The organism is Staphylococcus devriesei (assembly GCF_002902625.1).
Classification (GTDB): Bacteria; Bacillota; Bacilli; order Staphylococcales; family Staphylococcaceae; genus Staphylococcus; species Staphylococcus devriesei.
Map to the genome: position 1 here is coordinate 1 of NZ_PPRG01000009.1, position 56,917 is coordinate 56,917.

Consider the following 56,917-nt stretch of genomic DNA (forward strand, 5'->3'; position numbering starts at 1 on the left):
TAATAGCTCTTATTATTCACAATTCAATTAAATACTACTATTTTGAGAAAATTAAAATACTTAGGAGAAATTCAAATATGAATAGTACACTTTTTTTGCATAAACATATTACCACTATCCCAGCACGTAATATTACCGATATTATTTTATTCTTTTCATTAACGAATGAACTAACAATCTCAATAAACGGTGAAACTAAAGATGTGCATAATCACATTGCAATTATAAATCAAGGCGACTTTTATCATATTAAATCCGCAAAAAATTTAGTTGAATTGAAAATCCCTGTTATCTATTTTTATCTAGAAGATAGTGATTTCTTTAATTGCTTCTTCGATCGTCATCTTTTACAGTCAAATCGTTTTATTAAATCTATTATTTTGCAAAGTATAACCAACTTTTCAAATAATGAAATTCAAGATGAGGAAACCGTTTCAAAGATTATTCAAACATTATATAAGGAAGCTGTAGTTAGAAACCTTGCTCCCTACATTCCAAATATATCAGTTAATCATCAATTATTATCAAAAGCTCTATTATTTATAAATGAACATATTACTGCGAATATCTCTCTCCAAGATGTAGCACAAAACGCCCTGATTTCTAAATCCTATTGTTCTAACTTATTTAGCCGCTTTTTAAATGTAAACTTTAAGGATTACTACACCAGTTTAAAAGTCATTCATTCTCTCAAATTATTAATAACGACTAATGAAACTATCACTACCATTTCCGAACTATCAGGATTTAGTAGTCACACTAATTTTACTAATCAATTTAAAAACTATCTCGATTTAAGTCCTAAACAGTTTCGTTCTAAATTAAATCAATATGAATCTTTACCTAAGATTACAATCAAACATTCTATTGATGAGAAATTTTTAGATTTAATTTCTCAATTTGAATTTACTAATCACGTAATGACTGAAACGACGACAATTGATATTGATGAATTCAAACCGAACGATAGAACTAAATCTTCGAAAGCATTTATTAATTTTCAGAGCATCACCGAATTGTTTCAATTTGTATTCAACGACTATTACGATATCGATTTATCTTATTTACCAAGAACGGCCATTCTAATTAATGATGTAAGCGATATTGTTAAAGAACGCGTTAATATTAATTTATTACATCGTTGTTTTGAAAAGCTTTTCGAAAAGAATATTAGCTTAGCTATAACGATTAAAAATTCTGTGGAATTCAAAACAATATATCAACTGATTATCTCATTTCTACAAAGTAATCAAGACTATAAATGGAATAAAAAAAGAGTTAAATTTATGCTTGTATTTAACACTGAAACAATGAGTATCCAAGACATCCACCTCGCCCATCTCAAGTTAAAAAATAAAAATAAAGAAATAAAATACGGTTTGATTGTAGATGGTCTACTACACCAATACAACTCATTACAAGAAACGTATAACATTATGAATCGCATGAATTTCGATTATTATTTCGTAGACATTGAAAATATTAATACTAAAAATATACTTATTGATAAACAACGTGGTTTCACCCATGCTTCTACACATTTTGAGAACTATTTACGGTTTATTAAAGATTCCAATATTCCTTCAACACAATTTGTCTATAGTAATTTATCATTACGTTGTTTCAAATATACAAATAACGGAGCTAATCCGCTTCAATTATCGGATATTGTGTGTCATTTGACCGAATTGATGAAATACGGTGGCGGCGTTTGTTATCGGCTCATCGAAACCGATCCGATGTATCTGTCATTATTTAATAGTCACGGTAGTCTATTGCCTATCATGCATTTATATCAATTTGTTGCAGCATTTGTAGATGAGCCTATCCAGATTTCTAACTACTTTGTCATGAGTCGTAAAGACGGGAATTACCATTTCCTACTTTTCAATAAGATTAATGACCGTTATTTATCTGATAATAAGCAATTTTATCACTTTGAAAATAACTTAAATGAGAATTTACTATTTATTATTAGTACGCTTAATAATGAACATGGCTCTATTCATAATTTAATACCACAAGCTAATTTGCCTGTGTACATTGAGAAAAGTATTATTAAACAACTAGATAAGTCTAATCAACCTAAAACTGAGTTATTTTTTCAAGAAAACGATAAAGCGCCGTTCCAAGTAACTTTAAAAAATGATGAAGTGAAATATATCTGTATTAAGCCAATTTAATTGTCTCTCAATATAGATAAGTTTAGACATCTCCTTATATGGCTATACTATGAATAAGGAGATGATAAGTTTGGATAAACAACAAGCTACACAAGCCATTGAAAAAGTATTAAATACTTCTAAAGTTGGTGTATTATCAACTGCTTATAACAATAAACCCAATAGTAGATATATGGTGTTTTACAATGACGGTTTAGATTTATACACTAAGACAAGTACGAAGACCGCTAAAGTCGATGAAATTGAAAGTAACCCAAATGCTTATATTTTATTAGGTTATAACGAAACTACAAATAATAGTTTTGTGGAAATCGAAGCTTCAATGGAAATTGTTAAAGACCAAAAAGTTATTGACTGGTTATGGGAAACACAGGATAAAACGTTCTTTAATTCTAAAGAAGATCCTGATTTATGTGTCTTAAAAGTTAATCCTAAAACTATCACATTAATGAACGACGATGATATTGATACACCAGTTACGATTGAAGTTTAAGTAAGAAGATCTATAGTCATTAATATAGGAGTAGAGTAATTCAATAATGAATTACTCTACTCTTTTTTATTGATTTCTCCCGGGAGTGTCATCAATAATACTACGTGATCAATAGGTTATCGCATACTAGCGTAGCTAATTATATAAAATTGTAATAACAATGACACAATTTAATGCATTATATTTAAGTACTTTATTGCAATTTAATATTATTTTCTGTATAAAAGAAGTAGTATAGTCAAAGGAGTCTTAATATGAAAAATAAAAAAGGTTTAGGTTTAGGCATTGCCTTAATTGCGGTTATGGTAATCGTAGGTATCGTATTAATTATTATGATGCTTAATGGTAATCAAAAAGAAACTTATTACGGTTATATGAAAGATAGTCATACAATCGATAAAATGGTAAATGAACAAACTGAAAAAGTAGAAAAAAATGTTGATTTACCTTCTGATACAGACGTTAAAGTTAAAAAAGGTGATTTCGTATTTCTTGTAAAAGAAAAAGGCTCAGAGAAATTCTCAAGAGTATCTAAAGTAGACCACGATGATGTGCCTCATGGTTTAATGATGAAAATTCATGAAATGCATAATATGAAAGGCATGTAATACTATATAAGGGACTCATTAGAGAGAGTAGAGCTTTCTAATGGGTCCCTTTTCTAATTAATAAAAAAACCGAGCCTTTAATAAGCTCGGTACAAAAAATGTCAGATTTCTTTTTAAATTGTTTCTAAATATTTTTTACCTTTATCTTTATCATAAACTCTTTCCCATTTAGAAATAACAATCGCTGATAACGCGTTTCCAATAACATTTACGCACGTACGTACCATGTCTAGTAAACGGTCAACACCGATAATTAACGCAAGGCCTTGTGCCGGTAAGCCCATTGCACCTAACGTTGTAAGTAATACTACGATAGATACACCTGGTACACCAGCCATACCTTTAGATGCGACCATAAGTGTTACCATTAAGACGATTTGTTCTGATATTGATAAATGTATGCCATACATTTGAGCTACAAATAATGCAGCGATAGATTGGTATAATGCTGAGCCATCTAGGTTAAACGAATACCCAATCGGAATAACGAAAGATGTTACGTCTTTCGGAGCACCAAATCGCTCCATTTTATTCATCAAAATAGGTAATACTGCTTCAGAACTTGAAGTTGAGAATGCAAGTAATAATTCATCTTTTAAAATTTTAATAATTGAGAAGATGCTAATCCCACAAATTCTAGCTACGATACCTAAAACTACAATAATAAAGAATACCATTGCAAAGACTACAACTAATACTAATTTTGCTAATGGAATTAATGCTGATGCGCCAAACGTCATTACAGTTGTACAAATAAACGCAAATACACCAATTGGCGCTAATTTTAAAATTTTGTTAATCATCCAAAATACTGCTTCTAAGGTTCCATTTAAAAATCCTTTAACAGGTTCGGCTTTCTCTCCAATAGCAGCTAAACCTAAACCAAAGAATACTGCAAAGAAGATAATTGGTAATAATTCACCTTTAGTTAAAGCTTCAAATATATTTGTTGGTACTATATTTACTATGGTATCTATAAAATGATTTCCATATGTAGATTGTTCTGCTGCTGAAGCAGATGATTGATATTTAGAAATATCGCCTTTAGGTAATTTAGTTGGATCTAATCCAGAACCAGGTTTAAATAAATTACCAAAAATAAGTCCTAAGCCGATAGCAATTGTTGTTATAATTTCGAAGTAAAGTATTGCTTTCCATCCATAGCTACCAATCTTTTTTGAATCCCCTAAATTAGAAATTGATAAAGCTAGTGCACAGAATACAATTGGAATGATGATCATTTTGATTAAATTTAAGAAAATATCACCGAAAGGTTTAATATAATTTGCTACATTGTCTTGTCCGAATAATAATAAACCTACAACTACACCTAGCACCAATGCGATTAATACTTGCATTGGCAAGCTAATTTTTCTCTTGAACAGAGTCATGTTGGAACCCCCTTCATCTGACATCGCTTAATTATATCAGATAAATTAAAATTGGGGTATAAAATTTTCAAACCTAACAATTATTAAATTATTTGATTTAACTAAAATTATTAATTTAAAAATAAAAAAGCTGTACAAAAAGTTGGCTAACTAATTCTTTGTACAGCTTATTCCTATAAATTAGGGTTTAAAATTACGATCAAAGTCGTTATGTTTCGCATCTTTAATGTTTTTCTTAGTTTCAGAATCAAATCCTTCTGAGAAGATGCCCTTTCTAGTTCCGATAGGTTGAATCACATATGTCATACTTGGCTCGTCTTTAAACACAACTTCTTTATAATAAACACCTTTTTTAGCACTATATAATGTTTCTTCAGATTTCACTTTATCTTTCAAATGTTTCTGTTCTAAATAAGTATCTACTGTTTTTATATTTCTATGACCTTGATATGTCTTCATTGCAAAGAAGAATGCGATAGCCACAATTAACGAAATCACTAAAATAATAGTTACTCTAATAATTTTTTGCTTTTTACTCATTTAAAAGCTCCTTTGTTTATAGCTGGTTCAAAACGTCTTTAATTTATTATCTAAATAATTATGAATGATATAGCTGTTTTTTTAAAGACCCAAATAATCTTTGTAACAAAATATACTAAAATTCCATCTTAACTTTCAATTTAAATCAACACTTCAAGATCTTATGTAGACGTACTTTCTAACTTCTGTCAAAAGTATCAAAAAGTCCATAAAATACTATGATAACGCTATTGACATTGGTTTTAGTTCATACTATCTTTAAATAAGTTAAGGGGGGATAAATATGTATGTAAAGGACAGCTATTTAAGTAAGCAATTATGTTTTTTATTCTATGTTACTTCTAAAGAAGTAATCAAGAAATATACTTACTATTTAAAACAACACGATTTAACATATACAAGCTTTATGGTTATCATGGCCATCGAAGATGATGAAAAGATAAATATTAAATCACTTGGTCGCCGCGTCTTTTTAGATTCAGGAACACTTACACCTCTCTTAAAAAAATTAGAGAAAAAAGGCTATGTACAACGTATGCGTGAAAAAGAAGATGAAAGAAATTTACAAATTTCATTAACTGAAAATGGCGTTAATATTAAACCTACGTTGGAAGCTATCTCTGACCAAGTATTCGATGACTTTGATATTTCTCATGGGGAAGCAAAAGATCTCCTCCATAGCTTAAGACATGTTATTTCAAATAACTTTGATTATACAGCTGACTAATCATCCAAACATGGCAAAAGCAATCTATTCAACATTTGATATTTGTTTGTAAAAGACTTTATACATAATTAAACTTTTGTCATGTTCCTTTCTCGTTTTAGCCTTTCTTCTTATACCCCATCATGTAACTCTCAGTTATTTATTCCATAAACGCTTTTACTTTACGTCATGCCTCACTCTTTATATAATTAAGTTGAAAATTTTCACTAAACAACTATGAAATTAACTCTTATTATAAAGGAGCGCGTATATAATGAATAATAGAGATTTCTTCGAACAATCATTTTTAAAAAATAACCCAAAAGACGTTTTCCGTGATTTAGGTGAACAAGTATTTAATCAATTTTCATCTAAAAGTTTTCCAACTAACATTTACAATCAATCAAGCCAATATGTTTTAGAAGCTGAATTGCCTGGCGTTAATAAATCAGAAATTGAATTAAAATTCGACCATTCTACACTAACAATTAAGGTCCAAAAACAAGTTTCTGAGCAAACTGGTAAAGTACAATTAAGCGAACGTGCGAGTGGTGAACTTGTAAGACGTTTTGAATTTGAGGATATTAATAAATCACAAATTAAAGCAAGCTATAACGATGGCATTTTAATAGTTACTTTACCTAAAGAAGTTAGCGCACAAGACGATGCAACAACAATTACCGTAGAGTAAACACATAGAAGAAGGGAGCGGAACAGAAATCTAGGGAGTGGGACAGAAATCTAATGTAATTTCAAAGATTTTGTCGTCCCACCCCGGCAAGGTTGACTAGAAATGAAGAAAGTGAGCACTCGAACGCATCTTCATTTCAGACAACTACTGCCATAACTAAAGGCTGAACCACTTTTTTATATTAATGGCTCAGCCTCTTTTTATACATATTAAGTTGTGTATTCCTTTTTATATAAGTGCCACATAGTAATAAAAGCAAGCACCCCAAATAGCGCTAATAAAATAAATGCAAGGTGACTCGTTCCTGTTAGTCCAGTAACGTAAGTTATGACTAATGGTGGGAAGAAACCACCTAATCCACCCATCATTGAAACAATACCGTTAGCGGCACCTGATTCTTTAGCAAAATATGATGGTACTAACTTAAATACTAATCCATTACCAATTCCAGCACATATGCTGACAGTTAAACAACCAATAGTAAATAATGCAATATGACTAGAGAGTCCAAGTATCACTGCACCAATAATCATTACAATAAAATCAATCATTAAAACTTTCACAGCGTTAAACTTATCACCTAAAATACCACCAATCGGTCTTAGGAACGTTGCTAATGCTATAAATATACCTGATCTTATTCCGGCGTCTACTTTATCAATACCGAAATTATTAACTAAATAATTAGGTAAAAATAAGCCGAATGCTACAAATGAACCAAATGTAATAAAGTACCATAAACTTAAATAGTAAACTTTATAATTGGAAGATAATTTTTTAATTTGAGACAATAAAGGAACTTTAATTTTAGTTTCATTACCATCTCCAAGTAAGAACATTAATATCGCAAAAATAGCAATTATAATTAAATAACTTCTTACAGTTGTTTGCCATCCTATAATTCCTGCTATAGGAGGAGCTAGGAAAGAAGATACAGCTGTACCAATATTCCCCATACCATAAATACCATTCGCAAGTCCTACTTTATCTTTTGAAAAATATTTAGGAATTGAGGTTACACCTACTGAAAAGATGGCGCCACCTACACCTAAAAAGAATCCTGATAGCATTAACATACCAGGTGATTGGGCTTGTCCTAAAAAGAATATTGGAAATAATAATACTATAAAACTACAGAAAAACACCCATTTCGCACCAATGATATTAGTTAAATAACCAAATGGTACGCGGAGAACAGAGCCTAAAATTACTGGTATTGCTAAGATAATAGATAATTGTCCTGGTGAAATCTCAATATCTTGTGATATGTACGGCATTAATGGGGAAATAATGCTCCATGCCATAAATCCTACGACAAGACTTAGTGTTTGAAGTGTTAATTGAAATCCACCCTTAGTTTTATTCATTTTCTCACCTTCATCATTTTTTCTTTATCAGCAATCTTTATATTTAAAAGAGGTCAAGGTTTAATTCCATTAGATTGCTGATTACATATAAATATTAATTAATTTGTGAAAAAATGAACATAAGGATATTCCCTCATAATTATCAGTAATCCCCCTAATTTTGGATTACCTTTATAACACAATATAAAAATAAACCAGAGTCTCGCTATAGACCCTGGTTTATACCTATATTTATTTAACTTTAATAAGTAACTATTACTAAAAATCTAATAATTTTTTCTTGAGTGTGTATTCTACCAATTCTGGTTTAGATTTCAAACCTAATTTAGTCATGATGTGTGTTTTATGTGCTTCTACAGTTTTAACTGAAACAAATAGCTTTTCAGCGATTTCTTTATTACCGTATCCTTTAGCAATTAAAGGTAAAATTTCTAGTTCTCTTTTTGAAAGTATCTTAAATGGGTCGTTAGTAGCTTTTTCGTCTACATTAGAATGATTGACAAACTCATTTACTAGTGACGTAGTAAGTTTCATATCTACGTATGTTTCACCTTTGAATACAGTTCGCACTGCTAGAATTAATTGTTCATCTGGAGAATTTTTTAAGATATAACCTTTAGCACCATTTCTTAAAACATGAAATAGATACTCTTCGTCATCATACATTGTTAAGATTAAAATTTTAGTTTCTGGAAAACTTTCAGAAATTTTACTAGTAGCAATCAATCCTGATTCACCAGGTGGCATACTTAAATCCATAATCAGTACGTCCGGCTTATATTCCATTACTTTCTGATAGGCTTCCACCCCATCTGCTGCAGTTGCGACGACTTCCATGTCTTCTTGAAAATTCAAGATCATTGAGAAGCCTGTTCTAACCACTGCATGGTCGTCTGCGATTACAATTTTCAATTCAATTCCCCTAACATGCCTAAAGTGGTATTTCTAAGGTAATAATCGTGCCTTTACCTATATGAGTTTCTATATTTACCGTTCCCTTAACCAGTTCAGCCCTTTCATTCATGCCATATAATCCTAACCCCGTACCTTGTGGAGTTGAATTAGGATCAAACCCTACTCCTCTATCAATAATTTCAGCCATTAAAGTTTCGTCGGTCTGCTGAATTGAGACATCTACTTCACTAACACCTGCATATTTCAATGCATTAAACACCGCTTCTTGAACAATTCGATAAACGACTGTTTCAATTTCACTATCATAACGTACATTATTAATATTTGAATTATAAATAACTTCTAGTCCATAATTCTCTTCAAATTGTTTAAAATAAGATTTAAAAGCCGCTTCTAATCCTAAATCATCTAATGATGATGGTCTCAGTTCTACCGATAAATTGCGTATATCATCAATTAATTTTGACATTAATCCTTCGATATGTTCAGACTTATCTACGAGTTTAGTCATATCTTGTTGATACTTTAATAATCTTAATTCTACATCAATATTTAACATTTCTTGCACAACACTATCATGTAACTCTCTTGAAATTCGTTTACGTTCATTTTCTTGAGCTGAAATAGTTTTTCGTAACATTTGGTGCTGGTACATCTTTTCTTGACGTTCAATTTGTGGCGAAATATCTTGCAACGTGAAAGCATAAATATTTTTAGTATGATCAATACATTGATAACTTGCGGTAAAAGGCTGTACTTTATTATCAACTGTTTTCATAAATACCTGAAAGTTTTTATCATTAGCTCTCGATGTATCTAAATAACAATTAATACAACTTTGCAATGCGAATTCATTGGAATATCCTTCACATCGATTACATATTGCGTTCGTCATTGCGCTGTAATTATTGTCCTCTGAAATAATTTCTTGAGCTTCTTTATTCATAGCTATTACTTTGCCGTCATTATTTACAAATACAATTTTTTCATTTGTTGTTTCATAATACTTCTTAAGCAAGTCTTCTATCATTTCATTTTGTATATCCAACACATATGTCACCTACATTTCTTCAGTAAATGCCCATAACTTACCATAGATATTTAAGCTACTGTCTTTTGGTAATGGCTTGCCGTTTCTTTGGCCTAACAGCAATACTCCATAAATTTGTTGTTGGAAGCATAACGGTATAGCAACAACTGCTGTTAGCTTTTCGCTACTTAGGATTGGGTAATTAAATCTTTCTTCAGGTGATAAGCTCTGAGAGACGTCCGCAATAATCATTCTCTTAGCTGTCTTCATCACCATGCCAGCTAATCCTCTGCCTTTTCTTAAAATAATCAATTTATACCGATCATTTAAATTTCCTGAAACATATCGCCACTTTATCGGTGCCGAGGTAGAATGTTGTTCATACAAAGCTATCCCAGCGAAATCATACCCCTCTGATTCTCTTAAAGCGTCTAATTCTTCTTGAAATTCATGTGTTTCAAATAATGGTTCAGATGCCACTATCGTATCTCCTTTCATATCATGAACGTGTTTTATGTTTTCTGTAAACAATATATCTTCTATTCGCATATGATAAAGGGACGCTCCACACATGTACTAAACGTGTAAATGGCCAACATGCTAATATAGTAAAACCTAATAAAATATGAATCTTAAATGATAATGGTACATCTGCCATTAAATTAGCATTAGGTGAAAATGTGAAGAGATGTCTAAACCATATAGAAATTGTTTGTCGATAATCGAAATCAGTTACCATAGCGTTAGTTATTAATGTTGAGTAACATCCCATAAATATAATGATAATTAACAAAGCATTAACAAATATATCAGATGCTGAGCTTAACTTTCTTACATTCTTTATAGTAAGACGTCTTGCTGTTAACATTAACATACCAATAAATGTCATTATACCAAATATACTCCCTATATACACTGCACCGAAATGGTACATCCCTTCACTTACACCTATACCATCTATCCATTTCGCTGGAATTGCTAACCCCACTACATGTCCAAAAAATACAGGGATAATTCCTAAATGAAATAATAAACTTCCCCATTTAAGCTGTTTCTTTTCTAAAAACTCACTAGACTTTGCAGTCCATGAAAATTGATCATATTTATAGCGCGCAATATGGCCTACTATAAAAATTGCGACACATAGATATGGAAAGATAATCCATAAAAATTGATTAAGCATGATGAGTCACCTCTTTAGGCACGTCTATACATTCTTTCAACGTTTCTCTTAATGCTCGAATCACATAAGCATATGGGTTATTATCTTGAGCTAGATGATTGGCCATTTCATAAGTACCATCTTCTATAATCATAATAACTAGTTCAATATTACCTTCAGCACGTGGATCATTTTGCCATTTAGCGACGTGTAAGAACTGTAACATTAATGGTAGGAAGTCTGACAACTCGTTATCCACCATTTTTAATCCAAACATTTCATATAACACCTTTAATTTGGCTAACATTTGACCTCTCTCTTTTTGAGTATCAAATTTATTATAGGTCATATATAATGGAAACTTTTTATTAAAATCAAAGGTATCTGTATAAATCGCTTTAATTTCAGATAACGTGAATTGGTACATGATATCACGATATTGTACTAAATCTTGATAACCAGGATGTGACGCATCAATAGCTTCATTAAATGTTTTAGGATGGAAGGTTAACTTTTCAGGAAAATTAAGTTGCTGTGCAATATAGCCTAGACTTTCTTGATAATAATAAAATTTATCTAAATTAATCACGGAAGATACCTCCATAAAAATTATCATTATAAATTTCTTGTCCTGTTTTTCCTGAACCGACTGCTACGCCACAACCTTCACAATTATCTCCAAAGTATTCTCCGCCATATCCTTGACTTCCTTGTGCATGGTACGTATCTAAATAACTTTCTTTATGTGATGTTGGCACGACGAAACGATCTTCATATTTTGCTAAGCCTAATAGACGATACATCTCTTTTGTTTGAATTTCTGAAAGTCCTAATCTTTCCAATCTAGACGTATCAAATTCCTTACCTGTAACCTCAGCTCTCATATAACTTCTCATCATTGCCATACGTTGTAATGCCTCTTTAACCGGTTCAACTTTTCCAGCTGTGAATAGATTGGCTAAATATTCGATTGGTAAACGCATTTCTTCGATTGCCGGGAAAATCATATCAGGATTTTGGCCAGCATTTTTACCTTCAAAGTAACTCATAATTGGGCTAAGTGGTGGGCAATACCATACCATTGGCATCGTTCTAAATTCTGGATGCAATGGAAATGCTAACTTGTATTCTATTGCCAATTTATAAACTGGTGAATTTTGAGCTGCTTCAATCCACTCATAGCTAATGCCATCTTTTTCAGCTTGCTCAATGACTTCTTCATCAAATGGATTTAAGAATATATCTAGTTGTTTTTCATACAAGTCTTGTTCATTTTCTGCCGATGCTGCTTCGTGCACTCTATCAGCATCATAGAGTAATACACCTAGATATCTCATGCGACCTGTACATGTTTCTGAACATACTGTAGGTAAGCCTGCTTCAATTCGAGGGAAACAGAATGTACATTTCTCTGCTTTATTTGTTTTCCAGTTAAAGTAAACTTTTTTATATGGGCAACCTGTCATACAATAACGCCAACCACGGCAAGCATCTTGGTCTTCCCAACGCTTTGGATAACCGATACCCGGTTTAGTTTCTACGTTATTAAACCACATATATTCGGCTCCAGGTCTATTAGTCCATGTGTTTTTACATGTAACACTACACGTATGGCACCCTATACATTTATCTAAATTTAACACCATTGCAATCTGCGCTTTAATCTTCAAGCCAATTTACCTCCTTCATCTTTCTAACGGCAACGTATACGTCTCTTTGGTTACCGATAGGACCATAGTAATTGAAGTGATAGCTAATTTGAGCATATCCTCCTACTAGTTGCGTTGGTTTTAAGTGAATTCTTGTTGGTGCATTATGAGAACCACCGCGTGTATCAGTAAGTTCTGAACCAGGTGTTTCAATGTGTTTATCTTGAGCATGATACATAAACATCGTACCTCTAGGCATACGGTGTGAGGTCACTGCTCTCGCTGTTACTACACCATTTCGGTTATATACTTCAAGCCAATCATTATCGTTAATATCGTGTTCAGCAGCATCTTCATTTGAAATCCAAACTGCTGGACCACCTCTGAATAATGTCAACATACGCTCATTATCTTGATATGTTGAGTGAATATTCCATTTTCCATGAGGTGTTAAATAACGAAGCACTAGTGCATCTTGTCCACCTTTAACTTGTTTATCTCTAGTACCAAATACCATTGGCGGTAACGTCGGTTTGTATACTGGCAAACTTTCTCCAAATTGTTGAAATACTTCATGGTCAATTTAATAGCTCTGTCTACCTGTTAATGTTCTAAATGGAACTAAGCGTTCAATATTTGTAGTAAAAGGAGAATATCTACGGTCATTTTTATTAGAACCTGGGAATACAGCTGTTGGAATGACTTCACGTGGTTGAGAAGTGATATTTAAGAATGAAATCTTTTCAGATGCGCGTTCTTTAGAAATATCTTTTAACTCCATACCAGTTTGATTTTCTAAGTCTTCATAGGACTTTTGAGACAACTTACCGTTCGTTGCAGACGAAATATTTAAAATGGCATCTGCCACTTTGCGAGCAGTGTCAATTCGCGGTCTATCATTTCTCACAGAGTCCTCATTGTCATCATTCCATGTACCAACCATACTTTTTAATTCATTATATTCATCTTTAACAGCGTAACTTACTCCATGCGCGCCTACCTTACCGTTTTCAAGTTTTGGACCTAATGTAACGTATTTATCATAAATTTTTGTATAGTCACGTTCTACGATTGAGAAGTTAGGCATCGTTTTGCCTGGGATACCTTCTACTTCACCTTTAGACCAATCTTTCACTATGCCATATTCAGAACCAAGTTCTTGTTTAGAGTCATGACCTAATGGTGTAGTGACAACATCTTTAAAGGTACCTGGCAGATAATCTTTTGCCATTTCTGAAACAGCTTTACTTAGTGTTTTATAGATATCCCAATCAGAACGTGATTCCCATAATGGATCAATAGCTGGGTTAAATGGATGAATAAATGGATGCATATCGGTTGATGAGATGTCATGTTTTTCATACCATGTTGCAGCCGGTAAGACGATATCAGAATACAACGGTGTTGCTGTCATTCTAAAGTCAAGTGATACTAATAAGTCTAGTTTACCTGTTGTATCTTCTCTCCATTTTATTTCTTCTGGTTTATCCTCTTCATTTGGTTCTGCCATAAGTCCAGAACGAGCACCTAGTAAGTGTTTCATAAAATATTCTTGACCTTTTGCAGAACTTGAAATTAGATTTGATCTCCAAACGAATAATGTTTTAGGGTGATTCTTTCTTAAGTCAGGGTCTTCTATAGCAAATTGTGTTTCTTTATTCTTCACTGAATTAATTGCATTTTTTAAAATTGTTTCATTAGAGTCATCGCCCGCTTCTTTAGCTTCTTCTCCAAACAGTAAACTATTTTTATTGAACTGAGGATATGATGGTAACCATCCTAAGCGTGCTGCAGTCACATTATAATCAGCAGGGTGTTGATGTTTAAGATTTGTGGCGAGCGGTGATTTTAATTTATCCACATTTGATTCTTCATATTTCCATTGGTCTGTTGCAAAATAGAACCAACTTGTTCCGTTTTGTAAGCGTGGTGGTCCTTGCCAATCTTTAGCAAAAGCAATTGTATTCCATCCTTCGATAGGTCTACATTTTTCTTGACCCACATAGTGAGCCCAACCTCCACCATTCACACCTTGACAACCACATAACAACACTAAGTTTAAAATTGCTCGATAAATTGTATCTGAGTTAAACCAGTGATTAATACCGGCACCCATAATAATCATTGAACGTCCTTCAGTATCAATGGCATTTTGCGCGAATTCTCTTGCTACTTGAGTAACTAACTTACTTTTAATACCAGTAATTTCTTCTTGCCAAGCAGGTGTATATTTAGATTGAGCATCATCATAAGATGCTGCTTCTAATTCGTGGTTGAAACGTTTGATACCATATTGACTTGCCATTAAGTCATAAACAGTAGCGATATAAACTTCCTCACCATTTGCTAAAGTTATTTTTCTAGTAGGAATAACTCTTTCAAATATGCCATCACCTTTACTATCAAAATAAGGGAATTGAATTGTTTGTAATTCATAGTCATCCTCTGTCATTGATAAAGTAGGATTAATTTTAGTGCCATCCTCTGTTTCAAGTTTTAAATTCCATTTCTTATTTTCTTCCCAACGTTGTCCCATTGTTCCATTAGGCACTACTAATTGTTGGCTTATAGTATCTTGAATGACCGGTTTCCATTCGCCGTTCTTACTCTCTTGACCCAAATCGCTTGCGCGTAAAAATCTTCCTGCCTTATAGCCGTTGTCATCTTTATCTAACATAATGACAAAAGGCATATCTGAATATTGTTTGGCATAATTGATAAACATTTCACTTGGATTATCTTCATAAAATTCTTGTAAGATAACGTGCGTCATCGCTTGTGCCACAGCAGCATCTGTACCAGGGTTAGGTGCTAACCAGTTGTCAGCAAATTTAACATTTTCAGCGTAATCAGGTGCAACTGAAATAACTTTTGTACCTTTATATCTAACTTCCGTCATAAAATGCGCATCTGGAGTACGTGTTAAAGGTACGTTTGATCCCCACATAATAATATATGATGAGTTGTACCAATCACTTGATTCAGGTACATCCGTTTGTTCCCCCCAGATTTGTGGTGAAGCTGGAGGTAAATCGGCATACCAATCATAGAAGCTAAGCATTTCCCCGCCAAGTAAATTAATAAATCTCGCACCTGCAGCATAGCTAATCATTGACATAGCTGGTATTGGAGTGAATCCTGCAATTCTGTCAGGACCATCTTTTTTGATTGTATAAAGTATTTGAGCAGCAATAATATCAGTGACATCTTTCCAATTTGTACGGACTAATCCACCTTTACCTCGAGCTTCTTTGTAAGATCTCGCTTTATCTTCATCCTCAATAATTGAAGCCCATGCTGCGATACGGTTACCATTATTTTCTTCAAGTGCTTCACTCCATAAATCCAATAACTTACTACGGATGTAAGGATATTTCACACGTAGCGGACTATATTCATACCATGAGAATGAAGCGCCACGCGGACAACCACGAGGTTCAAATTCTGGCATATCTGGTCCACAGCTTGGATAATCGATTTGTTGATTTTCCCATGTGATAACACCGTTTTTAACAAACACTTTCCATGAGCAAGAACCAGTACAATTTACCCCATGTGTAGTTCTTACTACTTTGTCGTGGCTCCATCGTTCACGATACATTTTCTCCCATTCTCTGCTTTTACTTTCTAATACGGACCAGTTTCCATTAAATTTTTCTGTTGGTTTAAAAAAGTTTAATCCAAATTTTCCCATTTATATGAATCCTCCTACCTCTATAGGTATTAGTTGACTATGTTAAATGCCGATTACATGTTTATTTATCTAAATTGTACATTTTTTCACAATCAAAACATATTAGGGATTTACCTATTTAACTATGGGGATTCCCTGAATATCGAAGATTCGGTATGAAGAAATTAAAAACTAAAAAAGGCAGCCCAGAACATGTAATAAAATGTTTCTGGACTGCTTTCTATTTCTTAAACTTCTATATATTTAATATTATTAGACTCAATAATACGTTGATATAATTGTTCTTGAGAGCTATGGTATTGAGCTCCATAGTCTACTAAACATCTCTGTCCTCTGTCCGAGCGAATCTCAGCCTCGGCTAACACGTCTTCTTTTAAGCCTTTAATGATATACAAAGTATCATCAAATAAGTATCCAGATTCTGTCAAATGCTCGACATCGATATAATCTATAATTGCACCGAGTATACAAATTCCTGGTTCGCCGTCTAATTGAAGTTGTTGTAATTGGTGCTCAATGGTACTTAATCTTCCTGTCACTATTTTTTGGTTATAACAAGTCGCATTAAAAACTATCACAATTGAATAATCTTCATCACTAAATTGAGAGATTTGTTGAATAATATTTCCAAGACGTTTGACCCCCATATAAATTGCTAGGGTGCCTCCATTCAACAAATTACGAATATCTGTATCGTGATTACTAGAATTTTTAAAATGTCCTGTGGAAAATGTGACACTTGGAGCTACTGCTCGCATAGTTAATCCTAAATTCATAGCTGCAACGGCAGCGCTCGCTGAAGTTACTCCAGGTACAATTTCATATGAAATATCGTACTGTTTCAAAGTATTTATTTCCTCAGCGACCCGTCCGAATATTGCAGGATCTCCACCTTTTAATCTCACTACGGTTTGATACTTCTGTGCTGCTTCAACAATTTTGAGATTAATATCTTCTTGTTGAATGTGCTTTACATAAGGTTTCTTTCCCACATCAATAACTTAAGTTGTAGAAGGGACATATTGTAATATTAATGGATTAACTAAGCGATCATATAGAATAACATCTGCTTTTCTAATTAAGCGTTCAGCTTTTTTGGTTAATAGGTTAGGATTACCAGGGCCCGCTCCTATTAAATAAACCTTATTGCCCTCGTCTATAGACATATATAAACCGCTCCGTCTATAACTTCAACTTCGTACTTCTGAACACATCCTGTATCTGGCTCTTGCACTTCACCTGTTCTTAAGTCTATTTTTTGGTCGTGTAGGGGGCAATACACATATTCTCCACTAACAGTTCCTTCAGATAATGGTCCTTGTTTATGAGGACAAACGTTATTGATAGCGTGTATTTCTCCTGACTCAGTTAGAAATATACCTATTTGTTTCCCATCGACAATCACTTTTTTACCAATTAATGGTGTTAACTCCTCTAATGTAGTAACTTTAATTTTCTCCATTGCTTGCATCATTTACACCTTCTCAACTTCAAAGATTTTTTGTTCTTCTTTATTTTCAACAATTGCTTTCCAAGGTTCGCTGTCAATTGCTTTTTTAGCATCCATGATTCGTTCGAACAATTCTTCTTGTCTATCAGCATTGGGTAAGACTTCTTTAACATTTTCAAAGCCTAATCGATTTAGCCAAGGTGCAGTTCTTTCAGCATAAATTCCAGTTTCTCTATAATACTGCATTAAAGCACCACATAATTTGATAACTTCATCTTCTGTTTCAACAGTTGTTAATAGTTGACCAATTGTTACGTCTGTTCCACCGTTTCCACCAATATAAATTTGATAACCATTTTCTACTGAAATAACACCGAAGTCTTTAACTCCAGATTCTACACAACTACGTGGACAACCTGAGACACCCATTTTAAATTTATGAGGGGTATCGATATATTCAAATGTTTTTTCTAATCTTATACCTAATCGAGTCGTATATTGCGTACCAAAACGACAGAATTCTTTACCGACACAACTTTTTACGGAACGTGTTTTTTTACCATATGCTGAAGCTGAACGCATTCCTAAATCCGCCCAAACTTTTGGTAGTTCTTCTTTTGTCAAACCATATAGTCCTACACGTTGTGAACCAGTGACTTTAACCAATGGCACATTATATTTCTTCGCTACTTCACCTAATCTAATTAATTGATCAGCATCTGTAACGCCACCGCGCATTTGCGGAATTACTGAGAATGTACCATCATTTTGAATATTTGCATGATAACGTTCGTTAGCAAAGCGAGATTCTTTTTCATCTTGATGGTCGTGTGGATAGACCATATTGAGATAATAATTAATTGCTGGGCGACATTTTGGACATCCATTTTTATCTTTAAAATCTAATACGTGACGTACTTCTTTAGATGTTTTAAGTCCTTTAGCTCTAATTTGAGTGACAATTTGATCTCGAGTTAAATCAGTACATGCACAAATACCAGAAGGTTTAGCTGCAACGAAGTCATCACCTAAAGTACATTGTAGTAATTCACCAATTTGGCCTTTACATTTACCACATGAATTACCAGCTTTTGTTGCTTTTGTCACTTCATCTACAGAAGTTAAGCCTTTACTCGTAATCGCATTTACGATAGTTCCTTTATCGATACCATTACAACCACAAATTGTTTCATCATTAGGCATATCTGCAACAGAAGTAGTCGCTTCTTCGCCACCTTTATACAATAATGAAACTAATGTGTAATCTTCTAATGACTCATGTTTCTTCATCATATTATAAAATCTTGAGCCATCATCCGTATCACCATATAAGACTGCGCCTACGACTTGACCATTACTTAAATATACTTTTTTGTAAATATTATCTACGCTATTAAATATTTCTATACCATGTACATCTTCACTTTCAACGATTTGTCCGGCGCTATATAAATCGCAACCTGATACTTTCAATGAAGTAAACGTTGTAGAACCTTTATAGCCATTTGTATCTTTACCTGTTAAATAATCTGCGAGCACTTTACCTTGTTCGTATAAAGGTGCTACTAAACCATATACTTTGCCGTTATGTTCTGAACATTCACCAACAGCGTATATACTAGAGTCAGAAGTTTGAAGATAATCATTGACCACAATACCTCTATTTACTTCTAAACCTGCATCTTTTGCTACATTTACAAATGGTCGAATACCAACTGCCATTACAACCAAGTCAGTTTCAATAACACGCCCATCTGATAATCTAATTGCTTCAACGTCATCATTACCGATAATTTCTTTTGAATTAGCCTGAAGTTCAATGTGCATACCTTGACGTTCTAAATCTGCTTTAAGCATGCCACCTGCTTTACGATCAAGTTGCATTTCCATTAACCATTCCGCCAAATGTAACACTGTTACGTCCATGCCTTGAGCCATTAAACCACGTGCACATTCAAGTCCAAGTAATCCCCCGCCGATAACTACTGCACGTTTTTTAGTTTTAGCAATTTCAATCATTCGTTCTGTATCTTCAATTGTTCGCCAACCTATAACGCTTGGTAAATCAGAGCCTGGGATTAGTAAGACAAATGCGCTAGACCCTGTCGCAAAAATACAAATATCATACCCTACCTCAATGCCGTTTGATGTAGTAACAATTTTATTTGCTCTGTCTACTGATTCAACAGGATCATTAACTATCAATTGAATGTTATTTTCTTCATACCAGTCATACGAGTTCATGATTGTATCTTCGACAGTCATTTTCTTTTGTAAAATATTAGACAGCATAATTCTATTATAGTTAGGATAAGGTTCTTTACCGATGACCGTAATATCAAATTGATTATCAGAACGCTCTAATATTTCTTCAATTGTTCTAATACCAGCCATACCATTTCCTATCATTACTAATTTCTGTTTAGCCATAAAATATTCCCCTCTTATTACTTGAGATTTTAATCTTCTTCTATATGCAAAATTATTAATTATTAGACTTTTTAAGTTTTCTTTGTCGTTACAATCATTCTATAACAGTTTTACTAATTTTTGTGAATTAATTCACATAAAAATGTAAAATCAGGGATTTCCCTAATACTTAATTTTAAGGTTCTAGACGATGTTTTAACTGACCAATTTTCAAAACAAAATCCGATCTATTAATCACAACTAAAAAACAATCCAAGGCATATAATTTATGCTTCGGATTGTTCATATTTGAAGTCTATATCATAATAAAATAAATATTCATTATTACAATTAAGGAAACTAAATCAACATTGAATGTTTCTCTATTTTATACCGTTAATTGGGCTAAGCGCTCGCTAATAATAAGTTTGAGGATATTGTCAAAATTAATAGAAGGTGTGATATGTAACGTGCTTTCTATCTCCATTTCTGAAATGAGACGTTTGACTTTATTAACTAGACGTCCATCGTATAGAAACAATGGGACAATGATAAGCTCCTCATATTGTCGCGAAAGTTGATCTAAATCATTTCTAAATGTGATATCTCCATATAATGTACGACTATAAATAGGAGCCTCTTGAGTTAATTTCCCACTAAATTCCTTTAACTCTTCATGTGCTTGCGTGTAGGAAAAGCTACCGTGTGCGATTAAAACAATCGCATAATTTTTAGTCTTGTCGATTTGTACATCATTAATACGCTTTTCAACTAAATCTACCATATAGTCATGTGTGCCAAGTGGATCACTGATTTCATAACTTATTTCTGGATGAGTATGTTTGATATTTTCTAAAATTTCTGGGATGTCGACAATATAATGCATAGCTGAAAAAATAAGCAGAGGTACGACTTTAAAACGTGTTTCCCCCTGTCTAATAAGACGCTCTACAGTCTTCTCGATACTTTTTTCTTCACTCTCAATAAACGCTAATTCATAATCATATGTTTCGTCACTTAAAAGATGCTCTAAAAATTCCCCGAGCGCTTTATTTTGTTCGCCTTTTCTCATGCCATGAGCTACTAGAATATTAGCTACCATTTCTCTCATCCCTTTCATTTTCGGAAAATAACACTCTATGTCTGGTTAAACTCTTAATGTTGATTAAAATCATATGTTTTAATTCTTAGTAAGTCAACCTTGATGTGATAGACTGTCTCATTTTTCAACTTTAATTTACGATTATTTAATGCTTAAACTATCGCGTTGTCCATTCAAATAAGCGTAGACGAGACCTACAAAGATGCCTCCACCAATATAGTTACCAATTAAAGCGAAGATGATGTTTTTCGTAACTCCTAATCATGAGACAGCCTCTAAATTATAAAACACCATACCAGCGTATAAGCCCGCATTAAAGACGACGTGTTCATAACCCATAAAGACAAAGACGATGACACCCGCTGCAATAAAGAACGTTCTTGATAGGCCATCTTTAAATAACATAGACACATATATGCCAATATTAATAAAGAAATTACAGAATATCCCTTTAACTAATATATTGAGCCATGTAGATTCTACAGTCTTCATATGTACCGTTTTACTTAAACTAGCGACCATTTCTGGCGTCATAATATGTGTACCTTTCATCAAGAGAAATAATATAAAACCGCCTATAATATTCCCCACAAAACAAAATAGAAAGATGTATAACATTTTCTTGATAGAAAGTGCTTTATAGTACCAACCGACTGTTAAATACATGAAATTGCTTGTTAATAATTCAGAATTTGTTAAGACGATTAAGACTAACGCTAAACTAAAAGCTATAGCACCTAATAAGTTAACTAATCCTTCATTGATCCCAGCAAATTGTGTTTTTATTGCTAACATAAACACAGTTACAATAGCCAATAAAAATCCTGACATCATGGCTTTTAAAGCATAGCGTCCTGGTGTTTTAAATGCCATAACTTCTTTAGTTTGAACTTGACTTACCGCCGCTTCAACGATATCGCGTGTCGCATGAGTATCGTTAATTGTTTTTTTATTTTCTAACATATGTAACTCCCCCAATCTCAATATAATACTTTTCATTATATAGTTTTAATTTACTCGTTCATAGGAGTAGTGTTAAATTTTATAAATAAAAAGGACCGATACAGATATTTAGGGAGCGAAAATCAACCGTATCATTATTTCAGTTAAAAATGCCAAAAATAAAAGCTGAACCATTATTATATTAATAGCTCAGCCTCTAATCTCTATTCAATTTCTAGTGCTTACCCTCTTTTGAATTTAGATAAGTAGTGTAAGCCACTAGCGAATATGCCATAACCCAATGCTGTTCTTAAGACGTATTTAACAACGCTATTATTTAAGCATTTAGAGTTAAATATTAATGTAGGTATTAATGTACTAACGGAAAATAATGCTAGTACTTTCAAGTATCTTTGGTTCACATTATCAACCCCTTTTCTCCTACATTATAACTTAATTTTTATTTTATAAATTTGACATACTTATGACTTTTTATTTTTTAATAGGGCATCAAGTTGGTCAAGCGTAGCGTTCATACCGGCTTCCACGCCCATATTCAGTGCACCTTCAGCCGCTTCTTTAGTTGGAAAAATAGATGTTGATGTAATTGTCGTTCTATTACCGTCTTGCGCCTCAAAATCTAAATATACTTGCATACCCGGTAAGCGTGTATCTTTCTCTCCTTGAGGTGTCGCAAAGAAGTCAAGATATTCAATATGATAAGGCTGATTAATAGTTTTATATTCAGTTAATGTATAACTAGTATGTTCAGAAGTTTCAATTGCAAAGAAAGCTTCTCCACCTTCTACTACATTAAATTTGAATACTTTTGTTTTAGCACTTTGCGGGTGAAACCATTGTTCGAACAATTCTTTAGTAGTATAAGCTTTAAACACTTCATTAATCGACGCCTCAAAAGTTCTAGTAAAAATGATTTTATTATCTTTCACTTCTATTGTCATCGTATGTCTCCCTTATTTTCATAGCTTTATACCTCATAATATAACATTCTTTCTACACTATAGTAACAAAGGAGTTGGATAAAAAACTAATTTCTAGGAGATTGAAGTATTGATTATTTGTGCTTTGGAGAAACGATAAATGGTGTCCCTACTTTTGTCTAAAAAATGAAAAAGAGCCAGTACAAGGCATTATTACCTCATACTGACTCACAACGTACTTAAGAATTGATATTATTCTTCGATAGGGAATTCTAAATCGAATTCAACATCTAAATCTTTACCTAATAAGAAACCACCTGTTTCAAGTTGTTGGTTGAATGTGATTTCATATTTTTCACGATTAATACTACCAGTAATTACAAAACCAGCAGTGTTTTTACCGTTTAAAGGATTTAAACTAATACCTTTATAATCTAAATCGAATGTTTCTTCTTGTGTTTGGTCTTTGATAGTTAAATTACCAGTTACTGAATTCTCGTTTACTTTTGTAATTTCAAATTTAATTTTAGGATAGTTTTCAACATCTAAGAAGTCTGCACTTTTAAGATGATTATCACGATCTTTCACTTTAGTATCGATTGAATTAGCTTGAATTACAAACATACCTTGTAATGAACTTAAATCATTAAAATCACCTGTGATATCAGCGTCGAATTCATTAAAACGACCCTTAACGTTTGATACTACTAAATGTTGAATAGAAAAGTTTACTCCTGAATGTACTGGATCTAAATTAAAATTAGCCATGCTTACATACCTCCAATAATTTAAATTATGAAACTACAACTAAGAATCAGTTTTATAGTTTATATATTTATTATACTTAGTATAGTAAATCAACTATAGGTAGATTACAAGTAAGAAGGTTTGAAGCTAATTTATTCCTTAATTTAGTGCGCCATCATTTCTTCTTTAATTTCATCTTTATCTAATGATGAAGGATAATATGTTGGCCAATTATCCATTTCTTTAAGCAATTTATCATTGTCATCTCCCATAAAGATGTGGAAGTGTTCTGCTTTTTTAGGTGCAATATTATGATCGCTAAATTGAACATAAGTTGGTAGGTTTTTATCTTTTCCATCAGTATTAGCTAACTTAAAGATGTATCTTACACCACGATTACCTTTTTCATATTTTAAAATCTTTTTACCAACGTATTCGTATTCACCAGTTTCTTTATTCCCTTTTCTTTCAAAAGTAATGTTATTTCCTTTGATGTTTATATTAGTTACATCTGTTTTATAACCTTTTTCATAGTAAGCTTTATATTCTTTAGCTGACATTGAATCATCGTCTTCTGCTTTATGTTTCATAACTTCGTCTAAGTCACCATTTTTTAAATATGGATAAACTGATTGCCATTGACCTTCATAATCTGATAATTGGCGATCTTTTACTTGACTGTCTTTAAAGTAGCCGTCTGAAATAGCTTTATCATGTTTTTTGGCTGCTTTAGTATCTTCTATTTTAGTATTAGTATTTAATGCTTTATCTAACGCTTTAATATTTTCTTTCATTAATGACTGATAGCTTATACTGTCATCTTTAACTTGGTCTTTATTTAATGATTCCATATTATAGAATTTCAATGGCTCTGCATCAGTTTCTTTTCTAATTGTTTCAGTCACTTTATTAGCTACATTATCTTCATATAATATGTATTTAACGTTGTTATCATTAATTTCTTTAACTAGTCGTGTTAATTCTTTTTGAGATGGGTCTTCCGCGTTCATATTTTGAATACCTTTTTGAACAAAACCATAACGATCAGCTAAATAACCTAATGATTCATGAGAAATAAATACTGCATTACCTTGCTTATCTTTAGTGATATCTTTCATTTTAGAATCAATGTCATTTAAATCTTTCACTAATTTTTTATAGTTTTTTTCGTATTCAGCTTTGTTATCTGGATCTTTTTTAACTAATTGATCTTTAATTTCTTTTGCGAACACTTCATCTCTCTTAGGATCTAACCAAACGTGAGGGTCATAGCCACCGTGGTGGTGATGATGTTCATGTTCTTCGCCGTGTTCATGTTCTTCGCCGTGTTCATGCTCTTCGCCGTGTTCATGTTCTTCACCGTGTTCGTGTTGATCAGTTAAGAATTTTGATTTATCTAAACCATCTTGAAGAGATAATTTTTTCTTATCATCTTTCATAGTTGATGCTACTTTTTTCGCAACTGGATCTAAATCGTCCCCTGTATATACAAATAAATCTGATTTATTTGCTTTTAAAATGTCTTTTTGTGTTGGCTCATAGTCATGTAAATCTGTACCTGCTGGATAAATTGATGATACGTTGACATGTTTACCACCAATTTGCTCAGTAAATGACTTTAATGGATAAACAGTAGTTGTAACACTTATCTTGCCATCTTGTTTTCCGTCGCCCTGCTTATTATCATCTTGTTTTCCACAAGCCACAAGGCTAAGCACTAAGACAGCAACTAAAGCTACTATACCTATAACTTTTTTCATAATGCCCCCTCCTAAATAGTAATGATTACGATTAAAAATTATATCCTTAATTTCATAAAATTACAAGACTATATTTGTGAATCAACTTAGAAGAGTGCAATTTAAATTATTAAACAACACCAAATTTTAGTTTTCCAACTAAAATACTCCCTCTATAGTTCCACCTTTATCGATGAAGACTACGAGGGAGTATATATAAACTTATAAATGCTTCTTCCAACCTTTAACGGTATATGGATCTTCAACCTTTTTACCATTAATAAAAACAGTAGGTACAGATTTAATATGATTCTCTTTAGTTAGCTTTTTCTGTTGTTCTGCTTTTTTCCATGAGTCACTATCTTTTGTTTTATACTCTTTTTTTATTTTAGCTTTTTGTTGTGCTGGAATATCTAATTTATCAATTTCTTTATCAAGGAAGGTTTCAGTTAACCATTTTTTATCTTCATCTTGTTGTTGTGTAAAAATATGATGTTGAAAAGTTAAATATGCTTTTGGCGCAATTTTTTGTACAGCATTGCCTGCTCTAGACCCTACTATTGAATCCTTAGCTAAAAAACCTGCATTGATAAATTCGTATTCTACTTTGTTTGTATCAATGTAGTCTTCTTTTATCGTAGGCATGACTTTATCTTCAACTTTTTTACAATAAGGACACTTAAAATCGCCATACTCAACGATTAAAATCTTATCATTTTTAGTCTTTGTTGGCCTTTTCTCTTCTTTATTCTTTGAACAAGCGCCAATAATTATTAGAAGAATCGCCAATACGCTTATCATTAAAACTATTGTTCTCATAGGTGCTCCTTTAGAAATTTATATATTAACTCATATTTTCTTCTTTATAATCAGCATCGTGTGTACCAATATATTTCTTAGTATCAAAGTTTTCTAGATAATGTGCTTTTTTCCCATTAAATTGATACATATAGTAATGAACTTCTTCATTGTTACTTAATGGCTTATATGCAAGTACTACATATTTTCCATCTTCGTAGACATAGATGTTCGCTTCTTTTTTATCAAAATGCTTCACAACATCGCCCTTTTCTTTTTCAGCCATTTGTTCTTGCTTTTGATCTTGTAATTTAACTGCTTTATCTATCTTATCTGTATATTTATCATTTCCGCAGCCAGCCACTAATATCATACAGACGATTAGCGCTAAAATTAATCTTTTCATACATTCACTCCTAATGCTCAATTCGGTATATTACTTTAATTATACTTCTATTGTAAGTACTATCATACAATGCTTTTACAATATGCGCCAGGTCATCAAATATCAAATTTTCAATAGTTAAGTAGTACATTCTTTCACAATCAATTTTCACCTACTACTAAAGTATTACTCAATATACTAACTAAATATGTGTAATAACATAGCTAGTTTGATAAAATAGATAAGAATTCTTATAAATGATAGAGGAGTAGATTACCATGAAATTCGAGACTTTAACCCCGGAGGAATTTGAGAAATTTACAACTGAAAATTTCTCCCATTATACACAGTCCCGTATACATTATGAAAATAGAAATAAAATGAGAAATGATGTACACGTAGTCGGTGTTAAAGATGACAACGGGAACGTGATTGCCGGAACTTTAATGACTGAAGCGCGCTCATTGAAGTTCTTTAAATATTTTTATACTCATCGTGGACCAGTGATGGATTACAGTGATATTGAATTAGTTCACTTTTTCTTTAAGTCCTTAACAGCTTACTTAAAAAAACATAACTGCTTATATATCCTAGTAGATCCATATATATTGGAGAATTTACGTAATGCAGATGGAGAAATTCTGGAAAGTTACGATAACCGAGCAGTTATAAAAACGCTAGAAGATTTAGGTTATAAACATCAAGGCTGGTCAGTTGGTTATAGTACGATGAGTCAAATCCGTTGGTTGTCTGTACTTGATCTTAAAGATAAAACAGAAGACCAATTAATGAAAGAAATGGATTATCAAACACGACGTAATATTAAAAAAACATATGAAATGGGCGTAAAGGTAAGAACATTGCCTATCGAGGAAACAGATACTTTCTTCGAATTATTCCAAATGGCCGAAGAAAAACATGGCTTTAAATTTAGAGATAAACCATATTTTTATGATATGCAAAAAACATATGAAGACCATGCTATGTTAAAACTGGCCTATATCGATTTAAAAGAATATTTATCAACGCTTCAACAAAAGCAAGACGATTTAGCACAACAATTAGCTGAAGTCGAGGAAGCGTTAAAAGAAAGCCCTAATTCTAAGAAAAATAAAAATAAACGCACTCAGGTTCAACAACAATTTGATAGTAATGAACGTAAAGTTAACCAAACAAAAGAAAAGATTGCTGCAGAAGGCGAAATCTTAAACTTAGCGGCCGCACTTTATCTTTACAATGATCATGAAGTTTATTATCTATCCAGTGGTTCTAACCCTAAATATAATGAATACATGGGCGCATATCGACTACAATGGGATATGATTAAATTTGCTAAAGAACATAACATTGACCGTTACAACTTTTATGGTATTACAGGCGACTTTAGTGAAGATGCTGAAGATTATGGTGTACAACAGTTTAAAAAAGGCTTTAACGCTAACGTCTACGAATATATTGGTGACTTTATCAAACCTATTAAACCATTCGCTTATCAAGTTAAACAATTACTAGAACGTAGATAACTGATAATCTAACCTACTTAATTCTTATAAAATAAATAAACCTCCGATTGAAATTTAAATTGTTTCAATCGGAGGTTTAACTATTCTTTGTTTATATTATTCATTGATAACATTAAGGAAACGACGTAATTCCTCAGTTTTTGGATGATTAAACACCTCTTCTGGTGAACCTTGTTCGCCGATTAATCCTTCATGAATAAAGACCACTTTATTAGACACTTGTTGTGCGAAACGCATTTCATGCGTAACAATTACCATTGTCATACCTTCATCGGCTAATTCTTTAATAACTTTTAATACATCTTTAACCAATTCAGGATCTAATGCAGAGGTCGGTTCATCGAACAACATTACTTTAGGATTCATTGCTAATGCTCTAGCGATAGCTACACGTTGTTGCTGTCCACCAGACAAGGCATGAGGACGTTGATCTTTTACACTTGTTAGTCCAACTTTTTCTAATAAGCTTAATGCTCTTTCTCTTGCTTCAGCTTTGTTTATCTTCTTAACTGTGATTAAGCCTTCCATCACATTTTCCAAAGCAGATTTATGCGGGAAAAGGTTATAGCTTTGGAAGACCATACCTGATTGTTTACGCACATTAATTTGAGACTTTTTGTTGTCAGCCGTATAACTTTCACCATTAACAGTCACATTACCTTTAGTAGGTATTTCGAGGGCATTAATCATACGTAGCAATGTTGTTTTACCGGAGCCAGATCGGCCTACAAGCGTCACGACTTCTCCTTTTTCAACATTTAAATCAATACCTTTAATGACTTCTTTATCATTGAATGATTTATGGATACCACTTAATTCAATCATGAGTTATACCCTCTTTCAATATATGATTCATAGAAGCTTTGTAAGACTGAAATGATGAAACATATTACCCAATACATAACCGCTACAAGGATGTAAATTGTAAAATATTCATATGTTGTAGAAGCCACTTCTTGAGCTTTACGGAACATTTCTGCCACTAAGATAAACCCTAATAAAGATGTATCTTTGATTAAACTTAAGAATGTATTACCTAAAGCAGGAATTGAAACTCTAATTGCTTGAGGTAAAATAATTCTTTGGATAGTTTGACGATAGTTCATTCCAATTGAATAAGCCGCTTCAGTTTGGCCTTTAGGGATTGAAATAATACCACCACGGATAATCTCTGAAGCGTAGGCACCGACATTTAGAGATAAACCAATAATTGCTGAAAGCACTGATGATAGTGTCCATTGTTCGTCGGCGTTACCAGTCATCAATCGACCTAACTCCGGAATACCATAAAAGATAATAAACAATTGCACAATCATTGGTGTCCCACGAATAATTGAGACATAAACACGTGCGATGCCTTTTAATATTTTACTTGTAGAAATGCGCATTAACGCTGTAAATAAAGCAATAATTAATCCTAAGATAAATGTAACGATAGTAATTGGAATTGAGTATTTAACTAATCCTTCCAACATTGGCCCGAATGCTTGGCTTGCCGCGTCAAGTGCATGTTGTTGTTCACTATTTAGGCTCAGAAACATTTTCACCAAACCATTTCTTACCGATTTTAGCTAATTCGCCATTTTCTTTAAGTTTTTTAATACCATCATTGAAATCAGAAACTACTTTTTTATCTACATCTTTATTGAATGTAAATGCTGATTTATTTTGTTCTGCATTACCTTCAATTGATTTAATTTTAGCGTTAGGCTTTTGTTTTTTATAATCTAAATAAGATAAGCTATCGTTGAATGTTCCATCAACACGGTTAGATAATAATAAGTCCATAGATTGGTTGAAACCATCTACTTTAGTAACATCTGCACCTTTATCTTTCGCTAATTTACCATAGTTAGATGTGAATGTTTGCGCCAATTTTTTGCCTTTTACATCGTCAAATGATTTAATATCTTTTTCATTTTCACGTACTACTAACACTGCACTTGAATAAGTGTAAGGGTCAGAGAATTTATATTTTCTTTCTCTATCTTTATTAATACCTACTTGGTTAGCAATAACATCGAAACGTTTAGCATCTAAACCTGCGAACATTGAATCCCATGAAGTTTCATTAAATTTAAGTTTATAGCCTTTTTCTTTAGCTACTGCTTTAATTACATCAATATCATAACCTGTTAATTCGTCTTGTTTATTATGATAAGTGAATGGTGCGTATGTACCTTCAGTACCCACCTTCAATGTTTTGTTATCGCTACTGCTTGATTTAGAATCACTGTTTTTATCAGATGAGCCCCCGTTGCCACAAGCCGCTAATACAAAGATAAGTGCTAAAGCAACAAATAAAAGTCTTTTCATCTACCTTTACCTCCATATTCCTATTAAATTAGTCAGAATAAATTAATTCTAATCTCATAGGTAGGAATAGTCAATATTATTTTAAATCTTTCTAAGCGTTCATGTTCAGAGCGTTTGGATATTACATAAATAAACGTCCACATTATGCGTTTCATTCCTTGTAATGAACTACATAAGTGAACGTTTCTAATCATCTACTGCGAATCTTTGAGAGATTCAGCGTTAATTTTCTTTTTACTTTTTATGAAAAATGTCAGCAATAAACTGATTACTGTAATGACTACAGCAAACAAGAAGCCTGAATGATAACCATGTAACATAGCATCAGTTTGAATTTGACCAGCCATTTCTTTCTTGTTCATTCCTTGATAATCACTCATCGTAGGAGCAAAGTTTTTACTTGCAACACTTAAGATTGTTATTAACCCGGCCGTGCCAATTGAGCCAGCAATTTGTTCAACTGTATTAGTCATTGATGAACCATGTGCATTTAATTCTGGAGTTAATTGATTCATTGTGTGTGTCATAATAGGCATTAATCCGAGCGCTATACCAATCATACGAATTGCGTAGACGGTTGCTAGCATAACTATAGATGTATGCTCGTCCATAACCACAAAATAGGTTGTCGTGATAATAACGATAATCATACCAATAATTGCAAGCACTTTAGCGCCAAATTTTTCATATAACCAACCTGAGATAAGTGACATAATTGCCATTACGATAGCGCCTGGTAGTAGAATTAATCCTGAATCTACAGCCTTACGTCCTAATAAGTTTTGAACAAACATTGGTAGAACTGTTTCAGAACCAATCATAGAAATCATTGTAGCACCCATAATTGCAATTCCTACGGCAAATTCTCTATTTTTAAAGACTTTAAAACTTAATAGTGGTGTTTCAAGACGTTCTTGTCTCCAAATAAATAAGGATACTAAGACAATACCTCCTATGATTGTCGTTAATACGATTGGATCATTCCAACCATCATTGGAGATTGAGCTAACGCCATATAGTAATCCACCGAAACCTAAAACAGATAAAGTGATGGATATTATATCGATAGGCGCCTTAACTTTAGTACCTACGTTTTTAATAATTTTAAGTGCGACTAGAAACGTAATAGCTGAAATAGGCGCTACCACATGGAATAAAGATCTCCAGTTTAAATATTCAACCAGATATCCAGATAAAGTTGGCCCTATCGCTGGCGCCAATCCAATAACCAAACCAAATACTCCCATATATTTACCACGCTCATGTGGCTCAAATATATCGAGAATTGTGGTCATCATTAATGGCATCATAATACCGGAGCCCATCGCTTGGATAATACGAGCTATTAATAATATCGTAAAGTTTGGGCTAAATCCTCCTAATATCGTTCCTATGAAAAATATAATAATCCCTGTTAGGAATACCTGTCTTGTCGTGTAACGTTGGATAATAAAAGCTGATAATGGAATTACAACCCCATTAGTTAATAAGAAGGCCGTCGTCAACCATTGAACTTGTGAATAGGCGATATTGAAATCTTTCATAATACTTGGCAAGGCAGTAGTTAGCAAAGTTTCATTTAGTAAGCCAAAGAACCCTCCAAGTAACATCGTAAATATCATGGTTAACTTTCTTCTATAGGACATAATTGACCTCCAATCTGATTTATATCGAAATATATTTGACCATTATACAGATTTCAACTTATATTGCATTAAAAATGTTTATATACTTAAATCGTAATAATTCCTATTTACATTTTTACTATTTACCCTTATACTTTTTAAAAAGGAGGAATCAAATATGAAACAAGATGTACAAACAGCACGTCGCAATTTGAATAGTCCTAATATTAAAACACGTAAGCGCGCGCTAAAAATTATCAAACAACATAAACGTAATCGTAAATCAGCATAATATACCCTTTTCTTCCATAAATAACTCCTATTACAAATAAGAGCGGGAGAACACAAACTATTGTACATACAAAAGTTGTGTTCCCTCGCTCTATCCATTTAAACGTCTCTCATTTTAATTAATACATCTCATTACTATTTATAAATAATAATGATCAGTTACATTTAAGTGCTCATCTAGTTCATAAATGAGTGGTGCACCTGTTTTAATTTCATAACCGACAATATCTTCATCTGAAACATTATCTAAATACTTAATTAATGCACGAATTGAATTACCGTGAGCGGCCACTAACACAGTTTCTCCATCTAATAAGTGTTGTGAAATCTTATCTGTCCAAATAGGAACCACACGTTCTAAAGTCGTTTTTAGACTTTCTGAATATGGCATCATACGGTGATCCAAGTGGCGATAACGTCGATCTTTCAAGTAAGATTCACGTTGTTCTTCAGTTTGCGCTGGAGGTTTTACATCATAAGAACGACGCCATTGATGTACTTGTTCTTCCCCAAACTCTTTACGTGCTTCATCTTTATTAAGACCTTGTAATTTACCATAGTGTCGTTCATTTAGACGCCAACTTTTATGCACTGGAATCCATTCTTGGTCTGATTCCGCTAAAAGATATTGTGTTGTTTCTAATGCTCTTGTTAATAATGAAGTAAAAGCAACATCAATTTCAATTCCACTTTCTTTTAACTTACGACCAGACGTAATAGCTTCATTTCTACCTTGTTCAGATAATTGGACATCTTCCCAACCAGTAAATAAATTTTTAGCGTTCCATTCGCTTTGCCCATGACGACATAAAATTAGCTTTGGCATATAAGACACCTTCCTGTACGTTAGTTTAGGGTGTGTTACTTAATTTTTGAACACATCACCACTAAACTCATCTTTTTAATATCGTTGTGCTAAGAAACTGAATACTTTTTCTATTTATTAATTTTATTATAAAACTATTTCAGTTATTTTCATAATAAAGGCGTTTATTCTTTTTCTTGGAATATATGTCTTACATTTGTCATGTTTGTTATGTGTGCTTTATTTCTGAAATCTATTTTTGATTTGGTGGTAACCTATGACATCTTTTGCGATGTTATAGTGAGTTTACCGTAATTGATCTCAAAGTTTATTGGGGTACAAGGTTGGGACACCGTTTATCGATTTTCCAGAGTATAAATTAATAATATCCCATCCTCATCAAACCAATTACTAAAGGAGAACTTTATTTATGAAGAAATCAATATTTGCTTTAATGACAATGGTATCTTTAGGTGCCGCAGGTTTAGAATCAGGTCAAGCTCATGCGAGTGAAGCCACACCTAATCAATATAATCAACAATCAAGTGTGACAACGACTAATACAAATAATACTTCAAATGATAGTACATCTTCTGTCTACCAACGCTTTATCGCGGCTGGCGGGACTCAAGAACTTTGGGAAAAGGTAGTCTTACCTGAATCTAGTGGTAATCCAAATGCTTCAAATGGTCAATATCATGGTTTAGGCCAAACGAATCAATCATGGGGTTATGGTTCCGTAGAAACCCAAACTAAAGGTATGATTCAATACGCTAAAGAACGTTATGGCTCAATCGAAGCAGCCATTAGTTTTAGAGAAGCTAATGGTTGGTGGTAAACGAATTGATAGAGTGACTAAAAATAAATAAAATACAGTTTCAGTCAATACTACACAAAAGAGGCTAGAACATGTCGAATCGAAAATGTTCTAGCCTCTTCTATGTATACATACAAAATTTTTCAACTTCATTCTATTTAGTATCTGAATTAACTAATGTGTCCGGTTCTGGATGTACATAGACTGAGGAAATACCTTTACTATGTAAATGTTCTTCTACTTTATCGCAAATTTCATGAGCTTGTTGTAATGATAAATGAGCATCCACTACTATTGTGACGTCTAAAAATATACTGCTTCCATGATAACGGCCTTTAAGATTATTAACACCTTTCACTTCTTCTACCTCTAACACTTCATCACGGTATTCTTCTAAATCTTTTTCATTAAATCCATCACTAAGTGTGAAGATAGATGTTCTAAAAATACCAAACCCCGTGTAGATAATCAGTAGCCCTAATACAGTAGCTAAAATAACATCGACAATGGGTAAACCAAATTGAGTAAATACTAAACCAATTGCGGTACCAATACTTACTAAGCCATCTGACAAATTATCTTTAGCAGCAGAATCTAATGAACTACTTTTTGTTCTTTTAGCTAAACGATGATTGATGGCATAAACCCCAATCATCACTATCCCACTAATCAAACTCACTACAATTGTAATAACGCTTGGAGTATGGTGTCCATTTGTTAGAATGTGGGGAGCATTTTTAATAACAACTTGTAGACCCACAAACATAATAATAAACGACACTAATAACGTTGAAATATTCTCAGATTTCAAGTGACCATAAGGATGGTTCTTATCTGCTGGTTTAATTGAAATTTTAAGGCCAACGATTACTGCAAGGGAGACAATAATATCTGTCATATTATTCAATGCATCTGCTCTAACCGCTGCTGAATCATAAATAAAACCAGTAATATATTTAGAAACAGAAAGAATAATATATACTACTAAACTTAAGTAAGCCCCTCTTTGAGCCAATTTAAGATTTTCACTCTGAGTCATTCAGTTAACCACCTTAAACGCTTTAATATCAATAGTATGAACCGTAGAAAATCTAATGACAACGTTTTTTAAATTCTATATTTTTTATATAAATAAGCTAATTAATTTTTTAGCAAAACCTAACTTTCTGAAAGTTTGTAATAAGAAAGAGTGGTGGTTAAAACAAAATAATTAGGCTTTAAATAGAGTCTAACGATGAACAAAAACTAGATATTATCTTTAAGTCTATAGTCGGGCAGTAGTTGTCTGAAATGAAGATATGTTCGAACCCCACTTTCTTCATTCCTAGTCAACCTTGCCGGGGTGGGACGACGAAATCTTTGAAATTACATAAGATTTCTGTCCCACTCCCAAGATTTCTGTTCCGCTCTCTAATCTCTTAAAATCCATTTTGATAATATAAATGTAATAGGAATGGTAACGATTAATCCTACAAATGGAGCAATTTCAGATGGAAAATTAAACCATCTTACGAAGATATATAATAGAAGTGTTTGCGTTCCCATATTCACTACTTGGGTAATTGGAAAGCTTAAAAATTTCTTCAATGTTGGTTTTACTTTATAAACAAAATAACAATTTAAATAATAAGAAATAATAAAACTTACTATAAAACCAATAATGTGACTGATCATATAATTAACATTTAGTAACTTCAATAAGATTAAATACGTAATATAATAATCTAGCGTATTAATCCCACCCACTATGACGAATTTAATGATTTCATAGTGTGTTTGCGTTAGCTTCATAATTATGCTCCTTTGTAGTCTGTTTAAGATTTATTAATTTGTTTATTTTCTTCATACAAATAGAAAGTATCTGTATATTGAATATGTTAACAGTTCAAAATATATTATAATCACTATACGCTAAATTGCCTAGCTTAGATATAGAATTGATTATAAATCAAATCTACTATAAAACTCTTAAACTTATATACGTTATAATAATTAAGAATATTAGGTAATTTTTAAAATTGCTTAAAAATAAATAATGATGTCACATGTTTTATCATCTTTAAAATATTAAGAAGTGACTGTACATATGAATCTCAATCATATCGTTATCGCAACAGATTCGTTTAAAGAAAGCATGTCAGCTAAACAAGCGGGATTAGCTATTCAACAAGGTTTCACTAATGTATTCAAAGATACTGTTAGCTTTGACATTATACCTATGGCCGATGGTGGTGAAGGGACGACAGACGCTTTAAAGGAAGCACTTCATGCTCAATCACATACCGTTAAAGTTCACGACCCTTTATATCGTGAAATTAAAGCCAGTTATGCACGTTCACAAGATGATACAGTGGCTATTATTGAAATGGCAGCAGCTGCTGGTTTAGATTTAATTTCTAAAGAAAAACGTAATCCTTTAATAACCACAACTTACGGTGTAGGCGAGCTTATTTTAGATGCATTAGATTATGGGGTATCAAAGATTATCCTTGGTATTGGTGGCAGTGCTATCAATGATGGCGGTAGTGGCATGTTAAGTGCGTTAGGCGTTAAATTTCTTGATGCTAATCATGTCCCTTTAAAACCAGGTGGAGAACAACTTGCTAACCTAGCACACATTGATGTGTCATCATTAGATAAACGTCTTGAAAACGTACACTTTGAAGTTGCTTGTGATGTGACTAATCCGCTATTAGGTACAAATGGGCAACAGCCGTTTATGGTCCTCAAAAAGGTGCAACTCAAAAGATGATACCAAAGTTGGATTCCGCTCTAACAAACTATCATGCTATGATAGAACAAGAACTACACATACATGTAAAAGATATCCCTGGCGCTGGAGCTGCTGGAGGATTAGGTGCAGGTATTCTTGCTTTCTTTAATGCCTCATTATCTAAAGGTATAGACATCGTGCTACAGGAGACCCACTTTTCAGAAAGAGTGAAAGATGCCGATTTAGTTATTACCGGTGAAGGTAAGATGGATGCGCAAACGATTTATGGCAAGGCGCCAATCGGGGTAGCTAAAGCTGCGAAAGCCTATCATATTCCAGTCATTGCCCTGTGTGGTAGCTTAGGTGAAGATTATCAAGCCGTTTATCAACATGGTATCGATAGTGTGTTTAGCATTATTGAACAACCTGAGGATATCGCTATGCTCTTGGATAATGGTGAACGTAATTTAACACACACTGCTGAAAATGTCGCAAGAGTACTTAAACAGTTAACTTAAACTATTAAATAGAAGAGGTGACTATCATGAAACGAACAGATAAGTATAAAGATTCATATAAATATGATGAACAATATCGCAAGCGTAATCGTCAAAGTAACGAGGAACGTTATCGTCAAGAACGTCGACATGATGAAGAAGCATATCGTCGCAACGAAGGCCGTTATCGTGACGAGGATCCAAGATATCGTGATAACAACTATGAACGTGAAAGAGACAATCGCCGTGATGAGTATGACCGTGATGGCAATCGCTATTATAATGAACGTGACTTTAGACGTGAACTACAATTAGAAGAAGAAAACGAGAAAAATAGAAAATCTAAAAAGTGGTTAATCGCTATTATTACTATCTTAGTTATCATTCTAGCAGTCTTTGCGACGCGAGCTTTACTCAATCATAATGGTGGTAGTAATGAACAAGCAACAGATACATCAAATGATAATAACGTATCGAAAAACTATCAAAAAGAAGTCGAAAACCAAAGCGACGATATTAAAAAACAAGTTGAAGACGCTAAAAATGATATTAAAGAGAAAGTCGATACAGATGGTCGTATTAAACAACTTCAAGATGAGATTAATAATTTAAAAAATAATGAGCAAAATGGTGAAGATTCAAAATTAACTAAGTTCTATCAAGAACAAGTAGATAAGTTGAAAGAAGCCAATAACGCACAACAAAATAATGAAAACGAAAGTAAAGTGAATGATTTATTAAATGATGTAAATACAAAATTCGAAGACATTAAAGAAAAACTAAATAGTATTCTTAATGGATCAAATGATACTACGTCACAATAGTTATTCATATATTTCAATATACTATGTTCTCCACAGTCGGATTAGTAGTCTAACTGTGGAGTTTATTTATTTTCAATTATTCTAGATTTCAATACATATTTAAATTTATAAATTACAAACACTGCAAAAACCTATATAATATAGCCATAAAAACTTATATAATATAATTGTATACACTTTAAGGAGAACAATTATGCAAAATACACAAAACACCAAATTGCCCCTACTTTTATTAATCGTTTTAGGTGTAATGACAGCATTTGGTCCTATGATTATTGATATGTATTTACCGGCATTGCCAGAAGTACAACATCAATTTAAATCATCAACTTCAGAAATACAACTTACACTCTCATTTGCGATGATTGGTTTAGCGTTAGGCCAGTTTTTATTTGGTCCATTATCTGATGCGTTCGGCCGTAAACAGATGGCCTTAATCATATTAAGCGTCTTTTTCTTAGCATCTGCATGTGCAATCTTTATTACGAGTTTAAGTTTATTTTTATTCATTCGTTTTATTCAAGGTTTAACTGCAGGTGGAATTATTGTCATGGCTAAAGCATTTGCCGGAGATAGATATAAAGGTGATGTATTGGCAAAATTTCTTGCCTCACTTATGGTCGTTAACGGTATTGTAACTATTATTATGCCATTACTTGGTGGCGCCTCACTGACATTAGGTTCATGGAGAATTATCTTCATTATCTTAACTATTATTAGTATTTTAGTCATTTGTGGTGTAGCTTTCAACATGCCGAAAACAACTAAAGCCGAACATACAACGTTAAACTTTAAAGCTATATTTAAAGACTTCGGTAGTCTATTGAAAAAACCACGTTTCATTATACCGATGTTATTACAAGGTTTGACTTACGTCATGTTATTTAGCTTTTCATCTGCGTCACCTTTCATCACGCAAAAAGTTTACAATATGACACCACAACAATATAGCGTTATGATTGCCGTTAACGGCATTGGATTAATCGTCGTTAGTCAAATCGTTGCGTTACTCGTAGAATACATTAATCGCTTCAAATTACTTATTTATTTAACATTAATTCAAGTAGTCGGCGTGATTTTAATCGTCATTACCTTAGCTACACATGGCCCTCTATGGATTTTACTCATTGCTTTCTTCTTAAACGTTTGTCCAGTAACCTCAATTGGCCCACTCGGTTTTTCGATGGCTATGGAAGAACGTACAGGCGGAAGCGGAAATGCTTCAAGCTTATTAGGATTATTCCAATTCATGCTTGGAGGCATTATTTCACCATTAGTCGGTCTTAAAGGACAATACGATGCAACGCCATATATGATTGTCATTATATTAACGGCAATTATCTTAATTACGCTTCAAGTGATTTACTTTAGAAATCATCGTAATCCAGCTTAAATTATATTTCAGATATAGCTTTTAAGAGAACCAACATGGGATAGTTCAATTTTCCATGTTGGTTCTTTTTTATAATTTTTATATAAAGTTTTAACAAATATATGACATTTTCAATATTTGTAATTGAAAACCATTATTATTTAGTATACTTAAACTGAAATAAGGGAGGAATAATTATGATTACAAAACAATCCATCGTTGCAGACATTGTAACTGATCACCCACTCAGTTCAGATATTTTCAGAGAATATGGTATAGACTTCTGTTGCGGAGGTAATATTTCTATTGAAGAGGCCGTTAAAAATAAAAAAGTAGATGCTGAGACACTAATAGATAAAATTAATGCTTTACCTCAACAACAAACAGGCAATATTAACGTTAAATATCTTGACGTACCGTCATTAATTCAATACATCCAATCACGTTATCACCAAACTATGCGTGAAGAATTTTCAAATCTTTCTCCATATGTAACTAAAGTCGCTAAAGTCCATGGCGACAACCATCCTTTTTTACTTCAACTTCAGGATTTATATCGTCAATATAGAGACGGCATGTTAGAACATATGGCTCAAGAAGATGACCAAGATTTCCCTCAATTAATTAAAATTTCTAAAGGCGAACCCGTAGATAATGCTGATAGTATCATCCAAAGTTTAGTAGACGATCATACGCATACAGGCGCGTTACTTGAAGAGATGCGACGTTTAATGAACGACTATCAACCACCTGCTGAAGCTTGCCAAACTTGGAGACTTGTTTATCGAAGACTTGAGAATTTAGAACGTGAAACACATGAACACGTTCATCTCGAAAACCATGTATTATTTAACAAATTTTAACAGCCATAGAGGTGTTCAATATGGCGAAAAAAATGGCTGGCCATACTTTTCTAGCTCAATTAGGTAAAAAGCGCTTACGTCCTGGAGGCATAGTCGCTACAAATTGGCTCATTGATAAAGGGCATTTTTAAAAAGATAAGCGTGTATTAGAAGTTGGTTGTAATATGTGTACAACTTCTATTGAACTGGTTCAAAAATTTCAATGTCATATAGAAGGCGTCGACCTTAATAATGCTGCTTTAGAAAAGGGCCGACAAAATATTTCCAAACATCAACTAGATGATTACATTCATTTAACACAAGCAAATGCTGCCTCATTACCTTTTGATGATAACAGTTTTGATATTATATTAAATGAAGCAATGCTAACAATGTTACCTTTATCAGTTAAGGAAAAGGTTCTTCAAGAATATTCACGTGTACTCAAACCAAATGGCGTCTTATTAACGCATGATATCGCTATTGTTAATCGAGAACAGGAAGCACTTGTTGTTAGTGAATTAAGTGACGCGATAAACGTCAAGGTTACCCCACTTAAACCTGAACACTGGTATCAACTTTATCAAGACGCAGGCTTTACAAACGTTCAGTCTAATATGGGACCATTATCATTAATGACTCCATGTGGTATGATTCGCGATGAAGGATTGTTAGGTACATTAAATATTATTAAAAATGCTCTCAAACCATCTAATCGTCCAATGTTTGTTAATATGTTTAAAACAATGAGCACACATAAAAATGACATGAACTATATCGTTCATGCCGTAAGAAAACTATAAATTATTATAAAATAACGAGGCTGAGCTATCAAAATAGAAATTGCTTAGTCTCGTTTTTGCTCTAGTCGAATTTTTTAATATTTCCTGGTAAATAACGTTCAAAATAATATACGAGATAGCGTTCAAGGTATATAATAAATTTACTTTAACTAGACCGTACACAATGCTTTATGTGGGTACGAAGGAGAACGCATAATGAAGAAAAAAATCTTACCTATTAAACCAATAAGTCAATTATTCCCAATCCCAATGATAATGGGGTGTGAAGGTGTCTCGGCAGCGATGTTATTACAATATAACAATCATAAGATACATGCTACTGATATTATGAAATATTGGCCGACTCATCCAAATAATCCCTACAAAGGATATGTGGGGCATCATCTTCTTATTAAATTAGGGTATCATCAAACTATCTTTCCCGATGCCTATGTGCCATATTTAAAAACAATAAATGAACGATTTGTCGACGGTACAGGTACTGACTTAAAAGATTTAGAAGCAGTCATTGACGCAGACCAGCCTGTTATTATGTATCATACAAGCTTAGGGCGCAAGCCTTTTCATAGAAAGTTTAAGTTTGATAATGGTGCAATGCGACTTGTTTCTAATATTCATGTCACGTTGTTAATCGGCTATGATGATGACTATTATTATTATATCGATCCATTATGGAGTCACTTTTTCAAAACAATTATCCTACCTGCCATTGTGCCAAATCGTTTTCAACTAATTAAAATCAAAAAAGAAAAGTTAGAACGTAGTTTTAATGCACCTGGTAAGAAATGTATTTACTTACAACCGTAATATGAGAGAGAGGTTGGGACAAAAGTGGTTAGAATTTGAGCAGAACCGAACGATGAGCAAAAAAGGATAATATATCCTACTCTACAATTAGGCAGTAGTTGACTGAGATGAAGTTGCGTTAAAAACGTACTTTCTTCACCTCTAGTCAACCTTGACGGGGCGGGACTACGAAATCTTTGAAATTACATTAGATTTCTGTCTCGCTCCCTAGATTACAAAGTATTAGTGTCTCAGCTTTCTCGTAACTATTCAATATCTATTTCTATTAAAGCATGATTCATTTCTTGCTCAATATCAGGCGTTCGCCATTGACGTTGATAGCCAAGACACGGGCATAAATATGTCGTGTTCTTTTCAACAAGTGATTTACGAAAATGAACGTGCCCCATAATACTGTATTTAATTGGAAATGTTGCATATAAGTCATCAAAATCTCTAGTACCTATAAATGCATTAAAAAAATCAAAAATACGATGTGGTGTGGGCACTACAAATTGAGGATGCGTAACAATATGCGTCATTAAGATTACTTGCCTATTGCCCACTTGTTCTAAGTCATGTTTCGTTTGTTGTGCGGCTATTTTAGACCATGTTCTATCATCCATTTGCCAATCTATTTTTACCTTATCTTGCCATGTAGCACCATAAAATTTACCACGCTCTATACGTGTCATTTCAAACTTTTCATCAGCATAACTATAATCATACCAAGCCGTATGACCTACAATCGCCCAATTATCATTAATGATATAAGGTTTACCAATTAAACATTCCGGCTTGCTCACATAAAAATCATATATTTCTGTTGAGTTAGGCATACCCTCGCCCGTCCAATAATCATGATTACCAGGCACAAAGAATATAGGAATAGCGCATCGCTCTTTTAAATCTACAATAAATTGATAGCTTTGTTGAAAATGATTAGACATATCGCCACCAATTAACAATAAATCGATACGTCTTTGTTTTACAACACGTGTCAAAGTTTCAAGATATGTATTTGCTTCAAACTTAGGATGACGATCAATATGCAAATCTGAAATGGTTCCAATTTTCATGACACTATCCCTCTCTACCAATTAATCTTTAGAATTTAATCATTATGTCATAGTTATCATATATTATAAATTATTCTGTTTCTTAAATTTTCAGAAATTTGTTTGTATTTCTACAAATTAAGAGTATAATAAAAATAACTTTTAGCAAAGTTACATTTTTTGTAAACAATTAAAATTGCAAATCTAAAAAATTGAATACTTCAACACCTAGACATTTTTAACTTAGCTAATTTATAAACAATCTATTTCTTTGTTGAAAGTGAGTATTAGAATACCATTAAAAGAAAGCGTTTACACTACTAAAGCGTCACTTTATTAGCGTGCTTTCTAAGGAGGAAGTATATGGCTAGACAGTTAGAGAGAGAGTTAAACAATAGACACATCCAATTAATCGTGATTGGGGGCGCGATTGGTACAGGTTTATTCTTAGGTTCAGGTCAAACCATTGCTTTAACAGGACCTTCCCTTCTTATTACATACATGATTATTGGTATGGTGCTTTTTGCTTTTATGAGAGCACTTGGGGAATTATTACTTAGTAATACACGATTCAACTCATTTGTCGATATCGCCAATGAATATATAGGACCTTTTGGAGGCTTCGTGATCGGTTGGACTTACTGGCTTTCTTGGATATTTTCAAGTATGTCAGATTTAACTGCAATGGGGCAATATTTTAGTTTTTGGTTCCCACAAGTCCCACATTGGATTACCGTGCTTTTTATCGTACTTATGCTTATTTCATTTAATATGTTAGGTGCTAAATTATTTGGGGAGTTAGAATTTTGGTTCTCTATTATTAAAATCATTACGATTATTGCAATGATTATCATTGGACTTGTTATGATATTCTTTTCGTTTAAAACATCATATGGACATGCTTCATTCGGTAACTTAATTAACCATGGTGGTGTCTTCCCTAATGGGCCATTTGGTTTCTTAATGGCCTTTCAAATAGCGGTTTACTCATTTATTGGTATTGAATTAATTGGAGTTACTGCCGGAGAAACAAAAGATCCAAGAACAGTTATTCCTAAAGCAATCAATAATGTACCGATACGTATTCTATTATTCTATGTAGGTGGTTTACTCGTTATTATGTCAGTCATTCCATGGAATAAAATTGATTCAAATAGCAGTCCGTTTGTAACAATGTTTAGTTTAATTGGATTACCTTTCGCGGCTGGACTAGTTAACTTTGTAGTACTTACAGCAGCTGCTTCGGCGACTAATAGCGGTATTTATTCAAACAGTCGTATTTTGTTTGGTCTTTCAAAACAAGGCTTAGGACCGAAAGTTTTAAGTAAGACTAATAATAATAGCGTGCCTTATCTATCACTATTTGTCTCATCTGGAACATTGTTAGGCGCAGCATTATTAAACTTTATCTTTCCAGATGCCATTCAATTATTTATATACGTTACAACATTATCTACTGTCCTATTTTTAGTCGTTTGGGCAATGATAATTATTTCTTATATTATTTATGTACGTAAAAATCCTGAAGAACACCGTAAGAATAAATTTAAACTATTCGGCGGACAAGCAATGGCTTATGTCGTCCTTGCCTTCTTCGCATTTGTATTTATTCTCCTATTCTTCAGTGAAGATACAAGAATGGCTATTTTTATTTCACCGATTTGGTTTGTTTTCCTAATTATTTTTTATAGAAAATATAAGACTAATGCTCAAGCTCTGGCTGAAAAGACACGTAGCCAAGGTCGTCATTCAATTAACTACTAAATTTTAAGACGTCACATAGCATTAATCGTTTCTCAATATACAATCAAACTTTAATTTCTTGCTCCTATATTTACTAAAAGACTCTTAAATGATGTTATTCTTCGTCATTTAAGAGTCTCTTAATATTTCATTCTTTTACAACGATACTTCCAAGGACACTTAATTTACTCATTCCATGTAAGTCTAAATAATAATAGTTTTATAAAATAGTACTCGTGTTTTGATAGCGTATTTCATATAATGGTAAAATAATAATAATAATTTTATTATACAAAGGAGTTATTTATGGAACTATTAGAAGCATTTTTATTATTTATATTCGCAGTAATTATTAGTTCTATTATTTATAACAGGTTTCCCGTAGTTCCTACTGCCTTTATTCAAATTGCCTTAGGTGTTTGTCTATTTATCTTGCCTATCCCTATTCATTTTGAGTTTGAGTCAGAGGTATTTATGATGGCGGTCATCGCCCCACTATTATTCGTTGAAGGAACGCACGTGTCTCGTACCAAGCTTCTTGAATATCGTAAACCTGTTATATTGATGGCAATGGGCCTTGTCTTTACTACCGTCATCGGCGTCGGTTTCTTTATCCACTGGATTTGGCCTAACTTACCTATGCCAGCTGCGTTTGCTATCGCTGCGATACTCTGTCCAACTGATGCTGTAGCTGTTTCTGCGATTACTAAAGGTAAACTCTTGCCCAAAGGATCGATGTCAATTTTAGAAGGCGAATCACTATTAAATGATGCGGCAGGTATCATTTCTTTTAAAATTGCTGTGACAGCACTCGTGACTGGTAGCTTTTCTGCGTTTGATGCTATTGGACAGTTTGTCATCTCAACTATTTTAGGTATTTTAGTAGGAGCGATTATCGGTGCACTAGTAGTTAGTCTACGAGTCTATCTTACTGCCAATAAAGGATTAAAAGATGGTAACACGCTTACATTTATTCAATTATTAACACCCTTTGCAATATACTTTGTTGCAGAAGAATTTCACGCTTCAGGTATCATTGCCGTAGTAGTTGCAGGGTTAATTCACGGCTTAGAACGAGATCGGTTAATACGTGCACAAACCGAAATTCAAATGAACTATAATCAAATTTGGAATACGTTAAGCTATGCTTTAAATGGCTTTGTCTTTGTAGTGCTTGGTTACATAGTTCCAGAAGTATTTATGGAAATTGTAAGAGATGAACCTCAAAATGTCCTATTCCTAGTTACTACTGCACTATTAATCGCATTGGCAATTTATATCTTTAGATTTATTTGGGTGTATTTATGGTTTAAAGATTTTTATTATCCGAAAAATATGCAATCTTACCTAGATGATGAAGAAGATACTGGCCCGCCTAATCGTAAGCATTATGCTTTTATCATGACGATGTGTGGTATTCACGGTACAATCTCGTTATCAATGGCACTAACCTTGCCATTCATGATGAATAATAACCAAGAATTTATTTATCGTAATGATCTCTTGTTTATTGCTTCGCTAATGGTATTAATAAGTTTAATCTTAGCTCAAATTGTATTACCTTTCATCACACCTTCTGAACAAACGTCAAACTTTAAAGGTATGTCTTATCAAGCGGCTAAAATATTTATGGTTCAGAATGTCCTTGATGCCTTTAAAAATAAAATGAAAGAAAATACTAGCGTAGATTATCGTCCAATTCTTAACCAATACTTTAATGAATTATCATTCCTTATTAATATGGAACCTGATAATAAAAACACGAAAGAATTACGACGTTTACAAGAAATTGCTGAAGATGAAGAAACCGAAACATTGGAGCGCTTAATTCAAAAAGGGCGTATCACTAAAAAAGACTTAACCGATTATCGCAATGTAATGGAATTAAGTCAGTCCTATCGTGAAATGTCCCTACTGAAAAAAATCACTCGTTTCTTTAGACTCCTCTTCTTACGTTTTAAAGCACGTAAAGATTCAAGAAAAGAAGCGCATCAAGCCCATAAAAAGGAACGTGCTTTCATTAAAGAAGAGCAGAGAGCAACATCACAACAATACCGTGATAATGCAAGAGAGAAACATGAAGAATATAAACAAGAGCGTCAAAATCTAAAAGAAACACGTCAAACACAAAGAGAAGAATTTAAAAATAGCTTCAATAAAGTACAACAAATTATGCGTGTGGTTAATCACAATATCATTATGAAAATGCGTGATGAACAAAATAGTTCAAATGTACTAGAGGTCAGTTTAATCATAAACCAATATCACAATCTCTCACGTACAATTCGCCAAAATCAAACGAGAAAACAACAAAGAGAACAGAATAAAAAAGTGTACGAGTTAACGACCCAACAAGAACAAGATGTAAAACTCGAAGCACTTTACATTCAACGTAAATTTTTAGATGAATTAATTTCTAGAAATAAATTAACTAACGAAGTAGCCACACAACTTCGTGAGAATATTAACTATAACGAAATTGTATTAGCCCATGAAGCAAACCACTAAAACATAAGCGTAGAGAAGATTCATTCATGAATCACCTCTACGCTCTTTTTATGTCACTGCTCCATATTGTTGATCTCACGTGGGTCGAGCCTCGGTCTCGACGCCCATCCTTTCCCCCTATAAATCTCACCAACATTACTACGTTGAACATATATTATTAATTAAATATCTTACAACTATAGCGATACTATATCATTTACTATATTCTCTTAAATTATATTAATAATGATTTCATAAGTTTATTAACCTTCTTGCTTGAGCCTAACTCAAATGCCCCATACGATTCATCTATTTCTGAAGTTTGAATGGTACTGTGGCTAGAATAACATTTTTTTGATAAAACAATGCATTTTTAAGCGTATGCTTGTTTGGTTGTGTAAAAAGTTGTGCCAAGATTTTTTAGTAATAAACTGTGGTACTACGACTGTAATCACATAGTTTTTATCATTGGCTTTTTTATTTATTTTGTCAATGAATCGTGAAATTGGACGTATCACACTGCGATATTCTGAATGTAGTATAACTAGACGAACGTCTGGGAAATGACGTTCCCATTTTTCCGCAAAACATTTATCCGCTTCATCTCCAAACGACACATGTACAGCAATGACATCATCAGCAATCATTTGTGCATAATATACTGATTTATCAATTGAAGATGTAATAGTACTTACTGGCACAATAGCTAAGTTTTTATCGACCGTTGGTATATCTTGCACCATAGCAGTCGATCTAAGTTGTGAAGCAATATCTTTATAGTGACATTTGATACGTAAAAACACATACACAACAAAAGGTAAAAAGATTAAGATTGGCCACACTTGACTAAATTTAGTAATTAAAAAAATCATGAAAACGATAAAAGTAATGGTACCACCAATTGCATTGGCAATAAGTTTTGTGGCCCAGCCTTTTTCACGCCCTTTAATCCATTTAATAACCATGCCATATTGCGCTAAAGTAAATGGAATAAATACCCCTACCGCATATAACGGAATTAAGTTTTCAGTTTTACCTTTAAACACAATAATTAATAAGATGGCACATGCACCTAACGTAATAATCGAATTAGAATAACCTAATCGGTCACCACGCACACTGAACATATGTGGCATATATTTATCTTTTGCCATACTTGCAGCTAACATTGGAAAAGCAGTAAATCCTGTATTAGCAGCAAGTACAAGAATCATAACAGTAGTAACCTGTACAAAATAATATCCCACATTATGACCTAAAATATTCATAGCCAATTGTGACAATACTGTCGTTTCAGTTTCTGGCATAATACCGTACCAATAAGCTAAACCTACGATACCTACTAGTAAGAAAGCTAAGATGCTTCCCATAGCTATTAAAGTTTTGACCGCATTTTTAGGCCCAGGATCTTTAAAGTTCGTTACGGCATTTGAAATGGCCTCTACCCCTGTTAAAGATGAGGCACCTGATGAAAATGCTTTTAATAATAAAAATAGTGTTACGCCTGGCACAGCTGTACCTACTGTAGCATGCATATGTGGCGTAGCTTATCCGGTAGCCACTTTCCAGACGCCAACAAGAATCATAATAATTAACCCGATAATAAATAAATATACTGGATATGACAATACGGTTGCTGACTCAGTCAATCCACGTAAATTCATAATTAGAATAAACAATACTAATAAACACGCAATAAGTACTTTGTGATTATATAATGAAGGGAACGCAGCTACGAATGCATCAGCACCTGATGAAATACTCACCGCTACCGTTAAAATATAATCAACTAATAAAGAACCACCTGCAAGTAAACCCCATTTTTCGCCAATGTTTGTCTTCGATACCACGTATGCACCGCCACTTCTAGGATAGGCATAAATAATTTGACGATACGATAAAATTAACGCAGCCAATAAAATTAATACGGCACAAGCAATTGGCAATGTATACCAAGAAGCTACAGCCCCAACTACCGCTAAAGTAATTAAAATTTGCTCAGGACCATACGCCACGGAAGACAACGCATCAGAAGATAAGATTGCTAAAGCCTTAAAGTTACTGATTTTTTCATTTTTTAAATCACGATTACGTTTAGGCTTACCAATCAACAGTCTTTTAAATTGAGTAAACATAATAACCCTTACCTCTTTTATATTCAGTTTTAATGGATAAAATATACTCCCATTATCGAAAAATGTATAGCTATTACATTTAAATTTAATATATCTTTTTACCTTTAAAGTGTAAATTTATCATTATATTTTTAATAATTTTACTAAATATATGTTTTGTTAATACATCGTTTGCAATGAATAAATAAATATCCTTACGCTTTCTAAAAAATATTGCTATACTATTCACGATATTATATTAAATGGACCACGATATGAAAATGGATATAGAGGATACAACTTAATGAAAAAGAATTTAACTATTAGCGGTACAATATTAGTCATTATTATATTTGTCACTTCAATTGTTATTAAACTTACACCAAATTATTCGATGTTTAGTCCAGCATCTCAAAATTATATTGACCATATGATTAAGAATGAAATGCACGATGGCCATATACCTGGTTTATCTGTATTAATTGTGAAACACAATAAAGTTATTCTTGATAAAGGGTATGGTTATGCGAATATTAAAAAGAAAATTAAAGTTTCACCGAAAACACGTTTTGAGATTGCTTCAAATACTAAAGCTTTTACCGGTTATGTCATTATGCAATTAGTTAAAGATGGGAAAATCCAATTAAACGAGAAAGTAAGCCATTATATTCCTGGATTTTATATGACGTATAACGGGCATAAACAAGGTATCACTGTAGATCAACTTGTCGCTCAAACAAGTGGTATTCCCGCGGATATTACTGATAATGATAAGATTACTCAATCAAATAATAGCTTAGAAGGTATTGTAAATAGTGTTAAAGGTCGCCATCTGAATGCTAAACCTGGTAAGAACTTCGAGTACTCGAACATGAACTATGATATTCTCGGTCTCATTGTGCAAGAAGTATCTCATGAATCATATGCTTCTTACATTAAGGATCATATTTTCAAACCTTTAAATATGAAACACGTAACTACAAAAGAAAGTAATAATAAAATAGCTAAAGATGCGCAAGGTTATGATATTCAAGGAACTAAAGCATATGTGAGCCGTCCCGAATTTAATGTTGGCGATACCTCTTCTGCTTATATGATGGCAGGCACCAAAGATTTAGAGTCTTGGATTCGATTCCAGTTGAATCCACCTAGCTATCTAAATACGATGGTTGAAGCCACCCACCAAGCTAAAGTGAAAACAGAAAGTGGAAAGAATGCCACGGAATATGCGACTGGTTGGTTTATCGACCATAGTACTGGTGAGAAACTCGTTTACCATCCCGGTACTCTGGAAAATTATTCATCATATATTATTCTAAATCCTAAAAAAGATTACGGTATTGTCGTTTTAGCTAATGCCTATTCTAAGAATGTGTTCCAACTGGCACATAATTTAAATATACAAATGAGTAATGGGAAACACGTTACTACCATGCAACATCTTATCAATCAGTGGCAACCATATATTGTAGCCTTAACGATTATTATTTGGATATTAATTATAAGCGTTTTACGTCTTGTTTATCGCTATACTGCACGTATAGCGCAACTTCAATTTACTTTGACATCTCCTAACGTAAAATTAAATATAGTCATGTTAAGCATCGCCTTTATACTTATTTTAGGTTTACTTCATTTATTACCATCACTTATTCTTTCGGGCTCTGATTGGTATTTTATGATGTCTTGGTTGCCAGTATCGGCGAAAGTTGCTTTATTAAGTTTAATCATTTTCCTTATGAGTTGTTTTGCTTTTCTTTTCCTAAAATTAAGCACAGCTAACATTAAAACAAAATAATTTACATTTATATGTTAATCTATATGTATTAAAGACTAAGATTATTAAAGACCTCAGTATATAGGAGTTTATATATGAAACATAAAAACCCCCTCTTCTTATTAGGAGTAGTCACATTATTAGCGGGTTGTGATTACTCTCATGCAGAAGATCAACATGGTGTCTTTTATTCAGTATTTGTAAAACCGATGGATACATTGCTTCATTTTCTCGGAAGCATGTTTAACGAGAATTATGGCTTAGCGATTATTGTCATCGTATTTGTTATCCGCTTAGTGTTGATGCCTTTAATGTTTATTCAGGTGAAGAATATTCACGTGATGCGTGGGAAAACTAAGGTCGTTAAACCTGAAATTGATAAGATTCAGGATAAAATTAAGCATGCGACATCACAAGAGGAAAAAAGTGCAGCAAATAAATTATTAATGAAGAAGTATAATGACTATGGTATTAACCCATTCAAAAGCTTAGTCGGTACATTGCCTATTCTAATTCAAATTCCAATCTTATTAGGTTTATATGCGTGTATTAAGTATCCGACAAGCGGTGGCATTAAGGAACATCCACATTTTTTATGGTTTAACTTAATGCATAATGACATTATAATGACTTGCCTTGCCGCATTACTTTATTTTATCCAACCCTTAGTCAACTCGATTCATTACCCTAAAAATGAACGTCGCTCATACTATGTGATGATGATTTTATCACCTTTATTTATTATTTATGCATCATTACAATCCGCTTCAGCGCTAAGTTTATATTGGGCTATCAGTGCTACATTTTTAATTATTCAAATGCATTTCGCCCACAGTCATTATGCTAAAGTTGGAAAATTAGCAGGCGACAAATTGAAACAACGTATTGAACAACAACGTCGCGAGCGCTTAAACGCACAAACCACTCAATCAAAAACTGACGTAACAAATACCACTAATGAGCAACCACCACAAATTTAATACACATAAGAAAAGGTTGGGAAACCGATAAATGGTATCCCAACTTTTTCTAATATCTAATATAATATTTTAATCATTTATTTTAACGGATGCATACCGTCTTTCCATGAATTATAAATTAATTTACCGCCTTGTGCTTTGAACTTATCATTCGTAATACCACGTTCAAAATCTTGAGCTGGTGTAATATTCACGTTAGGTTTTACACCTACTTCTTGTGCATACCATTCTGCGAAATCGGAACCTTTAACAGGCTCATCATCTGCTATATTATAAATACCATTTTCAAAATTCATTGCTTGAATAGAAACTTCTACCGCATCATCTAAATGGATAAATGATGTTACGCCATCAGATAATGTAACGTCGCCATCTTTAAATTGGTTATAAATCATGCCGTCTTTACCATACCAAGTGCCTGGGCCGTATAACCAACCGAAACGCAAGATAACATATTGATCCATACGTGCCGTTTCTTTTTCAAGACCTACTACACCATCTACTGTAATCTTTCTATCTCCTTCAGAATTATAATCTAGAGGTGTTTCCTCAGTTGCTAATCCTTGGCCAGGTTCATACATGAAGCCAATACTTTGCGCTATAACTTTCTTCACATCATATTTTAAAGCAGCATCTGTTAAGTTTTTACCACCTTCAACACGAACTTTTGTGTTTGCCGCCATATCAACATTCTTCAAATCAGTAATTTGATTAATAATAATTTCTGGACGGAAATCTCCAATAGCTGCGTCGATTGTATCTGCTTTTAGAATATCGCCAATATACGCTTTCGCATTGAGACCTTCTAACTTTTCTTTACCTCTCTCTGAAGTCGTAAATCCAGCAACCTCGTGTCCTTCTTCAATAAGACGTTGTGTCAAACGTGTTCCAATTAAACCTGTTGCACCAGTAATAAATATTTTAGCCATAGTTAATACTCACCTTTCTATCTCTCTTTTTTTGAAAATGAATATATCAATTAAACTTATTTTCTAGCATCCCTAACTAAATCAATGGTATTCATCCATACAATATGACCGAACAACTCAGACATACGCTCTTCAGTTGGTAAATCTTTCACAGGAGGCGTAAGTTTAAGTTTCGGTAGTATATACTCATGAAATGCAATATGGATGGCTATACCAAATAACGAACCATGTAACGCAGTAACTTTTGGATATTTTTCAGCTAATAAAGCATATGCCATAGCGTTCGCTATTGAAAATCCATAGTGCACACCCATTACTGTAACTGGAATATCATGACCATTATAGTGGTACGTCGCATCCTTAATATTGCTAGGAAGACCTAGTTGTTTGAGTAACCTCATCGGTGGAGGCTCTTCATCGCGTTTTGGGGTTCTCGGTGGTACAAGGGCTTCCCACCCCATCTTCACGGCACCACTTAATAATCCACCGACGAGACCAGTCGCAATTATTCTTTTAGTTGAATGATTCATAGTCTAACAACTCCTTAATTTCACTTAATGATGTTCTACCCGATTTCATTAATCTTAAAATTCAGTTGTACCAAAAATTAAGTGTTGAGTGGATTATCTTACCACTTTTCAATTTGGCATTAAACGTAGACGCTCACTGTTGTTAAAATAAATAAAAACCCTTCAAAGTATTGTTAAACGAGTATCTACTTTGAAGGGTCGATTGAATATTGAAACATCGATATTTAATTATTGCGCTTGACGTTGCTCTTCTTTAGCGTGAATCATATTAGCTACGAATTGATTCACTGGAGCTAATATGTCATGTTCAAGTCCTAATTTAGCTACTGCACCATTAATATAGTCAATTTCTGTTAAACGGTTATTGTTAATTAAATCTTGATACATAGATGGGAAATGAGGTCCTACTTTATCATTTAAATCAATGAGATAATGGTAAACTTCATCCGCATTTAGATGGACTCCATCAATGGTTGCTACTTGAACGATTTCGTTGGTAAGCTTATACACTAACTTTCTCGCATATTCACTTTCATTAAGGTTTGATAAACGACATTCTAAGATTGTACATAGCGCATTTGCCGTACCGTTAACGCAAATCTTTTTCCAAATAGATTGCTGTAAATTATCGCTTTTTAAAGGTTTAAGATCTGCTTTTTCTAATAATTCATATACTGTATCAACATTGGCTTGTCCTTCTGGCACAAGTGCACCAATTTCAACTGGGCCACTACCCATTAAATGTGTTTGTCCTGGTGACTCTAAACCAGCTGTCCATGTAGTTACACCACGTACAATTCGAGCTTCATCTACCACATTTGCGATATAACGTTCATGTTTTAATCCATTCATTGTACATACCATAATCGTATTTTCGTGAATATGATGTTTAATATGACCTAACATATCTTGTAATTGCATTGCTTTCGTAAATAAAAAGACCACATCAAATTGAGCATCTTGAGGGATTTCAGTGTCTTGATACATTGGAATGTTCAGATGATGTTGCTCCCCATTAATATCAATATGTAATCCATCCTTTTTTACGGCCGTAGTTTGTGGTTCCCATCCGTCTATTAATGTCACATCATAACCTTGACGATATAACATGGCTCCAAAACCACTTCCTAAGGCGCCTGAACCGGCGATAGCTATTTTCATAAGGCATGACTCCTTTATCAAATGTTGTTTTTAAAATACTACTTTACTCAATAACCGTCAATATCATAGACACAATATTCTTAATTTTAAGATAATTATATAACTCAAAAATTGAAGCGAGATAGAAAAAGTAATTAGGACAGAAATCTAATGTAATTCCAAAGATTTCGTCGCCCCACCCCTGCAAGGTTAACTAGAAATGAAGAAAGTGAGGTTCGAACGCACCTTCAGTTCAGACCACTGCTGCCAACACTAAAGGCTGAGACATTAATACAAAAATGTCTCAGCCTTATTCCAAATAACTTTTTAAACTACTTAGTTATTTTGTAACTTTTTCGGAACTAAGAAGTAAATAACTATCAATGCAGCTAAGGCGATACCGGCATTAAATAATACACCAGCTGCGCCACCTAATTGTAAATTCAATAATGAAGCACAGAAGCCATAAATCGTACTAGACATTACAACACCAAAAGCATTACCTAATGATGATGCCATTTTATATAAGCCTGAAGCTACACCGACTTTATCGTCAGGCGCTTCTGCAACAGCTGTATCTGTTGAAGGTGTTGCATACATACCTAAACCGATACCAAATAGTAAATAGCCGATGATGCTTGAAACAATGTAAGCTATATTTGGTAAGAATGTTAATGATAGCAATAACAATCCTACAAACGTGAAACCACTCCCCATTAATAGTGGTTTCTTAGCGCCTAATTGTTGTAATAACTTTTCACCTGCACGGATCATTACAAGAACGGCAATAAGATACGTAATTGAAATTAAGCCCGCTTGCAATGAACTAAATCCTAGTTGACTTTGGTAATACGTATTAACAACGATTAACGTACCACCAGCCACACCGTTTAACATAAAGTTTGAAAGCGTAGCGCCACTATATCCTTTATTTTTGAAAATATGAAAATCAACTAAAGGATTTTTAGCTTTCATCTCACGGATAATAAATAATATTCCCGCAATGATAAACACAGCGCCTAAAGATAAAATGAATGGTGAAAATAAGCCACGATCAGCAGCTTGTGTAACCATTACATTGACACTTAATAAAGTGATAACAAGTAAGATTAAACCACTTACATCGAACTTAGATTGATTATCTTTTTCATTTTTGCTAGGTTCTATTTTCGTTTCTGGCGTATGTTTAATTAAGAAAAAGGCGATAATTGAAAGCACAATAGATACAATAAAAATCCATTGCCAACCTATTGTTGAGGCCATAAATCCACCAAATAATGAACAAATACCACTACCACCCCAAGAACCAATTGACCAGAAACTTAAAGCACGTTGTCTGTCAGTTCCCTTGTAATATTCATTAATAATCGCAAGTGTTGACGGCATAATAAATGCGCCAGAAAAACCTTGTAACGCACGACCAAGTATTAATAACCAGGCATAAGGTGCGATAATCAATAATAATGAACCGATAATACTTAATGCTAAACCTACGTGTGTCATTTTCACGCGACCAAATTTATCAGCAATATCCCCAGCTCCAACAATAAATAAGCCTGAGATTAATGCTGTTAAACTGACCGCGATATTAATTGTTCCCAAATTAGTGCTAAAAGATGATTGTAATGTCGGAACAATATTAACTAATGATTGGGCAAACAACCAAAATGTAAGTACTCCTATAATAATACCTACAAGTAATTTATTATCTCCCCTAAATTGTTTTGAAGATTCCATCTCGAAAAACTCCTCCTACTATACCTTTAAAAACTATAAATTAGTTTACAATGAAAACCTTATCATAATTAAGACTAAAACACTTAACAAAAACACTAATTATTTTTATAGTTTTTCACAATATATACTTTTATAAGATAAATACGTTTGAAATTATGTCTAAAATATAACTTTTAATTTTAAACTATTCAGTTAATTTTTTCCATACTATAATAAAGTAATAGCTTAAATTTTAAGTTTAAAAAAATATATCATAGGTGCGAAAT

General features: G+C 33.2%; 46 protein-coding genes and 6 pseudogenes. 18 read left to right on the forward strand and 34 right to left on the reverse strand.

Going from position 1 to position 56,917, the window contains the following annotated elements; all coding sequences use genetic code 11:
- Positions 1-77: 77 nt before the first annotated feature.
- The 3 genes from rsp (at position 78) to CD147_RS01515 (ending at position 3,284) form a co-directional block, all read left to right on the forward strand.
- Positions 78-2,183: an AraC family transcriptional regulator Rsp gene (rsp, locus tag CD147_RS01505; RefSeq protein WP_103165688.1), complete on the forward strand. Its 2,106-nt coding sequence runs from the start codon at positions 78-80 to the stop codon at positions 2,181-2,183.
- Positions 2,184-2,253: 70 nt separating this feature from the next.
- Positions 2,254-2,676: a pyridoxamine 5'-phosphate oxidase family protein gene (locus CD147_RS01510; protein WP_103165689.1), complete on the forward strand. Its 423-nt coding sequence runs from the start codon at positions 2,254-2,256 to the stop codon at positions 2,674-2,676.
- Between the two features lie 254 nt (positions 2,677-2,930).
- The gene (locus CD147_RS01515; protein ID WP_103165690.1) at positions 2,931-3,284 is read left to right on the forward strand and encodes a DUF4889 domain-containing protein; all 354 of its coding nucleotides are present in this window, start codon (positions 2,931-2,933) and stop codon (positions 3,282-3,284) included.
- Between the two features lie 113 nt (positions 3,285-3,397).
- On the opposite strand, the gene CD147_RS01520 is transcribed toward CD147_RS01515, so the two are convergent.
- Both CD147_RS01520 and CD147_RS01525 read right to left on the reverse strand, forming a co-directional pair.
- Positions 3,398-4,675, reverse strand: a complete 1,278-nt coding sequence (locus CD147_RS01520; RefSeq protein ID WP_103165691.1) for a cation:dicarboxylate symporter family transporter — start codon at positions 4,673-4,675, stop codon at positions 3,398-3,400.
- A 180-nt stretch (positions 4,676-4,855) separates the two neighbouring features.
- Complete coding sequence (locus CD147_RS01525; RefSeq protein WP_103165692.1) at positions 4,856-5,215, reverse strand: DUF3139 domain-containing protein; 360 nt, start codon at positions 5,213-5,215, stop codon at positions 4,856-4,858.
- A gap of 283 nt (positions 5,216-5,498) precedes the next feature.
- On the opposite strand from CD147_RS01525, the gene CD147_RS01530 reads away from it, so the two are divergent.
- Both CD147_RS01530 and CD147_RS01535 read left to right on the forward strand, forming a co-directional pair.
- Complete coding sequence (locus CD147_RS01530; RefSeq protein WP_103165693.1) at positions 5,499-5,942, forward strand: MarR family winged helix-turn-helix transcriptional regulator; 444 nt, start codon at positions 5,499-5,501, stop codon at positions 5,940-5,942.
- A gap of 253 nt (positions 5,943-6,195) precedes the next feature.
- Positions 6,196-6,612 (forward strand): Hsp20/alpha crystallin family protein, encoded by a 417-nt coding sequence (locus CD147_RS01535; RefSeq protein ID WP_103165694.1) that lies wholly within the window; start codon positions 6,196-6,198, stop codon positions 6,610-6,612.
- A gap of 209 nt (positions 6,613-6,821) precedes the next feature.
- Here the strand turns inward: CD147_RS01535 and CD147_RS01540 are convergent, their stop codons facing one another.
- From CD147_RS01540 to CD147_RS01630, 19 genes and pseudogenes are all read right to left on the reverse strand, one after another.
- A complete protein-coding gene (locus tag CD147_RS01540) occupies positions 6,822-7,979 on the reverse strand; it encodes a nitrate/nitrite transporter (protein WP_103165695.1) in 1,158 nt (385 codons plus the stop codon).
- A 258-nt stretch (positions 7,980-8,237) separates the two neighbouring features.
- On the reverse strand, positions 8,238-8,891 hold the full coding sequence (gene nreC / locus CD147_RS01545; RefSeq protein ID WP_103165696.1) for a nitrate respiration regulation response regulator NreC: 654 nt from the start codon (positions 8,889-8,891) through the stop codon (positions 8,238-8,240).
- Between the two features lie 19 nt (positions 8,892-8,910).
- Positions 8,911-9,924, reverse strand: a complete 1,014-nt coding sequence (gene nreB, locus CD147_RS01550) for a nitrate respiration regulation sensor histidine kinase NreB (RefSeq protein WP_267919578.1) — start codon at positions 9,922-9,924, stop codon at positions 8,911-8,913.
- Between the two features lie 30 nt (positions 9,925-9,954).
- A complete protein-coding gene (nreA, locus tag CD147_RS01555) occupies positions 9,955-10,404 on the reverse strand; it encodes a nitrate respiration regulation accessory nitrate sensor NreA (protein WP_233642989.1) in 450 nt (149 codons plus the stop codon).
- 19 nt (positions 10,405-10,423) lie between these two features.
- A complete protein-coding gene (gene narI / locus CD147_RS01560; RefSeq protein WP_103165698.1) occupies positions 10,424-11,107 on the reverse strand; it encodes a respiratory nitrate reductase subunit gamma in 684 nt (227 codons plus the stop codon).
- Positions 11,100-11,675: a nitrate reductase molybdenum cofactor assembly chaperone gene (gene narJ / locus CD147_RS01565; protein ID WP_169926893.1), complete on the reverse strand. Its 576-nt coding sequence runs from the start codon at positions 11,673-11,675 to the stop codon at positions 11,100-11,102. Before narJ ends, narI begins: the two co-directional genes overlap by 8 nt.
- Positions 11,668-12,756 carry a 4Fe-4S dicluster domain-containing protein gene (locus CD147_RS01570; RefSeq protein ID WP_103165699.1) on the reverse strand — a complete coding sequence of 363 codons (1,089 nt, stop codon included), beginning with the start codon at positions 12,754-12,756 and terminating at the stop codon, positions 11,668-11,670. The genes narJ and CD147_RS01570 overlap by 8 nt, the downstream gene beginning before the upstream one ends.
- A pseudogene (locus CD147_RS01575) lies at positions 12,746-16,429 on the reverse strand (nitrate reductase subunit alpha). Before CD147_RS01575 ends, CD147_RS01570 begins: the two are co-directional and overlap by 11 nt.
- A 227-nt stretch (positions 16,430-16,656) precedes the next feature.
- Positions 16,657-17,595, reverse strand: a pseudogene (cobA, locus tag CD147_RS01580) (uroporphyrinogen-III C-methyltransferase).
- Positions 17,586-17,900, reverse strand: coding sequence for a nitrite reductase small subunit NirD (gene nirD, locus CD147_RS01585; protein WP_103165732.1), 315 nt, complete (start codon positions 17,898-17,900; stop codon positions 17,586-17,588). The pseudogene cobA and the gene nirD overlap by 10 nt, the downstream one beginning before the upstream one ends.
- Before the next feature lie 3 nt (positions 17,901-17,903).
- On the reverse strand, positions 17,904-20,309 hold the full coding sequence (nirB, locus tag CD147_RS01590) for a nitrite reductase large subunit NirB (RefSeq protein ID WP_103165700.1): 2,406 nt from the start codon (positions 20,307-20,309) through the stop codon (positions 17,904-17,906).
- 367 nt (positions 20,310-20,676) lie between these two features.
- Positions 20,677-21,390 carry a sirohydrochlorin chelatase gene (locus CD147_RS01595; RefSeq protein ID WP_167409742.1) on the reverse strand — a complete coding sequence of 238 codons (714 nt, stop codon included), beginning with the start codon at positions 21,388-21,390 and terminating at the stop codon, positions 20,677-20,679.
- A gap of 141 nt (positions 21,391-21,531) precedes the next feature.
- Positions 21,532-22,353: pseudogene (locus CD147_RS01600) on the reverse strand (formate/nitrite transporter family protein).
- Between the two features lie 221 nt (positions 22,354-22,574).
- Positions 22,575-22,754: a hypothetical protein gene (locus CD147_RS12280; RefSeq protein ID WP_103165701.1), complete on the reverse strand. Its 180-nt coding sequence runs from the start codon at positions 22,752-22,754 to the stop codon at positions 22,575-22,577.
- 60 nt (positions 22,755-22,814) lie between these two features.
- Positions 22,815-23,294 (reverse strand): SRPBCC family protein, encoded by a 480-nt coding sequence (locus CD147_RS01610; protein ID WP_103165702.1) that lies wholly within the window; start codon positions 23,292-23,294, stop codon positions 22,815-22,817.
- A 231-nt stretch (positions 23,295-23,525) separates the two neighbouring features.
- Entirely contained in the window at positions 23,526-24,041 is a 516-nt protein-coding gene (locus CD147_RS01615) for a YceI family protein (RefSeq protein ID WP_103165703.1), read from the reverse strand.
- Between the two features lie 143 nt (positions 24,042-24,184).
- Entirely contained in the window at positions 24,185-25,780 is a 1,596-nt protein-coding gene (adcA, locus tag CD147_RS01620) for a zinc ABC transporter substrate-binding lipoprotein AdcA (RefSeq protein WP_103165704.1), read from the reverse strand.
- Positions 25,781-25,981: 201 nt separating this feature from the next.
- Positions 25,982-26,578 carry a thioredoxin domain-containing protein gene (locus tag CD147_RS01625; protein WP_103165705.1) on the reverse strand — a complete coding sequence of 199 codons (597 nt, stop codon included), beginning with the start codon at positions 26,576-26,578 and terminating at the stop codon, positions 25,982-25,984.
- A 25-nt stretch (positions 26,579-26,603) separates the two neighbouring features.
- Positions 26,604-26,963: a DUF4467 domain-containing protein gene (locus CD147_RS01630; RefSeq protein WP_103165706.1), complete on the reverse strand. Its 360-nt coding sequence runs from the start codon at positions 26,961-26,963 to the stop codon at positions 26,604-26,606.
- 257 nt (positions 26,964-27,220) lie between these two features.
- Between CD147_RS01630 and CD147_RS01635 the strand changes: the two genes are divergently transcribed.
- The gene (locus CD147_RS01635) at positions 27,221-28,465 is read left to right on the forward strand and encodes an aminoacyltransferase (RefSeq protein ID WP_103165707.1); all 1,245 of its coding nucleotides are present in this window, start codon (positions 27,221-27,223) and stop codon (positions 28,463-28,465) included.
- A 96-nt stretch (positions 28,466-28,561) separates the two neighbouring features.
- Here CD147_RS01635 and CD147_RS01640 read toward each other — a convergent pair whose 3' ends face one another.
- The 4 genes from CD147_RS01640 to CD147_RS01655 all read right to left on the reverse strand — a co-directional run bounded on the left by CD147_RS01640 (position 28,562) and on the right by CD147_RS01655 (position 32,427).
- Positions 28,562-29,290: an amino acid ABC transporter ATP-binding protein gene (locus CD147_RS01640; protein ID WP_103165708.1), complete on the reverse strand. Its 729-nt coding sequence runs from the start codon at positions 29,288-29,290 to the stop codon at positions 28,562-28,564.
- Positions 29,287-30,006 carry an amino acid ABC transporter permease gene (locus tag CD147_RS01645; protein WP_103165709.1) on the reverse strand — a complete coding sequence of 240 codons (720 nt, stop codon included), beginning with the start codon at positions 30,004-30,006 and terminating at the stop codon, positions 29,287-29,289. Before CD147_RS01645 ends, CD147_RS01640 begins: the two co-directional genes overlap by 4 nt.
- Positions 29,987-30,781: a transporter substrate-binding domain-containing protein gene (locus CD147_RS01650; protein WP_103165710.1), complete on the reverse strand. Its 795-nt coding sequence runs from the start codon at positions 30,779-30,781 to the stop codon at positions 29,987-29,989. Before CD147_RS01650 ends, CD147_RS01645 begins: the two co-directional genes overlap by 20 nt.
- 194 nt (positions 30,782-30,975) lie before the next feature.
- Positions 30,976-32,427, reverse strand: a complete 1,452-nt coding sequence (locus tag CD147_RS01655) for an MDR family MFS transporter (RefSeq protein WP_103165711.1) — start codon at positions 32,425-32,427, stop codon at positions 30,976-30,978.
- A 157-nt stretch (positions 32,428-32,584) separates the two neighbouring features.
- Here CD147_RS01655 and CD147_RS01660 point away from each other — a divergent pair, with 157 nt between their 5' ends.
- Positions 32,585-32,698 (forward strand): putative metal homeostasis protein, encoded by a 114-nt coding sequence (locus CD147_RS01660; RefSeq protein ID WP_103165712.1) that lies wholly within the window; start codon positions 32,585-32,587, stop codon positions 32,696-32,698.
- A 138-nt stretch (positions 32,699-32,836) separates the two neighbouring features.
- Here the strand turns inward: CD147_RS01660 and CD147_RS01665 are convergent, their stop codons facing one another.
- Positions 32,837-33,523 carry a 2,3-diphosphoglycerate-dependent phosphoglycerate mutase gene (locus tag CD147_RS01665; protein ID WP_103165713.1) on the reverse strand — a complete coding sequence of 229 codons (687 nt, stop codon included), beginning with the start codon at positions 33,521-33,523 and terminating at the stop codon, positions 32,837-32,839.
- Positions 33,524-33,932: 409 nt separating this feature from the next.
- On the opposite strand from CD147_RS01665, the gene CD147_RS01670 reads away from it, so the two are divergent.
- Positions 33,933-34,340 carry an aggregation-promoting factor C-terminal-like domain-containing protein gene (locus CD147_RS01670; RefSeq protein ID WP_103165714.1) on the forward strand — a complete coding sequence of 136 codons (408 nt, stop codon included), beginning with the start codon at positions 33,933-33,935 and terminating at the stop codon, positions 34,338-34,340.
- A gap of 133 nt (positions 34,341-34,473) precedes the next feature.
- Here CD147_RS01670 and CD147_RS01675 read toward each other — a convergent pair whose 3' ends face one another.
- Both CD147_RS01675 and CD147_RS01680 read right to left on the reverse strand, forming a co-directional pair.
- A complete protein-coding gene (locus CD147_RS01675) occupies positions 34,474-35,358 on the reverse strand; it encodes a cation diffusion facilitator family transporter (protein WP_103165715.1) in 885 nt (294 codons plus the stop codon).
- Positions 35,359-35,729: 371 nt separating this feature from the next.
- The gene (locus CD147_RS01680; RefSeq protein WP_103165716.1) at positions 35,730-36,110 is read right to left on the reverse strand and encodes a GtrA family protein; all 381 of its coding nucleotides are present in this window, start codon (positions 36,108-36,110) and stop codon (positions 35,730-35,732) included.
- Between the two features lie 295 nt (positions 36,111-36,405).
- Between CD147_RS01680 and CD147_RS01685 the strand changes: the two are divergent.
- From CD147_RS01685 to CD147_RS01710, 6 genes and pseudogenes are all read left to right on the forward strand, one after another.
- Positions 36,406-37,550: pseudogene (locus CD147_RS01685) on the forward strand (glycerate kinase).
- A 26-nt stretch (positions 37,551-37,576) separates the two neighbouring features.
- Entirely contained in the window at positions 37,577-38,353 is a 777-nt protein-coding gene (locus CD147_RS01690; RefSeq protein WP_103165717.1) for a hypothetical protein, read from the forward strand.
- A gap of 193 nt (positions 38,354-38,546) precedes the next feature.
- Positions 38,547-39,746: a putative multidrug effflux MFS transporter TcaB gene (locus tag CD147_RS01695; protein ID WP_103165718.1), complete on the forward strand. Its 1,200-nt coding sequence runs from the start codon at positions 38,547-38,549 to the stop codon at positions 39,744-39,746.
- 176 nt (positions 39,747-39,922) lie between these two features.
- Positions 39,923-40,588, forward strand: a complete 666-nt coding sequence (gene scdA, locus CD147_RS01700; RefSeq protein WP_103165719.1) for an iron-sulfur cluster repair di-iron protein ScdA — start codon at positions 39,923-39,925, stop codon at positions 40,586-40,588.
- 20 nt (positions 40,589-40,608) lie between these two features.
- Positions 40,609-41,370 (forward strand): annotated as a pseudogene (locus CD147_RS01705) (class I SAM-dependent methyltransferase).
- A 195-nt stretch (positions 41,371-41,565) separates the two neighbouring features.
- Positions 41,566-42,177: a C39 family peptidase gene (locus CD147_RS01710; RefSeq protein WP_103165720.1), complete on the forward strand. Its 612-nt coding sequence runs from the start codon at positions 41,566-41,568 to the stop codon at positions 42,175-42,177.
- 245 nt (positions 42,178-42,422) lie between these two features.
- On the opposite strand, the gene CD147_RS01715 is transcribed toward CD147_RS01710, so the two are convergent.
- Positions 42,423-43,235: a metallophosphoesterase gene (locus CD147_RS01715; protein ID WP_103165721.1), complete on the reverse strand. Its 813-nt coding sequence runs from the start codon at positions 43,233-43,235 to the stop codon at positions 42,423-42,425.
- Positions 43,236-43,577: 342 nt separating this feature from the next.
- Here CD147_RS01715 and CD147_RS01720 point away from each other — a divergent pair, with 342 nt between their 5' ends.
- Positions 43,578-44,978 carry an amino acid permease gene (locus tag CD147_RS01720; protein WP_103165722.1) on the forward strand — a complete coding sequence of 467 codons (1,401 nt, stop codon included), beginning with the start codon at positions 43,578-43,580 and terminating at the stop codon, positions 44,976-44,978.
- A 285-nt stretch (positions 44,979-45,263) separates the two neighbouring features.
- Positions 45,264-47,465: a cation:proton antiporter gene (locus tag CD147_RS01725; protein ID WP_103165723.1), complete on the forward strand. Its 2,202-nt coding sequence runs from the start codon at positions 45,264-45,266 to the stop codon at positions 47,463-47,465.
- A gap of 288 nt (positions 47,466-47,753) precedes the next feature.
- Here CD147_RS01725 and CD147_RS01730 read toward each other — a convergent pair.
- A pseudogene (locus tag CD147_RS01730) lies at positions 47,754-49,579 on the reverse strand (APC family permease).
- A 283-nt stretch (positions 49,580-49,862) separates the two neighbouring features.
- Here CD147_RS01730 and CD147_RS01735 point away from each other — a divergent pair.
- Positions 49,863-51,356 carry a serine hydrolase domain-containing protein gene (locus CD147_RS01735; protein WP_103165724.1) on the forward strand — a complete coding sequence of 498 codons (1,494 nt, stop codon included), beginning with the start codon at positions 49,863-49,865 and terminating at the stop codon, positions 51,354-51,356.
- Between the two features lie 74 nt (positions 51,357-51,430).
- Positions 51,431-52,315 carry a membrane protein insertase YidC gene (gene yidC / locus CD147_RS01740; protein ID WP_103165725.1) on the forward strand — a complete coding sequence of 295 codons (885 nt, stop codon included), beginning with the start codon at positions 51,431-51,433 and terminating at the stop codon, positions 52,313-52,315.
- Between the two features lie 77 nt (positions 52,316-52,392).
- On the opposite strand, the gene CD147_RS01745 is transcribed toward yidC, so the two are convergent.
- From CD147_RS01745 to CD147_RS01760, 4 genes are all read right to left on the reverse strand, one after another.
- Positions 52,393-53,244: an NAD-dependent epimerase/dehydratase family protein gene (locus tag CD147_RS01745; protein ID WP_103165726.1), complete on the reverse strand. Its 852-nt coding sequence runs from the start codon at positions 53,242-53,244 to the stop codon at positions 52,393-52,395.
- Positions 53,245-53,300: 56 nt separating this feature from the next.
- Positions 53,301-53,774 (reverse strand): YagU family protein, encoded by a 474-nt coding sequence (locus tag CD147_RS01750; protein WP_103165727.1) that lies wholly within the window; start codon positions 53,772-53,774, stop codon positions 53,301-53,303.
- A gap of 228 nt (positions 53,775-54,002) precedes the next feature.
- Positions 54,003-54,935, reverse strand: a complete 933-nt coding sequence (locus CD147_RS01755; protein WP_103165728.1) for a 2-dehydropantoate 2-reductase — start codon at positions 54,933-54,935, stop codon at positions 54,003-54,005.
- Between the two features lie 315 nt (positions 54,936-55,250).
- Entirely contained in the window at positions 55,251-56,651 is a 1,401-nt protein-coding gene (locus CD147_RS01760) for an MFS transporter (protein WP_103165729.1), read from the reverse strand.
- Between the last annotated feature and the right edge of the window lie 266 nt (positions 56,652-56,917).

What these genes read in the sequence shown, in the direction of transcription:
- rsp (WP_103165688.1), top strand. Translation starts at nt 78, where the DNA reads ATGAATAGTACACTTTTTTTGCATAAACATATTACCACTATCCCAGCA.
- CD147_RS01515 (WP_103165690.1), top strand. Translation starts at nt 2,931, where the DNA reads ATGAAAAATAAAAAAGGTTTAGGTTTAGGCATTGCCTTAATTGCGGTT.
- CD147_RS01520 (WP_103165691.1), bottom strand. Translation starts at nt 4,675, where the DNA reads ATGACTCTGTTCAAGAGAAAAATTAGCTTGCCAATGCAAGTATTAATC.
- CD147_RS01525 (WP_103165692.1), bottom strand. Translation starts at nt 5,215, where the DNA reads ATGAGTAAAAAGCAAAAAATTATTAGAGTAACTATTATTTTAGTGATT.
- CD147_RS01530 (WP_103165693.1), top strand. Translation starts at nt 5,499, where the DNA reads ATGTATGTAAAGGACAGCTATTTAAGTAAGCAATTATGTTTTTTATTC.
- CD147_RS01535 (WP_103165694.1), top strand. Translation starts at nt 6,196, where the DNA reads ATGAATAATAGAGATTTCTTCGAACAATCATTTTTAAAAAATAACCCA.
- CD147_RS01540 (WP_103165695.1), bottom strand. Translation starts at nt 7,979, where the DNA reads ATGAATAAAACTAAGGGTGGATTTCAATTAACACTTCAAACACTAAGT.
- nreB (WP_267919578.1), bottom strand. Translation starts at nt 9,924, where the DNA reads ATGATAGAAGACTTGCTTAAGAAGTATTATGAAACAACAAATGAAAAA.
- narI (WP_103165698.1), bottom strand. Translation starts at nt 11,107, where the DNA reads ATGCTTAATCAATTTTTATGGATTATCTTTCCATATCTATGTGTCGCA.
- nirD (WP_103165732.1), bottom strand. Translation starts at nt 17,900, where the DNA reads ATGCAAGCAATGGAGAAAATTAAAGTTACTACATTAGAGGAGTTAACA.
- nirB (WP_103165700.1), bottom strand. Translation starts at nt 20,309, where the DNA reads ATGGCTAAACAGAAATTAGTAATGATAGGAAATGGTATGGCTGGTATT.
- CD147_RS01595 (WP_167409742.1), bottom strand. Translation starts at nt 21,390, where the DNA reads ATGGTAGCTAATATTCTAGTAGCTCATGGCATGAGAAAAGGCGAACAA.
- CD147_RS01610 (WP_103165702.1), bottom strand. Translation starts at nt 23,294, where the DNA reads ATGACAATAGAAGTGAAAGATAATAAAATCATTTTTACTAGAACTTTT.
- CD147_RS01615 (WP_103165703.1), bottom strand. Translation starts at nt 24,041, where the DNA reads ATGGCTAATTTTAATTTAGATCCAGTACATTCAGGAGTAAACTTTTCT.
- adcA (WP_103165704.1), bottom strand. Translation starts at nt 25,780, where the DNA reads ATGAAAAAAGTTATAGGTATAGTAGCTTTAGTTGCTGTCTTAGTGCTT.
- CD147_RS01625 (WP_103165705.1), bottom strand. Translation starts at nt 26,578, where the DNA reads ATGAGAACAATAGTTTTAATGATAAGCGTATTGGCGATTCTTCTAATA.
- CD147_RS01630 (WP_103165706.1), bottom strand. Translation starts at nt 26,963, where the DNA reads ATGAAAAGATTAATTTTAGCGCTAATCGTCTGTATGATATTAGTGGCT.
- CD147_RS01635 (WP_103165707.1), top strand. Translation starts at nt 27,221, where the DNA reads ATGAAATTCGAGACTTTAACCCCGGAGGAATTTGAGAAATTTACAACT.
- CD147_RS01640 (WP_103165708.1), bottom strand. Translation starts at nt 29,290, where the DNA reads ATGATTGAATTAAGTGGTATCCATAAATCATTCAATGATAAAGAAGTC.
- CD147_RS01645 (WP_103165709.1), bottom strand. Translation starts at nt 30,006, where the DNA reads ATGTTTCTGAGCCTAAATAGTGAACAACAACATGCACTTGACGCGGCA.
- CD147_RS01650 (WP_103165710.1), bottom strand. Translation starts at nt 30,781, where the DNA reads ATGAAAAGACTTTTATTTGTTGCTTTAGCACTTATCTTTGTATTAGCG.
- CD147_RS01655 (WP_103165711.1), bottom strand. Translation starts at nt 32,427, where the DNA reads ATGTCCTATAGAAGAAAGTTAACCATGATATTTACGATGTTACTTGGA.
- CD147_RS01660 (WP_103165712.1), top strand. Translation starts at nt 32,585, where the DNA reads ATGAAACAAGATGTACAAACAGCACGTCGCAATTTGAATAGTCCTAAT.
- CD147_RS01665 (WP_103165713.1), bottom strand. Translation starts at nt 33,523, where the DNA reads ATGCCAAAGCTAATTTTATGTCGTCATGGGCAAAGCGAATGGAACGCT.
- CD147_RS01670 (WP_103165714.1), top strand. Translation starts at nt 33,933, where the DNA reads ATGAAGAAATCAATATTTGCTTTAATGACAATGGTATCTTTAGGTGCC.
- CD147_RS01675 (WP_103165715.1), bottom strand. Translation starts at nt 35,358, where the DNA reads ATGACTCAGAGTGAAAATCTTAAATTGGCTCAAAGAGGGGCTTACTTA.
- CD147_RS01680 (WP_103165716.1), bottom strand. Translation starts at nt 36,110, where the DNA reads ATGAAGCTAACGCAAACACACTATGAAATCATTAAATTCGTCATAGTG.
- CD147_RS01690 (WP_103165717.1), top strand. Translation starts at nt 37,577, where the DNA reads ATGAAACGAACAGATAAGTATAAAGATTCATATAAATATGATGAACAA.
- CD147_RS01695 (WP_103165718.1), top strand. Translation starts at nt 38,547, where the DNA reads ATGCAAAATACACAAAACACCAAATTGCCCCTACTTTTATTAATCGTT.
- scdA (WP_103165719.1), top strand. Translation starts at nt 39,923, where the DNA reads ATGATTACAAAACAATCCATCGTTGCAGACATTGTAACTGATCACCCA.
- CD147_RS01710 (WP_103165720.1), top strand. Translation starts at nt 41,566, where the DNA reads ATGAAGAAAAAAATCTTACCTATTAAACCAATAAGTCAATTATTCCCA.
- CD147_RS01715 (WP_103165721.1), bottom strand. Translation starts at nt 43,235, where the DNA reads ATGAAAATTGGAACCATTTCAGATTTGCATATTGATCGTCATCCTAAG.
- CD147_RS01720 (WP_103165722.1), top strand. Translation starts at nt 43,578, where the DNA reads ATGGCTAGACAGTTAGAGAGAGAGTTAAACAATAGACACATCCAATTA.
- CD147_RS01725 (WP_103165723.1), top strand. Translation starts at nt 45,264, where the DNA reads ATGGAACTATTAGAAGCATTTTTATTATTTATATTCGCAGTAATTATT.
- CD147_RS01735 (WP_103165724.1), top strand. Translation starts at nt 49,863, where the DNA reads ATGAAAAAGAATTTAACTATTAGCGGTACAATATTAGTCATTATTATA.
- yidC (WP_103165725.1), top strand. Translation starts at nt 51,431, where the DNA reads ATGAAACATAAAAACCCCCTCTTCTTATTAGGAGTAGTCACATTATTA.
- CD147_RS01745 (WP_103165726.1), bottom strand. Translation starts at nt 53,244, where the DNA reads ATGGCTAAAATATTTATTACTGGTGCAACAGGTTTAATTGGAACACGT.
- CD147_RS01750 (WP_103165727.1), bottom strand. Translation starts at nt 53,774, where the DNA reads ATGAATCATTCAACTAAAAGAATAATTGCGACTGGTCTCGTCGGTGGA.
- CD147_RS01755 (WP_103165728.1), bottom strand. Translation starts at nt 54,935, where the DNA reads ATGAAAATAGCTATCGCCGGTTCAGGCGCCTTAGGAAGTGGTTTTGGA.
- CD147_RS01760 (WP_103165729.1), bottom strand. Translation starts at nt 56,651, where the DNA reads ATGGAATCTTCAAAACAATTTAGGGGAGATAATAAATTACTTGTAGGT.